Here is a 57,671-nt window from a genome sequence, read left to right on the forward strand (position 1 = left end):
GGCTCTACCGGGACAGCCCGTCGCGCCCAAGGGCGCTCCTACGACACGCGACATGCTGCGGACCAGGAAAGCTTGCTGACATCACTGTAGGAGCGACCCTGGTCGCGAGGGCGTTACCGGGAGGGCACATCGCGCCCGGGTGCGCTCCTACAACACGCTGGGCAATCCGACGACATGCTGCGGATCAGGCAAGGTCGCCACCTGTAGGAGCGCACCCGGCGCGAGGGCTTTACCGGGACGGCCCATCGCGCCCAGGTGCGCTCCTACGAATCCGCCCGCGCCCGGCCCTCTCGCTGCGGACAGGCGACCGACCACCGCGTCGGAAAGCCGCCACTCGTCCAAACCTCCAATCGATTGCACGACGCCAGCCGTTTCGAGGCTTTGCGGGCGCTCCACGCTCAACCTCCCACCCGCCAGCGCATCCACCCGCACAGTGGATGCCAACACATCGCGCCCCGAGAGAAAGTCAATCAAACCAGTGACTTGAAATCTTGCAGCCGGGCCGATCGCACAGCTCCAGCCTGTCCCAACCTTCCAGATCCCCGCGCCGGAACCCCGGCACCGCGTTTTGGCACGCCGCGTGCATTAGCTCTGGCGAGACCGCAGTCAGCTTGATCGCTGCGGGGCGAGCAGCAGCACTTGGAACAACCGAACGGGACAGGCAACTCATGACGCTGGCAACACACCCACATTTATCGCGCACCCGTCCGGCGTCCGGCGGGTCCCGTTCCTGGAGGCACTTCGCATGAAAATCAAACGCTTCGTTGCCCCGGACATGCGCACCGCATTCCGCATGGTGCGTGAAGAACACGGCCCGGACGCAGTGATCCTGTCCAACCGCCGTACCGCCGAAGGCATCGAGATCGTCGCTGCCAGCAACTACGACGAAGAACTCGTGCAGCGCGCTCTGGAAACTGCGCGCTCCGAGACTCCGGCGGCTTCGGCACAGATCGAACAGGCACCTGCCCAACATGCGCCGGTCCAGCAGGCCCCGGCCAGGCCGGCCGCGCCGTTCCACGCCCCGCTAAAGCCGGCCGGCGACACCGGCAGCAGCCAGCGTCAACGTGTTGCCAGCGCCGCAGACGACATGATCGCCGCGATGGCGCTGCGCCAGCCGGTCAACGTGCCGCGCTCGGCGCCGGTCGCCGCACCGGTGCGGACTGCTGCGGCCCCGTCTGCCGCCGCTCAAGCATTGGCCCACGCCGTTGCAGTTGCCGCCGCACCGCGCCAGGAACATGCGCTGTCGGCAGTGCCGGAACAGCTGTTCGCCGACTTCCTGACCACCGCACCGGTGCAGGCTCCGGTGCACGCTGCCCCGGTGCAGGCACGCACGCCGATCATGGCCGCCGCGCTCGCCACCCACGCCTCTTACGGGCAGGACGACGACGAGCAGGACGACGACGGCTTCGACATGGACGACGCGCTGCCGCAGATCCTGCCGCCGGCCGCATTGCCGCCGCTGGTCGCCGCCCCGGTCGCCCTGGCCGCCGTGCCGGTCGCCGCCGCCCCGGTGCCGCAGAACGACGAAGAACTCAAGCAGCTGCGCGGTGAGCTGGCGCTGATGCGTCAGATGATCGAGCGCGAAATGAACCGCCTCACCGACGAGCGCCTGCGTGGCTCACCGGTGCGTGCGCAGGCCCTGGAGCTGATGGACGACTACGGCTTCGATGCCGGTCTGATCCGCGATGTGGCCCTGCAGATTCCGGCCGATACCGAATTGCACCGCGGCCGCGGGCTGATGCTGGGCCTGCTGTCCAAGCGTCTGCCGGTGGCTCCGATCGACCCGCTGGAACGCGGCGGCGTGATCGCCCTGGTCGGCCCGACCGGCGCCGGCAAGACCACCACCATCGCCAAACTCGCGCAGCGCTTCGCCGCCCAGCACGCCCCGCGCGACGTGGCCCTGGTCACCACCGACACCCAGCGCGTCGGCGGCCGCGAGCAGCTGCACAGCTACGGCCGTCAGCTCGGCATCGCGGTGCACGAGGCCGACAGCGCCGAGAGCCTGCTGGAACTGCTCGAGCGCCTGCGCGACTACAAGCTGGTGTTGATCGACACCGCCGGCATGGGCCAGCGCGACCGCGCCCTGGCCGCACAGCTGAACTGGCTGCGCGCCGCGCACCAGGTCACCTCGCTGCTGGTACTGCCGGCCAACGCCCATTTTTCCGACCTCGACGAGGTCGTACGCCGCTTCGCCCACGCCAAGCCCCAAGGCGTGGTGCTGACCAAACTCGACGAGACCGGCCGCTTCGGCAGCGCCTTGTCGGTGGTGGTCGACCACCAAATGCCCATCACCTGGGTGACTGACGGACAGCGGGTCCCCGACGACCTGCACCGCGCCAATGCCGCCAGTCTCGTTCTTCGCCTTGAAGATTTGCGGCGCGCTGCCGATAAGCCCTGTACTCCGGAGCACAACCATGCAGTCGCGTGAATACGCCAAGCTGACCAACGCCTTCCCCCTGACGGCGACCCGTCCCGAGCCCCTGGGCCCGGTGCGCACCATTGCCGTGACCGGTGGCAAGGGCGGCGTGGGTAAAACCAACATCTCCGCCAACCTGGCCGTGGCCCTCGCCGAGATGGGCAAGCGCACTTTGCTGCTCGACGCCGACCTTGGCCTGGCCAATCTCGATGTGGTGCTGGGCCTGTCGCCCAAGTACACCCTGGCCGACCTGATCGCCGGCCGCTGCACGCTGGACGAAGTGATCATCGAAGGCCCGGGCGGCGTGCTGGTGGTTCCGGCCGCCTCCGGTCGCCGCCACATGGCCGAACTGGCCCCGGCCCAGCACATCGGCCTGGTCAACGTGTTCTCCGAACTGGAACGCGACCTGGACGTGATGGTCATCGACACCGCCGCCGGCATCACCGACAGCGTGCTGACCTTCTGCCAGGCCGCCCAGGACACCGTGGTGGTGGTCTGCGACGAACCGGCCTCGATCACCGACGCCTACGCGCTGATCAAGGTGCTCTCGCGCGAACGCGGCGTGGACCGCCTGCAGATCATCGCCAACATGGTGCGCGACCCCAACGAAGGCCGCCTGCTGTACGACAAGCTGTCGCGGGTCTGCGAAAAATTCCTCGGCGACGTGTCGCTGAACTACCTCGGCCACGTGCCGCAGGACGACTGGTTGCGTTTGTCGGTACAGCGCCAGCAACCGGTCATCAAGGCCTACCCCGCCAGCCCCTCGGCGCTGGCCATCGCAGAAATCGCGCGGCGTACCTCGCGCTGGCAGGCCCCCACCGTGCCACGCGGCAACGTCGAGTTCTTTGTCGAACGCATCATCCAACGGGGGGTCGCCGCATGAGCACCGCTACCGCAACCGCAACGACGGCCACCGCGCAGTACCGTGCAGTGCAACGCAACAACGCCAACGACATCGTCACCCAGCATGCCGATCTGGTGCGCCGCATCGCCCACCATCTGGCCGCGCGCCTGCCGGCGAGCGTGGAAGTGGACGACTTGATCCAGGCCGGCATGATCGGCCTGATCGAAGCCTCGCGCAGTTACGACTCCGAGCAGGGCGCCTCTTTCGAAACCTATGCCTCGATCCGTATCCGCGGCTCGATGATCGACGAGATTCGCAGAGGCGACTGGGTGCCGCGTTCGGTACACCGCCGTGCCCGCGACGCTGCTGCTGCAGTACGCAAGATCGAACAGAACACCGGCCGCGCCGCCGCCGCCACCGAAGTGGCTGCCGCGATGGAAATGCCGTTGCCCGATTACCTGCGTCTGATGGAGGACGCCGCGCGCGGCCAGGTGCTGAGCCTGGAGTCGCGCATCGAAGATCACGGCGAGCTGGACACCACCGCCAAGGGTGGCCCCAACCCGCAGCAGATGATGGAGCGTGGCGAGTTCGGCCGCGAGCTGGGCAAGGCCATCGGCCAGTTGCCCGAGCGCGAGCAGCTGGTGCTGTCGCTGTACTACGAACAGGAATTGAACCTGAAGGAAATCGGCGCCGTGCTCGGTGTCAGCGAATCGCGCGTCTGCCAGATCCACGGCCAGGCCGTGGTGCGTCTGCGCGGCCGCCTCAAGGTCTTCGAACTGGCCGATGCCGGTGTCGAAATTGACGAATGATTTTTTCGCGTATTTTTTAGTGTTAGGAGCTTGATGTGAACAAGAACATGCGGATTTTGATCGTGGACGACTTCTCGACGATGCGACGTATCGTCAAGAATCTGTTGGGCGATCTTGGCTTCACCAATACCGCAGAGGCCGAAGACGGCAACAGCGCATTGGCGGCGTTGCGGGCCGGCCCGTTCGATTTCGTGGTCACCGACTGGAACATGCCCGGCATGACCGGTATCGACCTGCTGCGCAACATCCGCGCCGACGCCAAGCTCAAGCACCTGCCGGTGATGATGGTGACCGCCGAAGCCAAGCGCGAGCAGATCATCGAAGCGGCCCAGTGCGGCGTGAATGGCTACATCATCAAGCCGTTCACCGCGCAGACGCTGGAAGAAAAGCTGGGCAAGGTGTTCGAACGTCTGGCGGCGACCGCCTGATGAACGCCACCGTGGAAACCAATGCCGAACGCGCTGCCTTGATCGACCGCCTGCAAGGCGCGCTCGATGCACTGGAAAGCGGTGACGAAGCCGCATGGAAGCGCGAGGTCGACCACCTCGCCGCCTTGCGCACCCGTCCGATGATGCAGGGCCTGAGCCGGCTCGCACGCGAACTCGGTCAGGCGCTGGGCGAACTGCCCACCGTGCCCGAAGAAGCCGGCGAGCTGGACGATGCGTGTTCGCGCCTGGACCACGTGGTGGAAATGACCGAAAAGGCCAGCCATCGCACGCTGGATCTGGTCGAAGAATGCCGTGAGCTGGCCAACCAGCTGCGCGACGGCGGTCTGAATCAGGACCAGGGCGCGCTGATGGACAAGATGCGCCACAACCTGACCGAACTGTCGCTGGCGCAGAGCTACCAGGACCTGAGCGGGCAGATCATCCGGCGTGTGGCCGGCATCGTGCGACGCGTGCACGAAGGCTTCGGTGCGCTGGGCCTGCCGCCCAAGAGCACCGAGCCGAAGAAAGACGACGGCGGTCTTGCCGGTCCTGCAGTCAAGGGCCTGGACCGTCACGCGGTGTCGCAGGACGACGCCGATGACCTGCTGTCCGGATTGGGGTTGTAACCATGAGTGCTGTTCCAGACGATATTGCTGCCGATTTCATCGTCGAGGCCCAGGAAATCCTGGATCGCCTCGGCGAACAGCTGGTCGCGCTGGAACAGGCACCGGACGAAGCCGACCAGCTCAACGCGGTGTTCCGCGGTTTCCACACGCTCAAGGGCGGTGCCGGCTTTCTGGCGATCAAGCCCATGGTGGAGCTGTGCCACGCCGCTGAAGAAACCCTCGGCATGGCGCGCTCCGGCCAGGCGGTGTTGCAGGCGCATCACTTCGATGCCGCGCAGCAGTCGCTGGATTATCTGCAGGCCATGCTGGATGCGATGGGCTCGGGCGAAACCGTGCCGCATGCGCCGGCCTCGCTGATTGCACAGTTCGATGCCAAGAGCGGCCCGCCGGCGGTCAAGGCCGCGCCTAAAGCCGCATTGGCTGCGGTGGCCACACCTGCCCATGACGACGGCCACGCACCGGCGCCCGGCACCAAGGCCGCGCCCAAAGCCGCCGCAAAAGGTGCCGAAGCCGAACAGACCGTGCGCGTTGACACCAAGCGCCTGGACGCCATCGTCAACCTGATCGGCGAACTGGTGCTCTCGCGCAATCGTCTCAAGACCCTGCGCACCCGCTTGCGCGACGAAGAACTCGATCGCGCGGTCAGCGTGCTGGATATCGCAACCGCGCGTTTGCAGACCGCGGTCATGCGCACCCGCATGCAGCCGGTCAGCAAGGTGTTCTCGCGCTTCCCCAAGGTGGCCCGCGATGTCGCGCGCACCTTGTCCAAGGAAGTGGAGCTGGAACTGATCGGCGCCGAAACGGAATTGGACCGTAATCTGGTCGAAGCCCTGGCCGACCCGCTGGTGCATCTGGTGCGCAACGCGATCGACCACGGCATCGAGTCCCCTGCCCTGCGCGAAGCCACCGGCAAACCGCGCAGTGGTCATGTGCGTCTGTCCGCGCAGCAGGAAGGCGACTACGTCAGTATCGAAATCCAGGACGACGGCGCCGGTATCGACCCCGAGCGGCTGCGCGAAATCGCCCGCAATAAAGGCCTGATCGACGCCGAAGCCGCTGCCCGTCTAAGTACCGACGAATGCCTACATCTGATCTTCATGCCGGGCTTCTCGACCAAGGCCGAAGTCACCGACATCTCCGGCCGTGGCGTGGGCATGGACGTGGTGCAATCGCGCATCCGCGAACTCAGCGGACAGATCCAGATCCAGTCCGAACTGGGCCGCGGCAGCCGCTTCATGATCCGCGTGCCGCTGACGCTGGCGATCCTGCCCACCCTATTGGTGCAGGCCGGCGAAGCGGTCTACGCCTTGCCGCTGGCCCGCGTGGTCGAGGTGCTGCACGCCCCGCAGACCTCGTTGGGCTGGTTCGACGGCCGCGCCGTGCTGGACCGCCGCTCGCACACCCTGCCGCTGATCGACCTGCGTCGCTGGCTGGGCGTGCCCGCCGAGCAACCGCCGCTGCTGACCGTGGTGCTGCTGCAGGCCGGCGAAACCCGCTTCGGCCTGGTGGTGGACCAGGTGCGCGGCCGCGAGGAAGTGGTGATCAAGCCCCTGCCCCGCGCCCTGCGCGGCCTGCCCGGCTACGCCGGCGCCACCCTGATCGGCGACGGCCGCATGGCGCTGATCCTGGATGTGGATGGATTGCGCTCCAGCGATCATTGATTTTGGGGATTGGGGATTCGGGATTGGGAGAATCGGGAATCGGGAATCGGGAATCGGGAATCGTCATTACGATCCTGGTCGCATGAGTTGATGACAACGGCTGCGTATTGCAGCCGTTGTCGTTTCCACGCGTCGCCTTGCCGAGAACCTAGGCCGCCACACGCGGCTGCACGTTGCGCTCGATCTCGCTGCGGTTGGGCAAGGTCTTGAGTTCATACGTGGCCTGCAGCACGAGCCAGGACGCCGCATCGCCACCGAAGTGGCGTGCAAGCCGCGCTGCGGTATCGGCGCTGATGGCACGCTCGCCATGCACGATGCTGTGGATGCGCGTTGCCGGTACATCCAGCGCCTGCGCCAGGCCGTTGATGGTCAGCCCCAGCGGCAGCATGAAATCTTCCCGCAGGATTTCGCCAGGATGGATGGCGCGCAGTTTGTTGGTGAGTCGCATGGCAACACCTCAGTGGTAATCGACAATCTCAACGTGCTCGGGGCCGGCGTCAGTCCAGACAAAGCACACACGCCATTGGTCATTGATGCGGATGCTGTGCTGACCTGCACGCGTACCCGCCAACAGCTCAAGCCGATTGCCCGGCGGGCTGCGCAAGAACTCCAGCGTCTGCGCCGAATCCAGCAATTGCAGCTTCCGTTCGGCCGCTGCCTGCATGGACCGGAATTGCCGCGGGCTAGCGCCTTCGAACAAGGCGCGTGTGTGCTTGCATCGAAACGACTGGATCATCCTGATCACCCTCATTACGTCAGACGGAATATATTACGCATCGCGTAATAGCGCAAGGGTGATCCATACTCTCACCCCAATCCTCGCGCCACGGCCCGGCCCGCGCTTACTGCGCGGTCGCTTCGAGGCACGCGCGCCAATGGAGCGCAAATCGTGCCTTCTCGCCCCGACGGGAGATGGGCTTCAAGCAACTTCTTCATCACCGCATTCATGCCTTCTCGAAGTCACGGCAACAAAGTACCGAGGCGGTAACGTGGCCGGGGATTGGCGGAGAGCGGCACACGGATGTGCCGCGCGGCGAGTCAGACAGGATGTCTGACCGAGCCGAGGAGCCGATCCCCGGCCGCGCTGCCGCCGCTTACCGAAGCCGGCGACTAGCAGGCGAGGGCCTGGTCGTACCCTGAAAAACCGTACCCTCACCCCAACCCCTCCCCCGGCGGGAGAGGGGCTTTAAGCCAGCAGGACATGGGCCTTCAGCCCCAAACGACAACTTTCTGGCGCTTCAACCAAGCGCGCCTATCAAGTCCGCCGCGCTTGGGCCGATACCGCTTGCATGGACAGACTTAGCATTATCGGACTGCTGCTCGCGATCGTGGCGATCGTGGGCGGTAGCGTGTTGAAAGGCGCCGGTATTTCGTCGCTGTGGTCGCCGGCTGCCTTCCTGATCGTGATCGTCGGTACCGTGGCGGCGATTTTGCTGCACACCTCCCCGGCAGTTTTCCGGCGCGCCTTCAAGATCCTGCGTTGGGTGATCCAGCCGCCGGCCAGCGACCGCCCGCAGTTGCTGTCGCGCATTGTCGAATGGAGCAACATCGCCCGTCGCCAGGGCCTGCTGGGCCTGGAAGACGAGCTCCCGCGCCAGGACGACGCGTTCCTGCGCAAAGGCCTGCAGATGCTGGTCGATGGCGTGGAGCCCGAATCCATGCGGCATATGCTCGAGATCGAAGTGGACAACCAGGAGCGTCAGGATCTTGCCGCGGCCAAGGTGTTCGAAGGCATGGGCATCTATGCGCCCACGCTGGGCATCATCGGCGCGGTGCTCGGCCTGATGGCGGTGATGAAGAACCTGGCCGACCCGGCCATGCTCGGGCACGGTATCGCGGCTGCGTTCACCGCCACCATCTACGGCATCGCCTCGGCCAATCTGTTGTTCCTGCCGGTGGCTGCCAAGCTCAAGAGCGTCATCCATTGCAGCACCAACGAGCGCGAAATGGCGATCGAAGGCTTGATCGCGATCGCCCAGGGCGAGAACCCGCGCAACATTGAATCGAAATTGGCCGGATACTTGCATTAAGCCCGTCATGGCCCGCCGTCGCAAACATCACGAAGAACATGGCAACCACGAAGCGTGGGCGATTCCGTATGCCGATCTGATGACGCTGCTGCTGGCGTTCTTCGTGGTGATGTACGCGATCTCCTCGCTCAACGAGGGCAAGTACAAGGTCATGGCGCAGGCGCTGACCACCGCGTTCGGTGGCTCGTCCAATGCCGCCAGCCCGGTGCAGATCGGCAAGACCCAGACCCTGGGGGCGGACTACGACCGCCCGTCCGTGATCAAGGCCGGCGCACCGATGGCCGCCTCCAACGGCCCCACCGACCCCACCCTGCTGCCATCGATGGCCGCGCAGATGCGCATGCCGGTGTCGCTGCGCAACCAGGCGCAACTGGCGCGGGCGCAGCGGCAGATGGATGCGGTGGCCCAGCAGCTGAGCAAGACGCTGGCGCCGCTGATCGACAAGAAACTCATCACCATCCGCCGCAACGATCTGTGGATCGAAGTGGAGATCAACAGCGACATCCTGTTTGGCACAGGCTCGGCCGCATTGGCCGGCACCGCCCGCGACACCCTGTCCACCCTCGCCTCGGTGCTGCGCGATGCGCCCAACGGCGTGCGCGTGGAGGGCTATACCGATAACCAGCCGATCGCCACCGCGCAGTTTCCCTCCAACTGGGAACTGTCGGCCGCGCGTGCCGCCAGCGTGGTGCACCTGTTCGCCGACGATGGCGTTGCCCCGCAGCGATTGGCGATGGTGGGCTATGGAGAATTCCGCGCACGTGCCGATAACAGCACTGAGGCGGGACGGAATGCGAACCGGCGTGTGGTGTTGATCATCCTCGCTGATTCGGCTGGCTCACTCGCACCCGATCCGCCATCGCAGATGCATGCGACCGCCGCCGGGGCGCCGAAGCTTCCCAAGTCTGACGGCGGCCAAACGGCCGTCACCACCGAAAGCGGCACAAGTTCCGTCCCCGCCGTAATTCAAGGAGTGCAGTGAGATGCGTATCTGGGCAATCGCCAACCAAAAGGGCGGCGTGGGCAAGACCACCACGACGCTGGCACTGGGTCGCGGCTTGGCCGCGCTCGGCCACCGGGTGCTGTTGGTCGACCTCGATCCGCACTCCTCGCTCACCCGCGCGTTCGGCGTGGCGGTGGACCCGCCGCCGCGCGGGGTACTGGACCTGTTCGGCACCCCGCCAAGCGACCTGGCCAGCCTGTTGCACGAAAGCAGCATCCCTGGCCTGTCCTATGTGTGCGCGCAAGCGGCACTGGCCACGCTGGAACGTCGCAGCGCCAATCAGCCCGGTCTGGGCCTGGCCCTGCAGAACGCCATGACCCGCCACGCCGGCCAGCACGACTACATCCTGCTGGACTGCCCGCCGACCCTTGGCCTGCTAATGATCAATGCCCTGGCCGCCTGCGACCGCGTGGTGGTGCCGACCCAGGCCGAGCCACTCGCCCTGCATGGCCTGGCCAGCATGGTGCGCACCGCCGACATGGTGCAGCGCTCGCGTCGCCGCCCGTTGCCGGTGTCGATCCTGCCGACCTTGTTCGACCGCCGCACCCGCGCCGGGACCGAGACGCTCAAAGAAATGCAGGCCACCTACGGCGCAGTCGTCTGGGAAGACGCGGTGCCGGTAGATACCCGTATCTGTAACGCTGCGGCGCTGACCGTTCCCGCCACCGGCGGCGACTATCAGGGCCGTGGCTTGTCTGCTTATCGCCGCGCGCTGGAATGGGTGCTGGCCGATGACGCGATGCCCATGGAGCAAGCCGCATGAGCAACCACACCGCCAACGGTGAGCTCGACGATTATCTGGAAGGCCTGCTGCACGATGCCGGCGTGGATGTCCCCGCTGCCGTGACTGCCGCTGCTGTCACCGCTGCGGTGGCGACTGCCGACATCGCCGCGGCACCGGCGCTTGCCGACACCGACGCAGACCTCGCGCTGGCAGAGCCACCCGTGCAGGCCGTCGCTGTGCCGGAAGCGATCACCCCCGTGCTCAGCGCCGAAGCGATCGCTGCCGATTTTCTGGCCGAAATGGATGCCGACCCCGCCTTCGGCCCGCCAGTCGTTGCCGCGCCGAGCGCTGCAGACATCGCCGCCGATTTCCTCGCCGAAATGGATGCCGACCCCGCCTTCGGCCCGCCGGTCGTCGCCGCGCCGAGCGCTGCAGACATCGCCGCCGATTTCCTCGCCGAAATGGATGCCGATCCGGCCTTCGGCCCGCCAGTCGTTGCCGCGCCGAGCGCTGCAGACATCGCCGCCGATTTCCTGGCCGAGATGGATGCCGACCCCGCCTTCGCCACCGCCGCGCCCAGCCCGTTCATGAGCACGGCCGATCTGATGGCCGAAATGGACGCAGACCCTGCCTTCGGCACCGCCGCCTCCAGTGCCGACTTGTTGGCTGCCGATCTGTTGTCGGAGATGGATGCGGACCCGGCCTTCGGTCTTGCCGCACCAGCCGCGCCGGCACCTGCGCGCCCGGCGCAAGCGCCGATCGCACCGCACCGCGCGCCACCGCCTTCGATCTATCCGCAAGGCCTTGAAGCGCTGCTCGCACCCGGCCAGGCCGAACGCATCCATGCCGAACGGCGCGCGGCCGAACGCAGTACGCGTTGGCTGCGCCTGCGCTGCGGCGAACAGACGTATGCACTCGAATTGCTCAAGGTGCAGGAAGTGGTCTTGCCGGTGCCGCTGCTGCCATTGCGCGGCACCCCCAGCGCAATGCTCGGCATCATGAATCTGCGTGGCCAGGTGGTACCGGTGATGGATCTGGGTATCCATCTCGGTGCATCGGCGGTGGACATGGATCTGCACACCCGCGTGGTGGTGCTGGAAGAAAACGGCGAAACCATGGGTCTGCGCGTGTCGGCGGTGGAAGACGTCACCAGCCTCACCGATCAGCAGATCGAGCCGCCAGACAACGCACGCCTGTGCCGCATCTCCAACAACCTGTTCCGCGGCGTCGCGCGCCTGGGTCATCAGCCGATGATCCTGCTCGATGCCAGCCATCTGCTGCATTGATGCGCCGCATAGCTGACGCGCGCATGCACGCGCAGCGATTCAACGTTAAAGCTTTCCCGCCCCCCGCCGTTAGTACGCATAGAACCGTCCGTTCGGAGCAACGATGAGCACAGTGACATTGGGTGAGGATCTCGGCATCGAGACCAGCACCGACCTCAAGCAAAAGCTAGCCGCAGTCCTCGCGGAGGATGGCGATCTGGTGCTTGACGCCGGTGAAGTCCGCCGCATCCACACCGCCAGCGTGCAGTTGCTCTGCGCCTTCGTGCAGGCCCGCCGCCAGGCCGGGTTGAACACCGAGTTCGATGGCTGCAACGACACTTTTAGAGATGCGGCCCGTCTGCTCGGCGTCACCGACGCGCTCGGACTTTCCGCATCCAATGACAACCTGAAATCTGTGGAGAACGCCGCATGAGCGCACGTATCTTGGTGGTGGACGATTCGGCGTCAATGCGCCAGATGGTCTCTTTCGCCCTCACCTCTGCCGGCTTTGCCGTCGAAGAAGCCGAAGACGGCGCCGTTGCGCTGGGCCGCGCGAAGGGCCAGCGCTTCAATGCGGTGGTCACCGACGTGAACATGCCCAACATGGACGGCATTTCGCTGATTCGCGAACTGCGCCAGCTGCCGGATTACAAGTTCACCCCGATGCTGATGCTCACCACCGAATCGGCGGCCGACAAGAAATCCGAAGGCAAAGCTGCCGGTGCCACCGGCTGGCTGGTCAAGCCGTTCAATCCAGAACAGCTGATCGCCACCGTCCAGAAAGTTCTGGGTTAATTCTCTCTCGCTTCACCATCGGATTTCGCACCCATGAGCATGGACCTGCAACGTTTCCACGCCACTTTTTTCGAGGAAAGCCGTGAAGGGCTCGACGCGATGGAGGCCGGGCTGCTGTCCCTTGAAGAGGGCAACCGCGACCCGGAAATCATCAACTCGGTGTTCCGCGCTGCGCACTCGATCAAGGGTGGCGCTGCCACTTTCGGTTTCGAGGCCGTCGCCGGCCTGACCCACGTGCTGGAGACGCTGCTGGACGAACTGCGCTCCAACAAGCGCCAGCTCGCCCCCAATGCGGTCGATGCCATGCTTGGCTCGGTCGACGTACTGCGCGCCCTGCTGCGCGAAGCCGAACACGGCACCCCGGCCGACCCGGCTGCGGTCAAGGCCGTGCACACACGCTTGAACGCGGTGCTGGCTGGCGAAGCACCTGTAGCTGCAGTCGTTGCCAAGCCGAAGGAAGAAGAACCCGAAGCCTGGCACATCGGCTTTACCCCGGCGCCGTCGCTGTTCATGAGCGGCAACGACCCGCTGCGCATCATCCGCGAGCTCGAGCACCTGGGCCCGCTGCAGATTGCTGCCCGTCTTGAGCGCATGCCGGGCTTTGAAAACATCGACCCGCTGGAAGCCTACCTGGCCTGGGATCTGGGCCTGATCGGCAAGATTCCGCGCAGCAAGATCGAAGACACCTTTGCCTGGGTGGTGGACGATTGCGAGCTGGATATCCGCCCGATGGCCGTGCCCGGCCCGCCGCCGAGCCTGGCGGTCGACGCGGCTGACACTGCCGCCGTCGTGGTTGCAGCAACCGCCGCTGCAGAACCTGCTGCCGCCGTTGCCACGCCTGCCAAGGCCGCCGCTGCCGAAGCCGAAAGCTCCATCCGCGTCAGCGTCGACAAGGTCGATGCCCTGATCAACCTGGTCGGCGAACTGGTCATTACACAGGCCATGCTCAAGCAGGTCTCCACCGGCCTGGACCCGGCGCATGCCGAACAGTTGTTTGCCGGTCTGGATCTGCTCGAACGCAACACCCGCGATCTGCAGGAAGCGGTCATCGGCGTGCGCATGCTGCCCGTCGATGCGGTATTCCGCCGCTTCCCGCGTCTGGTGCGCGACCTCTCCAGCCGCCTCGGCAAGCAGGTGCGTCTGCGCACGATTGGCGAAAGCACCGAGTTGGACAAGGGACTGATCGAAAAGATCGCCGATCCGTTGGTGCACCTGGTGCGCAACTCGATCGACCATGGTCTGGAAATGCCCGATGCGCGCCGCGCCTCCGGCAAGGACGAGACCGGCACCATCACCCTGGCGGCATCGCACCAGGGCGGTCACATCGTGATCGAAGTCAGCGACGACGGCCGTGGCCTCAATCGCGCCAAGATCCTGGAAAAAGCGGCCGAACGCGGCATTGCCGTGCCGGACAACCCGACCGATGCGCAGGTGTGGGATCTGATCTTCGCACCGGGCTTCTCCACCGCCGATGCAGTGACCGATCTCTCCGGTCGTGGCGTGGGCATGGACGTGGTTCGCCGCAACATCCAGGGCCTGGGTGGCGAAGTGCAGCTGGAAAGCAGCGCCGGCAGCGGTACCCGCGTGCTGATCCGTCTGCCGCTGACCCTGGCCATCCTGGACGGCATGACCGTGTCGGTTGCCGGCGAAACCCTGATCCTGCCGCTGTCCTACGTGCTCGAAGCGCTGCAGCCGGCGCCGGAAGATGTCCGCTCGATGGCCGGCGACGGCCGGGTGCTGCGGGTGCGTGGCGAATATCTGCCGATCCTGTCGCTCACCAATTACTACGGTTTCGGCGGGCAACAGTCCTCCAAGGAATCGCTGGTGGTGGTGGTCGAAGGCGACGGCCAGAAGATCGCGCTGGAAGTGGACGAATTGCTTGGCCAGCAGCAGGTCGTGGTCAAGAACATCGAAAACAACTATCGCCGTATCCCGGGCGTCTCCGGCGCCACCATCCTCGGCGATGGACGGGTCTCGTTGATCGTGGACATCGGTGGCCTGGTGCGTTCGTTGAAAGTGCCGCAGGCGGCGTAAGACGCAAAGCCGCAGAAGAAGGCACTAAGAGCGGCTAACAAAACCTAGCGAGCGCCTGTCAGTGACTGCAGTGGTTTTGTCGGCCGTCTCTTGGTGGATGCAGTCAGAAGTCCAGATCAAACACTGAGTGGGTCGAATGCGCGGTGCCCTCACCGCACCAGAGAGTCTGCTGGTTGCTTTGTTTAAAACCATGCATACCGACCCTCTCGACTGGTCCTTGCCTGCCCACCGTCGCGGGACCTTACGCGGCATGGATGCCGCGTAAGAGCCTACACGGACGTACTTGCGGCGTGTCCCGCGAGGGTGGGCGGGCAAGGGCCCTGCAGCCAGACAGCAGATCAGCCGGCCTGCCTGGCGTGACGTAGTTTTGTTAGCCGCTCCAAACCGCGAAGGCCGCCGATGTTGTGCGGTAACGACAAAGCCCTGGCAGCGATGCCGGGGCTTTGTCGTTACCACGCACCCACTCGCCACACGCTGGCAATGCCGCCGTTGCCGCCCGTGCCTGTCCCCATTGCACGACGCAACGCAACGCCTCATACGCAGCGCACGCGCCGCAACGACGATGAACGCAGACGCATCGACGAACGCGCATCAGCTCAAGAAAACCCGCCAGCGAACGCTACCGCTGTACCTCTTTTCCTCCCTCCTCCCCGAGAACACCATGAAATTTCTGCATTCGCTCAATGTCGGGCGACGCCTGGCGTTGGCCTTCACCTTGTTGATCGTTTTATTGGCCGGCTCCACCAGCCTGGCGTTATACGAATTCAAGACGGTCAGGAACCAGGTCTCCATCATTATCGAGATCAATAACCGCAAGGCGCAACTGCTCAACCAGATGCGCGAGAGCAATATGCTGGGCGAGCGTTATATCCGCGACTTCATGCTGGCCACGCCGCAGCAACAGCCCACGATCGATGCGCAGCTCAAGGCCAATCGCGCGCACTACGCCCAGTTGTGGGCTGCACTGAAACGCCTGCCGACCACTGCAGATGGCATGCGTGCACGCCAGACCATCGAAGACAGCCTCACCGCCGCACGCGCCACCAACAACCGCCTGCTCGGCATGATCCGCGACGGCAATCTGGACGGCGCCAAGCAGCTGTTGAGCGGTGAAGCACAGCCGCTGCTGGAGCGACGCTCCAACGCGATTGCCGCCGCAGTGGAACTGCAGAACCAGCAGAACGCCGCCGGTGCAGCCGCCATCCTGGGCAGTGTTGCGCTGGCCAACCGCGCCCTGATCGCCTTCGGCCTGCTGTCGGCGTTTCTGGCCGCTGCACTTGCGTGGCTGATTTCGCGCAGCCTGGTGCGTCCATTGACGCAAGCCACGCAAGTGGCCGAAGCGATCGCGCATGGCAAGCTGGACAACCCGATCGGCCCGCAGCCAGGCGACGAACCCGGCCAGCTGTTGACCAGCATGCGTGGCATGCAGGAACAGCTCAAAGCCGTCTCCGCGGCGCAACAGGACATGGCCCGCCGCCACGACAACGGGCAGATCAGCTTCCGCATGGACGAAGCGGCGTTTCCCGGCGAATACGGCAGCATGGTGCGCGACACCAATGCACTGGTCGAATCGCATATTGCGGTGAAGATGAAGCTTGCACGGATCATGTCGCGCTATGCGATCGGCGATATGAGCCAGGACATGGACCGCCTGCCTGGCGAGAAGGCCGTGCTCAGCGACACCATGGATGCGGTCAAGCGCAATCTCTTGGCGATGAACAGCGAAATCAAATTGCTGGCGCAGGCCGCCGCCAATGGCGACTTCAGCGTGCGCGGCGATACGCAGCGCTTCCAGTACGATTTCCTTGCAATGGTGGAGAGCCTCAACCAGCTGATGGCCACCGCCGACGGCAATCTGGGCGCACTGTCCAAGGTGCTGCAGGCGATTGCCGCTGGCGATCTGACCGAGCGGATGCACGGCCAGTTCCACGGTGTATTCGCACAGATGCGCGACGATGCCAACGCCACCACCGAGCAGTTGTCCGGCATCGTCGGGCGCATCCAGCACGCCACCACGTCGATCAATGCCGCTGCCAGCGACATTGCCGCCGGCAACAACGACCTGTCGCAGCGCACCGAACAACAAGCAGCCAACCTGGAAGAAACCGCCGCCTCGATGGAAGAACTCACCTCCACCGTCAGGCAGAACGCCGAAGGCGCTCGCCAAGCCAACCAGTTGGCGATCGGCGCAGCGAGCGTCGCTTCGCAAGGGGGCGAAGTGGTGAGCAAGGTGGTCGCCACGATGGCCGACATCGAAGCATCGTCGAAAAAGATCGCCGACATCATCAGCGTGATCGACGGCATCGCCTTCCAGACCAACATCCTGGCCTTGAACGCCGCCGTGGAAGCGGCGCGTGCGGGCGATCAGGGCCGCGGTTTTGCCGTGGTTGCCTCCGAAGTGCGAACGCTGGCCCAGCGCTCGGCTGGTGCGGCCAAGGAGATCAAGCACCTGATCGACGATTCGGTCGGCAAGGTCGCCGAAGGCTCGCTATTGGTGAATCAGGCCGGCACCACCATGACCGAAGTGGTTGCCAGCGTGCAGCGCGTGACCGACATCATGGGCGAGATCTCCGCGGCCTCGCAGGAGCAATCCGCCGGTATCGAACAGGTCAACCTCACCGTGACGCAGATGGACGAGGCCACCCAGCAGAACGCCGCGTTGGTGGAAGAAGCCAGTGCCGCCGCGCGTGCGATGGAAGAACAGGCCGGTGAGCTGTCCGATGCGGTGGCGATCTTCAAGATCCAGGCGAACGCTGCGCTGCCGTCGGCAAGTAGCACCCCTGCCGCTCGGCGTCTGGTGGTGGTTTAAGCGTCTGACGGTGCTTTGGCATCTGACGTGGGTCTAGGCATCTGACGTTGGCTTAGGCATCAGACAGTGCTTTAAGCGCACGAGGCTTTAAGCACACTAGGCTGCGCCGGTACCCTCATCCGGCGCTTCGCGCCACCTTCTCCCGCAGGGAGAAGGGTTCATAGCCCCTCTCCCGCCGGGGCGACAAGGCACAGCTTGCGCGCCATGGGCGCGCGTGCCTCGGAGCGCCCGCGCCGCAAGCGCGGGCCGGGGCGCGGAGCGGGGGTTGGGGTGAGGGTACGGAGCGAAGCCCTGTGACAATTAAGTTGTCCACCAACTGCTCTGCCAGTTCCAGCGACGCGCTTTTTAGTGCACGAGGCTGCGCCCGTACCCTCATCCGGCGCTGCGCGCCACCTTCTCCCGGCGGGAGAAGGAAACGCACGCTGCGGTTTTACACGCTGTCATTGACGCTCAAAACGCCCCGATCCTGTCGGGGCGTTTTGCTGCGTGGCACTAAACAGCCGATCAAAACTTGCCTCGCAACACCTCTTGCGATTCCCGCGCGGCATTGCCGTTGGTCGAAAGGTGATCAAGCGCAAGCTTCTGCGGCCGATACACAGAGCAATGAGGGCAGTCTTGCCCGCGCTACGTCGAAGGAACTCCGCATGCACACCGCCAATTCCACACGCTCTGCCCGCCACATGCTGGGCTCCATGCTCGTTGTCGCGCTGCTGGCTGCCGGTGTGTCATTGCCCCCCTCGTTCGCCGCGCCGGCGGCGCCGGTCTCGGTGCTTCTGGACAACGTCCCGGTGAGCGCGCTGCAGTCGCTTGCCATCGATCTGGTGCAATTGCGCGACGACCAGCGTGCGCAGCTTGCCGCCTCGCATGACCTCGCACGCATCGATGCCTACGACGAGCGTCTTGGCAATCTGCGTCAACGTATCGCGCGGCATGCCGGTTACTTCCAGGCCACTGCACCACAAGGCGAACAGGCACGGCAGTTTGCGCTGGTGCAGCAGCAGTTGGGCCAGTATCTGGCGCAACACCGTCAGGCCAATCGTGCCCTGCACGAGGGCGATCTGCAAACCGCACAAGCCTTGTCGCTCGGCCACGACGGCGATACCCGCCACCAGTTGTGGAGCGAATTGCAGAACCTGCAGCAGTCCGTGGCAAGCGTCAGCAGCACGCAGCGCAACTAAGAGCGGCTAACAAAACTCCTGCGCATCCGCCGGACGCCTACCCCGCCACTCCTCGGTCGTGGCGGCACCGCAAGCCCATTCCAGCCAGCCCCCACGCTGCGCCGATCCACGCGACCTGACGTCCAGGTCGGCGTGCGGCGTGCGCTGCGCGGCCTGACGGTGCGCGTAACCCGCCGCAGGCTTACCAGGTCATGCGCCGGCGCGGGACCAGCACTGGCATTCAAAGAATGGCTTCAAAAAAGCACTGCAAATCACCCACACACCAGCCATCGGGCAACGCTCAACATTTCTGCAATCGGGTCGCTATCCGACATATCCCGGTCACACATCCTTTCACTGGATACCTGCCATGACGTTTAAGACCACGATCGCAAACACGCTGGCCAACGTGCCGCTCAAGCGCAAGTTCCTGTTCCAGACTGCGTTGGTGGCGCTGGGCATCATCGCGCTGGCGGTCATCGCCGCGCGCATGCAGTACGTGGATCTCACCGATACGCGCCGCGATGGGCTCAAGAGCCAGATCGAAATGGCGATCGCGGTGGTCAATGGTTACGCCGAGCGCGCTGAAAAGGGCGAGATGGATGTGGCGACTGCAAAGAGCAGAGCGCTGGCCACCTTGTCGACGATGCGCGCACGCGGCGGCGTGGATTACATCTACGTCACCGATCAGACGCCGGTGATGCTGATGCACCCCATCCGCCCGGATCTCAACGGCAAGCCGCTCAACGACGTGCTGAGCCCGGACGGCAAGCGCATTTTCCCGGCCTTCGTCACTGCGGCGCAGGCCGGCGGCGGCTACGTCGATTACGCCTGGGCCAAACCCGGCGAAAAGGAGCCGGTGCAGAAGACCTCGTACGCCGCGCTGTACAAGCCGTGGGGCTGGGTGATCGGCACCGGCGTGTATCTGGACGACACCCAGTCGCAGGCGCTGGCCTTCACCGGCGTCGTCACCCTGGCCAGCGGCGTGCTGGTGCTGCTCAACCTGCTGGTGGGCTGGCTGATCGGCAATTCGATCCTGGAGCCGGTGTCGCGTGCGCTCGCCGCCATCAAGGGCGTGGCGCGTGGCGACCTGAGCGTGCGCACCGCACAGCACGGCAGCGACGAAATCGGCCAGATGCTCAAGGCCACCGACGACATGGTGCACACGCTGGAGCGCTTCTCCGCGCAGACCAAGGTGATGGTGCACATGCACGCCGGCGAAGATGTCAGCCACCGCATGCCCACCGATTTCCCCGGTGTCTACGGCGAGCTGGCCGGCGGCATCAATACGATGATCTTCGAACACCTGGACGCCATCATCGATGCGATCGGCATCCTCAACGAATACGCGCAAGGCGACCTGTCGCGCGACGCCGCGCGCCTGCCCGGCACGCGTGCGGTGCTGCACGAAGCGATGGATGCGGCCAAGGCCAGCCTGCTGGCGATCAACACCGAGATCAAGCGCCTGGCCCAGGCCGCAGCCAATGGCGACTTCAGCCAGCGCGGCGATGCCACGCGCTTCAAGCACGACTCGGCGCGCATGATCAACGACCTCAACGCGATGATGGAAGTCAGCGACCGCAACCTGGGCAAGCTGTCCGAGCTGCTGGCCGCGCTGGCCGAAGGCGACCTCACCGCGCGCATGGACGGTCAGTTCCACGGCGTGTTCGCACGCATGCGCGACGACGCCAACACCACGGCCGTGCAACTGGCCGGCATCGTCGGGCGCATCCAGCAGGCCGCCGGTGCCATCACCGGGTCGGCCAGCGAGATCGCCGCCGGCAACAACGACCTGTCGCAGCGTACCGAGCAGCAGGCCGCCAACCTGGAAGAAACCGCCGCCTCGATGGAGGAACTCACCTCCACCGTCAAGCAGAACGCCGAGAGCGCACGTCAGGCCAATCAACTGGCGATCGGTGCGGCATCGGTGGCATCGCAAGGCGGGCACGTGGTCAGCCAGGTGGTGGACACCATGTCCGGTATCCAGACCTCGTCCAAGAAAATCGCCGAAATCATCAGCGTCATCGACGGCATCGCCTTCCAGACCAACATCCTGGCCTTGAACGCGGCGGTGGAAGCCGCGCGTGCCGGCGAACAGGGTCGCGGGTTTGCGGTTGTGGCCTCGGAAGTGCGCACGCTGGCACAGCGCTCAGCCGGCGCGGCGAAAGAGATCAAGCACCTGATCGACGACTCGGTTGGCAAGGTGGCACAGGGCTCGGCGCTGGTGGATCAGGCCGGCAAGACCATGGCCGAGATCGTGTCCTCGGTGCAGCGCGTGACCGACATCATGAGCGAGATCTCCGCCGCCTCCCAGGAACAATCGGCCGGCATCGAGCAGGTCAATCTCACCGTCACCCAGATGGACGAGAGCACCCAGCAGAACGCCGCGCTGGTGGAAGAAGCCACCGCCGCCGCCAATGCCATGCAGCAGCAGGCGCAGCAGCTCGACGAGGCGGTGTCCAGCTTCCGGGTGAGCGCAGCGGTTCCTGCACAGCGCAGCCACAGCCGCGTTGGCGCACGCGCAGGAGCCCTGCTCGCCACCGGCTGAGCAACATCCATACCGTCGCCTTCAGCAGTCACCCCCTTCTTTCGCAGCCACTCCCATGACCGTGTCTTCCACGCAATCTCGCTCCGGCGGCAGTCTGGCGTACCGCCTGATGCTGGGCACCGCAGTGGCTGCATTGCTGTGTTTCGGTCTGACTGCGGCGATCAGCTACTGGCAAAGCAGTCGCGCGTTGATCGCCTCGGCACAGACCACGATGCAGAACGCGGCACGCTATCAGGCCGAGCAGATCGGCAACGAGCTGGGGCAGGCGTTCACCACCGGCCAGTCGGTCGCCAGCGCCTTGCTGGCGCAGCGTGCCCATGGTGGGGTGAGCCGCGATGCGGCGGCGGCGATCGTGCACGACCAGTTGCAGAACCATCCCGAATGGGTGGGCATGGGGACGTTGTGGGAACCGCAGGCCTTCGATGGCAAGGACGGCGACTATGTCGATGCCAAGGGCCACGACAACACCGGTCGTTTCATGACCTACTGGGCCTATAACGGGCAGTCGCTGATCCGCGAACCGTTGGTCGGTTACGAAAAACCCGGCGACGGCGACTGGAACCTCAAACCCCGTGAGCTGGGCCGGCAGATCGTGGCCGGCCCCTACGATTACCAGATCGGCGGCAAGCCGGTGCTGATGACCACCTTGTCCACGCCCATCATGGATCAGGGCAGGTATGTGGGCGTGGTCTCGGTGGATTTCGCCCTGGCCGCGCTGCAGAAACGCCTGAGTGCGCTACGTCCGATGGACGACGGCTATGTCGAGCTGATCTCGCCTGCCGGGGTGATTCTGGCCTCGCGTGACGCTGCGCGGATCGGCAAGCCGGCCGACGGCGCCGACTATCGCGCGATGCTGGAGGCGACCAGGGCCGGCAAGGACTATCTGGATTTCACGCCGGATGCAGCCGGCACGGTCAGCGCCTATGTGCCGTTGCAGATCGGACAGGCGCAGGAGCGCTTTGCGCTGGGTGTGGTGGTGCCGTACGCGGCGATCATGCAACAGGCACATCGCCTGTTGTGGACCATTCTGGCGGTCGGCCTGGGCTCGGCGCTGGTGCTCAGCATTGCGCTGTTTGCATTGTTGCGCCGTCAGGTGGTGGGGCCGCTGGATGCCGCTGCCAAGGTGGCAGGTGCCATTGCCGCCGGCAAGCTGGACAACCAGATCACCGTGCAGCGACAGGACGAAGTCGGCCGCCTGATGGGCGCCATGCAGCACATGCAGACCGACCTGCGCCAACGCATCGAGCGCGACACGCAGATCGCCAACGAAAACCTGCGCATCCGCACCGCGCTGGAACATTCGGAGATGGAAATCCTGCTCGCCGACGAGCAGCACAACGCAGTGTTCATCACCGAAGCGCTGCATACCTCATTGAAATACGGCGAACCGGCGTTTCACGCAAAAGGCCAGCAGGGCTTCAGTGCCGATGCGGTGGTCGGCAACCCACTGGACTATGTGTTCGGCGCCGACGCCGACGGCAAGGCGCGCTCGCAGCGCCTGCAGCAGCTGCAGGCCACCACGCTGGAGCGTTACACCTTCGGCCCGGTGACGCTGGATCTGACCATGACCCCGCTGTATGCCCCCGACGGGCATCGCAGCGGCAGCATGTTGCTGTGGCGCAATGTCAGCGCCGAGGTCAGCACGCAACACGAAGTCGCTGCAGTGGTGCAGTCCGCCCTGATGGGCGACTTCGGGCAGCGCCTCGCATTGGACGACAAGCACGGCTTCTATCTGGAATTCGGCCGTCAGCTCAACGGCTTGCTGGACACCACCGCGCAGGGACTGGAGCGTATTTCCAGCCTGCTCAGCGCGCTGGCCGAAGGCGACCTCAGCGTGCGCATGGATGGTGACTTCCAGGGCGTGTTTGCGCGCATGCGCGACGATGCCAATGCCACCGTGGCGCAGTTGACCGAGATCGTGTCCGGCATCCAGACCTCTGCCACGCAGATCAATGCGGCCGCCAGCGAAATTGCCGCCGGCAACAACGATCTGTCGCAACGCACCGAACAACAGGCGGCCAACCTGGAAGAGACCGCCGCCTCGATGGAAGAACTCACCTCCACCGTCAAGCAGAATGCGGAAAGTGCGCGTCAGGCCAACCAGCTGGCGATCGGCGCCGCCGATGTCGCCTCGCATGGCGGCGCGGTGGTGGCGCAGGTGGTCACCACCATGTCCGGTATCCAGACCTCGTCCAAGAAGATTGCCGAGATCATCAGCGTCATCGACGGCATCGCCTTCCAGACCAATATCCTGGCCTTGAACGCGGCGGTGGAAGCGGCGCGCGCCGGCGAACAGGGCCGTGGATTTGCGGTGGTGGCCTCCGAGGTACGCACGCTCGCACAGCGTTCGGCCGGCGCTGCAAAAGAAATCAAACAGCTGATCGACGACTCGGTGAGCAAGGTTGCGCAGGGCTCGTCGCTGGTGCACCAGGCCGGCACCACCATGAGTGAAATCGTGGCCAGCGTGCAGCGCGTCACCGACATCATGGGTGAGATTTCGGCCGCTTCGCAGGAGCAATCCAGCGGGATCGAGCAGGTCAACCTCACCGTCACCCAGATGGACGAAGCCACCCAGCAGAACGCGGCACTGGTGGAAGAAGCCACCGCTGCGGCACGTGCAATGGAAGAACAGGCCGGCCAGCTGACTGATGCGGTCGCTGTGTTCAAGCTTACGCATGCAGCCAGGCACACGCCGGTGGCCTCCACTGCCAAATCGAGTGGCACATCGATTGCTAAATCGAGCAGCAAATCGAGCATCAAACCCGCCGTCAGTGCCGTGCCATCGCCCAAACGTGCGTCAACCGCCGGCAAGCACGTGGCAGCGCCGCAGCCTCATTCTGCGGGCAAATCGTCCAACAATGCCGGCAACGACAGTCAGTGGCACGAATTCTGATGCAGGCGTTCGCTGCGTGCGCACTGCGGCAGCGCAGGCATCTTCATGCCTGCGCGTGACACGCAATTGGCGTACCCAACCCTGCCCGCCACGGCTGCTTTTCGCGCGGCTTGAGCGCGACGCATGCAAGCCGTTCGCCGCCCCATTTATACTTCAAAAATAAAGAATCATCACTCCAGGCCGCTAGCGTGCATGACAACGCCTCTGCGCAACGCCTCCCGGAGTAAGTAATGAACAAGTTCAACGACTGGCCGATCCGCCGCAAACTGATGTTTGCCTTCTGCCTGAGCGCCGTGCTGACTGCCCTGCTGGGTGGACTCGGCTTTTCACGCATGAAGCAGATGCAGCAGGAAACCGACCTGATCAATCAGGACGTGGTGCCGGTGCTGAGCCGCCTGTCCGAGTTGCGTGGTTTCGCTGGCGAATTCCGCGTCTATGAAGTGGGCCAGTTCGTCAATCTCGACGATCCGGAACGCTATGCGATGTTCTTCAAGCGCATGGACGAGATCCAGGCCAAGTACATCGAAACGCAGAAAATCCTCGATACCAAGATCGGCGCCACCTCGCCGTTGAAGGCCGAGTACGCCAAGCTGACCGATGCCAGCACGCGCTACTTCGCGGCCAACCAGCAACTGCGCAAGCTCTATACAGACCCAGACCGCGCCGCGGCGATGGAATTTTCGCGCAAGCAGTCCGGCGAGATCCGCAAGGAACTGTTCGCCTCGGTCGACAAGCTCTATGCGCAGCAGTCCAAGGCACTGAGCGATATGGTGACCGCCAGCGCAGCCTCGTTCAAACTCACCAGCGCGGTGCTGCTGCTCGGCACGCTGCTGATGGCGGCGTTGTCGGTCACCTTCGGCTGGTTGATCGCACGCAGCATCACCACCCCGCTGTCCAAGGCACTGGGCGCGATCAAGGCGGTCTCGCGTGGCGATCTGAGCGTGCAGGTCAGCAAGACCAGCAACGACGAAATCGGCCAGATGCTGGAGGCCACCGGTGGCATGACGCAGATGCTGCGCCGCTTCAGCGACGAGACCGCGCGCATGTCGCACCTGCATGCGGCCGAAGACATCACTCACCGCATGCCGGAGGATTTCCCCGGCGTGTACGGCAACCTGGCCGGCGGCATCAACACGATGATCTTCGAGCATCTGGATGCCATCACCGATTCTGTGCGCATCCTCAATCAATACGCGCAAGGCGACCTGACCCAGGACGCACGCCGTCTGCCGGCCAGTCGCGCGATCCTGCATGAAGCGATGGATGCGGCCAAGGCCAGCCTGTTGTCGATCAACACCGAGATCAAGCAGCTGGCGCAGGCCGCCGCCGCCGGCGATTTCAGCGCACGTGGCGACGCAGCACGTTTCAAGTACGACTTCGCGGTGATGGTGTCGGATCTGAACTCGATGATGGAAGTCAGCGACCGCAATCTGGGCAAGCTGTCGCAGTTGCTCGGTGCAGTGGCCGATGGCGATCTCACCGCGCGTATGGATGGCGAGTTCCACGGCGTGTTCGCGCGCCTGCGCGACGATGCCAATGCCACCACCCAGCGCCTGACCGACATCGTCGGCCGCATCAAGCACTCCACCTTGGCCATCAACACCGCCGCAGGCGAAATCGCCGCCGGCAACCAGGACCTGTCGCAGCGCACCGAGCAGCAGGCGGCCAATCTGGAAGAAACCGCCGCCTCGATGGAAGAGCTCACCTCCACCGTCAAGCAGAACGCCGAACACGCGCGCCAGGCGAATCAATTGGCGATCGGCGCAGCCGGTGTGGCCTCGCATGGCGGCAGCGTGGTCGGCCAGGTGGTCACCACCATGTCCGGCATCGAGACCTCGTCCAGGAAGATCGCCGAGATCATCAGCGTCATCGACGGTATCGCCTTCCAGACCAATATCCTGGCGTTGAACGCGGCGGTGGAAGCGGCGCGTGCCGGTGAGCAGGGCCGTGGATTTGCCGTGGTCGCCTCGGAAGTGCGCACGCTGGCACAGCGTTCGGCCGCCGCAGCGAAGGAGATCAAGAGCCTGATCGACGACTCGGTGAGCAAGGTGGCCGAAGGCTCGGCGCTGGTGAATCAGGCCGGCAGCACCATGAGCGAGATCGTCTCTTCGGTGCAGCGCGTCACCGACATCATGAGCGAGATTTCCGCCGCCTCCCAGGAGCAGTCGGCCGGCATCGAGCAGGTCAACCAGACCGTCACCCACATGGACGAAGCCACCCAGCAGAACGCCGCGCTGGTGGAAGAGGCCACCGCCGCCGCACGCTCGATGGAAGAGCAGGCGCAGCAGCTCACCGAAGCGGTCGCGCTGTTCCGGTTGTCTGCCGAGCTGGAAGCAGTGACACGCGCCACCCCGGTGGTGCGCCACATCACCGCCAAGCGCCCGGCCGCCAGCAGCATGCCTGCCGCCAAGACGTCCGCTACCAGGTCATCTGTGTCCAAGCTGGCTGCCTCCAGGCCGGCTGCTACAAGGTCCACCGCACGCACTGCCGCTGCAGTTGCGCCGTCCAACGAATCGGATTGGGCGGAGTTCTAAACGGACATATCGTCGACATACAAGTCGCTGCAGTCCAGGCCGCGCTCTTTCGGGAGCGCGGCTTTTTTTATTGTCGCAACGTTTGGGAAGCAGCCTCAGCAATGCGACAAGGATAAACGCATATAGATAATAATATTTTACTTATGTATTGATTAGCGGGCGGTCGATCTCGACATTATCGATAGTCGGAAAACGTTAATCCTGACCGAAAAATGCTTTATTGGGCGACACCATTTTCACAAGCATGACTCGACTTATATATTTTTGGAATCGAGGTATTAAGTAATTGGCATTGCATGCCGCTACTGCGCATAGCGACGCGTCATACAGTACAGGTCGGCGCCATTCGGTCGCTCCCTTTCATCGCATAACGTCATCCAGGATCTTGTCATGACTGCACTTCTCCAACGCTACAACGTCGGCCCTCGCTTGGCGGCGGCCTTTGCTGTGCTGATTCTGTTGTCTGGCGTCATCGCCTTTATCGGCTACCGCGGCCTGAGTTCGGCCCGCTCGCTGGTGGACCAGCTGGTGCACGAGAACATGACAAAGATCCGTCTGTCCAACGACATGATCAATGCCAATTTCATTATCGGCCTGCAGTTGCGCAATGTGGTGCTGCCCACTACCGATGCGGAAAATCGCGACTTCATTGCGAAGATCCAGTCTGCACGTGCCGACTACACCAAGGCACGCGACGAATTGTATGCATTGCCGCCGTCCGAAAAAGGCAAGATCCTGCGCGCGGAGATCGATGCCCGCCGCGCCGAAGTTAAAGTCTTGAACGACAAAGTCATGGATATGGTGATGACCGGTCGCAGAGACGAGGCACTGCCCTTGCTGCTGACCAAGGCGGCACCTGCAATGCAGCAATGGCAGGACAAGATTGGCGAAAACATCACACTGCAAGACAAGCTAGCCAGCGAAGCCTCGGCAGCAGCGCTGCAATCCATGGACGGCTCGCGCAAGCTGCTGATCGGTGGTTCGCTGCTGGTGGTGTTGCTGAGCGCTACGCTGGGCCTGCTGATCACCCGCAGCCTCACACAACCGTTGAGCCGCGCCACCCGCGCCGCCGAAGCGATTGCCGGTGGCAACCTGGACAACGACGTCAACACGCAGGCCAATGACGAAGCCGGCCGCCTGCTCAAGGCCATGAGCAAGATGCAGCTGCAGCTGCGCAACCTGCTCAGCGCGCAGACCGATATGGCCAAGCGCCATGACGAGGGCCAGATTAGCTTCCGCATCGATGCGGCAGCCTTCCCCGGCGAGTACGGCCGCATGGCGCACGACACCAACAACCTGGTGGGCTCGCACATCGCGGTGAAGATGCGTCTGGCACAGATCATGGGCCGCTACGCGATCGGTGATCTGTCCGAGGACATGGAAAAGCTGCCCGGCGAAAAGGCCGTGCTCAGCGACACCATGGCGCAGGTCAAGCTCAACCTCGGCGCGATGAATACGGAGATCAAGCACCTGGCCGTGTCGGCGGCCAACGGCGACTTCAGTGCCCGCGGCGATGCCGAGCGCTTCCAGTACGACTTCCGTGTGATGGTGGAAAGCCTCAATCACCTGATGTCCACCGCCGACGGCAACCTGCAGGCGTTGTCCGGCCTGTTGCAGTCGATCGCTGCCGGCGACCTCACCGCACGCATGAGCGGCGATTTCCGCGGCGTGTTCGCGCAGATGCGTGACGATGCCAATGCCACGGCCACGCAGCTGGCCGAGATCGTCAGCGGCATCAAGGCCTCGGCGATTTCGATCAAGGGCGCCGCCAGCGAGATCGCCGCCGGCAACCAGGATCTGTCGCAGCGCACCGAACAACAGGCCGCCAACCTGGAAGAAACCGCCGCCTCGATGGAAGAGCTCACCTCCACCGTCAAGCAAAATGCCGAAGGCGCGCGCCAGGCCAATCAGCTGGCCATCGGCGCGGCTAGCGTGGCCTCGCAAGGCGGCGACGTGGTCGGCAAGGTAGTGCAGACCATGAGCGGCATCGAAGCCTCGTCCAAGAAGATCGCCGACATCATCTCCGTCATCGACGGCATCGCCTTCCAGACCAACATCCTGGCGTTGAACGCGGCAGTGGAAGCGGCACGTGCCGGCGAACAAGGCCGGGGTTTTGCAGTGGTCGCCTCCGAAGTGCGCACCCTGGCCCAGCGTTCGTCTGCGGCGGCCAAGGAGATCAAGGGCCTGATCGACGATTCGGTCGAGCGTGTCGCCGAAGGTTCTGCACTGGTGCACAGCGCCGGCAAGACCATGGGCGAAGTGGTCGCCAGCGTGCAGCGCGTCACCGACATCATGGGCGAGATTTCCGCTGCCTCGCAGGAACAGTCGGCCGGGATCGAACAGGTCAACCAGACCATCACCCAGATGGACGAAACCACCCAGCAGAACGCCGCGTTGGTGGAAGAAGCCACCGCCGCCGCACGGGCACTGGAAGACCAGGCCACCCAGCTCACCGATGCGGTCGCGGTGTTTCGCCTGTCGGCCGACCTGGAAACGGTGGCGCGCGCCAGCACGGTGGTTCGTCTGCAACCCGCGCACCGCTCTGCAGTCAAGCCGGCGGCCCCCGCCAAACCGCGTCAGGGTCAGGCGGCAAGAGCGGCCGGTGCATCCACCGCTACCGACTGGGCCGAGTTCTGATCGCCCCCTTCCAGACGAGGGGGCACAGCAACGCGTTCGGTATCGAACGCGTTTTTTTTTGCCACCACGTACCCGCTCCGGTATTAGGGCAGGCGCATGCGCGTTGACTCCATGTCTGCAGGACAACTCGATGACACCCGGTGTCATTCTGGGAATTGTCCAGCCTACTCAAGGGAAAAGTGGCAGAAAAGCGCCCTCGGCACGGCTGCACGTGTTTGCCCGAGCCGAGCGTCAAAGTCGCCTCAGTTTTCGCGTCATGAAATGACGTGATCACATCTAAATACGACAGGAAATGCCCCTTCGATTGAATTGCATGACCGCAGCTATCACATAATCGAGCTCATCTATTCATTTTTAATTATATCGGCCGTTATCTCCCATGGCGATATAGAACCTGCTCGACCTTCAGCGCCGTCCTGGGTCCTCACGACATGCCACTCGAGACTTGCCATGAACGCTTTCTTGCACCGCTACAACGTCGGCCGCCGCCTGGGCGCGGCCTTCGCACTGCTGATCCTGTTGTCCGGACTGCTGGTGGCCATCGGCCTTAGCGCCATGTCCAGCGCACGCACCGAGTTAGATCAGATCGTCAAGCTCAATGTGGAAAAGATACGTATTGCCAACGCCATGCGCGATGCCAATGCCAATATCTTCATCGCCATGGGCACCTTGTCCATGGCTACCTCGCAAGCATTGAATGACGAGGCGCTCGCGGCAATCAAGCTGCAACGTCAGCGCTACAGCGAGCAGCGCAAGGCGCTGGGGGCGTTTCCGGCCGAGGGAGCCATACGCCAGTTGCGCGATCAGATCGACGCTGCCCGCGAGGTGGCGCGCGTCCTGAACGATCAGGTCATCGCCCTGGCCTCAGCCAATAACGATGCCGAAGCACAGACGTTGCTCAGCGAAACGGCTAGGCCGGCGATGCTGGCTTGGCAAGCCAAGATCGCCGAGAACGTGACCCTGCAGGAAACGCAGACCGCCGCTGCCTATGCAACCGCCGTGCAGGCGATGGACAAGGGCAGGAGCCTGCTGATCGCCGGCGGCGTCGCGACGCTGTTGATCAGCTGCCTGCTTGCCTACGCGATCACCCGCAGCCTCACCCAGCCGCTCAGCCGCGCCACCCGCGCCGCCGAAGCCATCGCCGCCGGCAACCTCGACAGCGACGTCCAGACCCAGGCCAACGACGAAACCGGCCGCCTGCTGAAGGCGATGGGCACCATGCAGGCGCAGTTGCAGCGCTTCTCCAACGAAACCGTGTTGATGATCGAACTGCACGCCGACAAGGACATGTCGCACCGCATGCCGCCGGATTTCCCAGGCGTCTACGGCAAGCTTTCCGACGGCATCAATACGATGATGTTCGAGCACCTGGACGCGATCGTCGACGCCATCGAGGTGCTCAACGAGTACGCCAGTGGCGATCTGCGCCGCGACGCACGCCGCCTGCCCGGCAGCCGTGCGGTCCTGCATCAATCGATGGATGCCGCCAAGGCGAGCCTGTTGGCGATCAATAACGAGATCAAGCGTCTGGCCGCTGCGGCTGCCGCCGGCGACTTCAGCGCACGCGGCGACGAGCAGAAGTTCCAGCACGATTCGCGGAGCATGGTCCAGGACCTCAACGCCATGATGGGGGTCAGCGACCAGGCCCTGAGTAAGCTGTCGGATCTGCTCAAGGCGATCGCCTGCGGCGATCTCAGCGCACGCATGCAGGGAGACTTCAATGGTGTCTTTGCGCAAATGAGCGCAGACGCCAACGCCACCGCCGACCAGCTCACCGGCATCGTGAACGGCATCAAGGAATCGGCGGTGTCGATCAAGGGCGCCGCCAGCGAGATCGCGGCCGGCAACCAGGATCTGTCGCAGCGCACCGAACAGCAGGCCGCCAATCTGGAAGAAACCGCCGCCTCGATGGAGGAACTCACCTCCACCGTCAAACAAAATGCCGAAAGTGCACGCCAGGCCAATCAACTCGCCATCGGCGCCGCCAGCGTGGCCGTGCAGGGCGGCGATGTGGTGAGCAAGGTGGTCGAAACCATGTCCGGGATCGAAGCCTCGTCCAAGAAGATCGCCGACATCATCAGCGTCATCGACGGCATCGCCTTCCAGACCAACATCCTGGCCTTGAATGCGGCGGTGGAGGCGGCACGTGCCGGTGAGCAGGGCCGTGGCTTCGCGGTGGTGGCCTCCGAGGTGCGCACGCTGGCACAACGTTCTTCCGGCGCGGCCAAGGAGATCAAGCAGCTGATCGACGATTCGGTCGAGCGCGTCGGTGTCGGTTCGGCGCTGGTCCAAAGCGCCGGCAAGACCATGAGTGAAGTGGTCGCCAGCGTGCAGCGCGTCACCGACATCATGGGCGAGATTTCCGCCGCCTCGCAGGAACAGTCGGCCGGCATCGAGCAGGTCAACCAGACCGTCACCCAGATGGACGAGGCCACCCAGCAAAACGCTGCGCTGGTGGAAGAAGCCACCGCCGCCGCACGCGCGATGGAGGAGCAGGCCATCCAGCTCACCGAAGCGGTGGCGGTGTTCAAGACCGAGGCCGCGCATGTGCCTGCGCTGGTGCGTACTTCAATCCAGAGCACGTCCGTGGCGGCGCCGTCTGTACGCAAACCCAACACGGTGGCCGGCAAGAGCAGCAGCACGCTCGCGCCGCGAAGCAAGCCGGTCGCGGTTGCCTCCGATGGATCGAACTGGTCCGAGTTCTAACTTGATCGCGACATGCTGGAAACAGAAAAAAGCGCTCGGAAACGAGCGCTTTTTTTTTACGCGAGGCCGCTTGGCTCCAGTGACATCCGCATCAACAAAACCCGACAGGACATTGAACAGACAGATTGCAGACATCAAGATTATCCAAATAAATCAATGGTCCCGCCCGCCCGCGCTATCCGGGGATTGAAAGTTTGGTACGCCTGCGGCCGTTGTTGCGGCCTTCGGCAGACAGAAAATGTCTCTTCTATTCACTTCCGTGACCGCAGTTATATTTTTTTTGCATCGCAGGCATTCAGCAGTGCATACCTTGGCCGTTATCTCGCATAGCGGGACGGGTATGGCTGGAACATCATGGCTCGCGTCGCGCTCATCCACTCACGCCACTCCGTCTGGAACCTTGCCATGAACGCATTTCTGCAACGTTACAACGTAGGCCGCCGGCTGGGCGTGGCCTTCGGCATCCTGATCCTGCTGTCCGGCATGCTGGTGACCATCGGGCTGAGCACTATATTCAGTGCGCGCACCGAGATGGACAACATCGTCAAGACCAATGTCGAGAAGATGCGCTTGAGCAACGCCATGCGCGATGCAAACGCGAACATTTTCATCGGCTTGGGCACCCTATCCATGGTTACCAGCGATGAATTGAACAAACAGGCGCTCGCCACGATCAGCGCGCAGCGCGCCCGTTATGCCGATGCCCGCAAGGCGCTGGAGGCATTTCCGGCCACCGCTGCCGGGCAGAAAGTGCGTGGCGAGATCGACGCTCTCCGTGAGGTGGCACGCGGTCTGAACGATCAGGTCATCGCCCTGGCAACACAGAACAAAAATACCGAGGCACAGACGTTTCTGAGCGAAAAAGCGCGCCCTGCCATGCTCTTGTGGCAGGCCAAGATCGCCGAGAACGTCACCTTGCAGGAAGAGCAGACCGCCAGCTCCTACGACGTTGCGGTGGCTGCCATGAACAAGGGCAAGAACCTGCTGATCGGTGGCGGCCTGCTGGTGCTGGTGGTCAGCGCACTGTTGGCTTTTGCGATCACCCGCAGCCTCACCCAGCCGCTCAGCCGCGCCACCCGCGCTGCCGAAGCGATTGCCGGCGGCAACCTGGACAACGACGTCAACACGCAAGCCAATGACGAAACCGGCCGCCTGCTCAAGGCGATGAGCAAGATGCAGTTGCAGTTGCGCAACCTGCTCGCCGCACAGACCGATATGGCCACCCGTCACGATGCCGGCCAGATCAGCTTTCGCATCGATGCGGCAGCCTTCCCCGGCGAGTACGGCCGCATGGCCGGTGACACCAACAACCTGGTGGGCTCGCACATCGCAGTGAAGATGCGCCTGGCGCAGATCATGGGCCGCTATGCGATCGGCGACCTGTCCGAGGATATGGAACAGCTGCCCGGCGAAAAGGCTGTGCTCAGCGATACCATGGCCCAGGTCAAGTCAAACCTCGGTGCGATGAACACCGAGATCAAGCACCTGGCGCAGTCGGCCGCCAACGGCGACTTCAGTGCCCGTGGCAATGCCGAGCGCTTCCAGTACGACTTCCGCGTGATGGTGGAAAGCCTCAATCACCTGATGACCACCGCCGACGGCAACCTGCAGTCGCTGTCCAGCCTGCTGCAGTCGATCGCTGCCGGCGACCTCACCGCGCGCATGAGCGGCGAGTTCCGCGGCGTGTTCGCGCAAATGCGCGACGATGCCAATGCCACCGCCACGCAGCTGGCGCAGATCGTCAGTGGCATCAAGCAGTCCGCCGCCTCCATCAAGGGCGCTGCCAGCGAGATCGCCGCCGGCAACCAGGATCTGTCGCAGCGCACCGAACAACAGGCCGCCAACCTGGAGGAAACCGCCGCCTCGATGGAAGAACTCACCTCCACCGTCAAGCAGAATGCCGAAGGCGCGCGCCAGGCCAATCAGCTTGCCATCGGCGCAGCCAGCGTGGCCTCGCAAGGGGGCGAGGTGGTCAACAAGGTCGTCGTGACGATGGCAGACATCGAAGCATCATCCAAGAAGATCGCCGATATCATCAGCGTCATCGACGGCATCGCCTTCCAGACCAATATCCTGGCCTTGAATGCCGCAGTAGAAGCGGCGCGTGCCGGCGACCAAGGCCGTGGCTTTGCGGTGGTTGCTTCCGAGGTGCGTACTCTCGCCCAGCGTTCGGCTGGCGCCGCCAAAGAGATCAAGAGCCTGATCGATGACTCGGTCGGCAAGGTTGCCGAAGGCTCTGTTCTGGTGGATCAGGCCGGCAAGACCATGACCGAAATCGTCGCCAGCGTGCAGCGCGTCACCGACATCATGGGCGAGATTTCCGCCGCCTCGCAGGAGCAGTCGGCCGGTATCGAGCAGGTCAACCAGACCGTCACCCACATGGACGAGGCCACCCAGCAGAACGCCGCGTTGGTGGAAGAAGCCACCGCCGCCGCACGCGCGATGGAAGAACAGGCCGAGCAGCTCACAGGCGCAGTGGCTGTATTTAAGACTGATGCGACGCAGGTGCTGGTGCCGGTTAACGCTGCCGTGCTGCGCACGCCTGTGAGCTCTGCAGTCAAGGCCAAGGTGGCCGCGGCCGGACGCACCGCCGCGTCCAAGCCGCGTGCCGTGGTCACCGCACCCGGCAACGCCAGCAGCTGGCAGGAGTTTTAACTGAACGGAGCCGGCCCGCAGTCATGTGGGCCGGCTCAAGCCAAAGCAGACGCAGCCGATAGACTGCGTACGCCCATGAGAAACACCGATGACTATTCCGCCCGCGCTTTCGCCGCAGCCTGCCCCTCCCTCCCCGCGCCGCTGGAGCAGCCGCTGGGACGATCTGGCAATCGCAAGAAAGCTCGGCGCGATCGGTGTGCTTGCCTTGGCAGGCATGGTCATCCCGGTGCTGCTCTATCGCGGCAAGCTCAATGAAAGTGTGTCCATCAGCAGCAACGAACTGCGCAGCTATGCCCCGCTCGGGCAGATGCTGGGTTTGATCACCGACCTGCACGCCGCACATGTGGACAGCGGCAGCGCCGCCAGTAATGCCGCGCAACGCGCCAATCGCGATCTGCAACAGCTGCTCGCCACCACCGCGCGCATGCCCGGCTTCGAACGCAGCCAGAAAGAATTGCTTGCCTTGCAAAAACGCCATATCGCCGGCGTTGCAGCGGAGGGTTATACCGCAGTGAGCGAGCAGGCATTTGCCGCACTCGACGCACTGCGCGACGACAGCCAACTGGTCTACACCCCGTATATCGAGAGCTACCACCTGGTGGTCTCCACGCTGATCTACAGCCCCGATGCCACCGAGTCGCTGACCCGGCTGGACGCCGCCAACGACCCCTCGCAGGCAGCGGACAGCCGCGCCATGCTGCGCGAACAACTGGGCCAGCTCGCACGCAACCACCTGCGCTTTCGCCATGAGCTGGACAAGGCGATGGGCTTGCTGGAGCAACCCGACCCCGCCCTGGCGACTGCCGCCAAGACCGAAGCGGCGCGTGCAAGCGCGGCATTGGCTGCACTGCGCAGCGCGCTGGAAGGCAGCGATGCACAGGCCGACACGCGCTGGAATGCCGCGCTCGACGATCTTAGCCAGGCCATGCAGGACTTGAGCGGCGTGTCGTTGCAGGCCTTGCAGCGTCAGTCCGAGCGGCACCTGGTCGAAGCCCGCACTGCGATGTGGCAAGCGATCGCCGGCCTGTCGGTGCTGGCCGTGCTGATTGCAGCGCTGGGCTGGTACACCTTGTCCAAGCTCACCCGCAATGTGCGCCGCGCCGCCGCGGTGGCCGCCAACATCGCGCAAGGCCGGCTGGACGAGCGCATCGTCGCGTTCAGCCGCGACGAAACCGGCCAGTTGCTCGACAACATGCGCCAGATGCAGGACCAAGTGCAGGCGGTGTTGGCCGCACAGAGCGAGATGGCGCAGCGCCACGACGCCGGCCAGATCGGCTATCGCATGCAGTCCGAAACCTTCCCCGGTGCCTACGCCACCATGGTGCGCGACACCAATACGTTGGTCGGCTCGCACATCGCGGTGATGATGCAGTTGGCGCAGATCATGTCGCGCTACGCCATCGGCGATCTGAGCCAGGACATGGATCGCCTGCCCGGTGAAAAGGCCGTGCTCAGCGACACCATGGACACGGTCAAGGGCAATCTGGCGGCGATGAACAGCGAGATCAAGGTGCTTGCGCAGGCCGCCGCCAACGGCGATTTCAGCGTGCGTGGCGATGCGCAGCGTTTTCAATACGACTTCCGCGCGATGGTGGACAGCCTCAATCAACTGATGGCCACCGCCGACGCCAATCTGACCTCGCTCTCCAGCGTGCTGCAGGCGATCGCCGCCGGCGATCTCACCACCCGCATGCATGGCGACTTCCACGGCGTGTTCGCACGCATGCGCGACGATGCCAATGCCACCGTCATGCAGTTGGCCGACATCGTCGGGCGCATCCAGCATTCCACCGATGCGATCAACGATGCCGCCAGCGAAATTGCCACCGGCAACCAGGATCTGTCGCAGCGTACCGAGCAACAAGCGGCCAATCTGGAAGAAACCGCAGCCTCGATGGAAGAACTCACCGCCACCGTGCGCAACAACGCCGAGCATGCACGCCGCGCCAATCAACTGGTGGTTGGCGCAGCAACCGTGGCCTCGCAAGGTGGCGAGGTGGTCGGGCAAGTGGTCGACACCATGGCCGGCATCCAGGCCGCCTCCAAAAAGATCGCCGACATCATCGGCGTCATCGACGGTATCGCCTTCCAGACCAACATCCTGGCCTTGAATGCAGCGGTGGAAGCGGCGCGTGCCGGCGAACAGGGACGCGGTTTTGCTGTCGTCGCCAGCGAAGTCCGCACGCTCGCACAGCGTTCGGCCGGTGCCGCAAAAGAGATCAAGCAGCTGATCGACGATTCTGTGAGCCGGGTCGAACATGGCAACCAGCTGGTCGGCCAGGCCGGCCGCACCATGCAGGACATCGTCAACTCGGTGCGCAGCGTCACCGAGATCATGCACGAGATCAGCGAAGCCTCGCAGCAGCAGTCGCAAGGCATCGAGCAGGTGGGCCAGACCATCGCACAGATGGACCAGGCCACCCAGCAAAACGCCGCGCTGGTGGAAGAAGCCACCGCCGCCGCACGTTCGATGGAAGAACAGGCGCAGCAGTTGCGCGATGCTGTCTCGGTGTTCCAGTTACAGACAGCGGCCACACCCGCCCGGCTGGGTCGCGCGGCGTGACGTGACGTGAAGTGACGGTTTGATGGCATCACGGCGTGAGGCCGTTGCTCGCGGCATTGCATCCGTCGGTCTGATGCCGCATGTCATTACGCTAAGAGGTCCCCCACACAGATGTAGGTGGCCGCGCAAGTAACGATACTCTCTGGGTCTGCTGACCCCCAACCGGTGATTTTTACCCGGCAGTGCTCAACGCGGCACCTTCGCATCGCTCTTGAAAGCGTGATCACGACGTGAATCTGCTGATGACGGCAGCTGTTTTGGTAGCGCTCCCATCGGCGTTTCCGGGGTCGTTTGTGCACACCCACGTCACCTCAATGACGGCCGCCCATACGCGGCGGGCCGGGCGAGTTCAGCCGCAAGAATGGGGGCCGTTACAGACCACAAGCATGCATACCTGCCCTGCACTCGGTCGCGTCGTGACGACGTATCACACGCACCGGGAATCGGCTTGCCACATGCCCACCCTCGCTTCCCCTGACGTATTGCCCAACGCGTCCGCGCCGACGCGTCTTGCCCTTTCTTGCCAACTGCCTCGAGACCCCACAATGATCGCTCTTCTTCAACGGTATAACGTCGGCAAGCGCCTGACTTTCGCCTTCGGCACGCTGATCCTGCTGTCCTGCGGGCTGGTCGCCACCGGCCTCTACACACTGGCGCAGGCCCGCGAACGCATGGACACGGTCGTCAACCGCCAGATCAAGATCATCCAGCTGTCGCAGGACATGACCAACGCCAGTGCCAACATCGCCGTGCAGCTGCGCAATCTGGTCCTGGCAGACGGCCCGGAAGACGATCAGCGCTTCGTCGCACTGATCAAGCAGCAACGCGCACGCTACGAAGACACACACGACGAGTTGTACAAGTTTCCCTCTACATCCGTCGGCACCGCAATCCGCGACAACATCGACGCCGCCAATGCGGTCGCGCGTGCTACCAATGAAAAGGTGATCGCACTCGACGCCGCAGGCCAGGTCGACCAGGCGCAAGCGCTGCTGCTGACACAGGCCGGACCGGCCACCCAGAAATGGCAGGACGCGCTCGCCAGCTACTCCGAACTGCAGCGCAAGCGCAGCCAGGAGGCCTATGCAGAATCCAACGCTGCCATGGCCCGCGGCCGCGCCATGTTGATCGGCGGCGGCCTGGCAGTGGTGCTGTTCAGCGCCCTGCTCGGCTTCCTGATCACCCGCAGCCTGGTGCGCCCGCTGACCCAGGCCACCCGCGCCGCCGAAGCGATCGCCAACGGCACTCTCGACAACGACGTGCGCACGCGATCCAACGACGAAACCGGCCGCCTGTTGCAGGCCATGGATCGCATGCAGGGACAGGTCCGCAACCTCATCACCGCACAGCTGGACATGGCCAAGCGTCACGATGACGGCCAGATCAGTTTCCGCATGGATGCCGGTGCCTTCCCGGGCGATTTTGGCCGCATGGCCAAGGACACCAACGAGCTGGTTGCCGCGCACATCAAGGTCAAGATGCAGACCATCCACCTGGTGGAGCGCTACGCGATCGGTGATCTGAGCGAAGACATGCCGCAGTTGCCGGGCGAAAAAGCTGCCATCACCACGGCAATGAACCAAGTCAAGTTGAACCTGTCGACAATGAACACGGAGATCAAGCAGCTGGCACAGGCCGCCGCCAACGGGGACTTCACTGCGCGTGGCAATGCCGCGCAGTTCCAGTTCGATTTCCGCATCATGGTGGAAAGCCTCAACCACCTGATGGCTACCGCCGACGGCAACCTGCAGTCGCTCTCGGGCCTGTTGCAGTCGATCGCTGCCGGCGATCTCACCGCCCGCATGACCGGCCAGTATCAGGGCGTGTTCGCCCAGATGCGCGACGACGCCAACGCCACCGCCGAACAACTGGCCGGCATCGTGGGCCGCATCCAGCTGGCCGCCAATGCGATTGGGTCGGCCTCGGGCGAAATCGCCTCCGGCAACCAGGATCTGTCGCAGCGTACCGAGCAGCAGGCCGCCAATCTGGAAGAAACCGCCGCCTCGATGGAAGAACTCACTTCCACCGTCAAGCAGAACGCCGAACACGCAAGTCAAGCCAATCAGCTCGCCATCGGCGCCGCTGCCGTGGCCTCGCAAGGCGGCGATGTGGTGGCCAAGGTGGTCACCACCATGGCCGACATCCAGGGCTCGTCGAAGAAGATCGCCGAGATCATCAGCGTCATCGACGGCATCGCCTTTCAGACCAACATCCTGGCCTTGAATGCCGCAGTGGAAGCGGCGCGTGCCGGCGAACAGGGCCGCGGGTTTGCGGTGGTGGCCTCCGAAGTGCGCACCCTGGCGCAGCGTTCGGCCGGTGCGGCGAAGGAGATCAAGCACCTGATCGACGATTCGGTCAGCAAGGTCACCCAGGGCGCCACCCTGGTCGACCAGGCCGGCACCACCATGGCCGAAATCGTCGCCAGCGTGCAGCGCGTTACCAACATCATGAGCGAGATTTCGTCGGCTTCGCAGGAGCAGTACGCGGGCATCGAACAGGTCAACCAGACCGTGACCCAGATGGACGAAACCACCCAGCAGAACGCCGCACTGGTGGAAGAAGCCACTGCCGCCGCACGCGCAATGGAAGAACAGGCCCAGCAGCTCACCGAAGCGGTGGCCGTGTTCAAGGTTGCCGAACACGCACCGTTGGCGCGCCAGTTGTCGGCCATTGCCAATGCGCCCGCCAATGCCCGCAGCACACCGCGTCCGATCGCCCGCGCCAGCACGGCCGCGCCCGTGCGCCGCAGCACCGCTGGTGCGTCGGCAACGGCAAACGACGTGGGTGACTGGCAGGAGTTCTAAGCCGCAGCAAGCGCTGTCAGCACATCGACAGCAGTGCATGCCAGCTGCCCGCAAGCCCGCATGCACCGCGGCCAGCGTGAAATCGCACTTCACATCGTGCAAGCCCGGCTCTATCGCGCCGCCTCCAAAATCACGTTCAACGCGCTTTTTTGAGGGGAATTCCCGACATACCCCCACCAATTCCCTACCCTTTGTACACATGGCAGTCACGTGCCTGAGACCCGGCTTTACCGGCCAGCCCGGCTTGCCTCAATACAGCAGTTCTAACGCCGCTATCTGACCGACACATCACACAAGGCATGACATGCGACGCAATGCTCCAGCACTGCATCGCATGCCAGTCCACCTAACGGCACATTCGCTCAGGTCACTCCATGAATTCCTTTCTGCACCGCTTCAACGTCGGCAAACGCCTCTCCCTGGCCTTCGGCGTCTTGATCCTTCTGTCCTGCGCGCTGGTGGCCGCCGGCCTGTACACGCTCAGCCAGGCGCGCGAACGCCTGGACACCATCGTCAACCGCAACATGGCGATGATCCAGTACGCCACCGACATGCTGGACGCCAATGCCACCATCTCGTTGAACCTGCGCAACATCGTGCTGCCGGCCACTGCTGAACAAAATCGCCAATTCGGTGATGCGATCGATGCGCAGCGGATTCGCTACAAGGAAGTGCGTGACAAGCTGTATGCCTTCCCCACCGATGCCCAAGGGCAGCGCATGCGCGATGCGCTGGATCTGGCGCGCGAACAGGCGCTATCGCACAACCAGCAGGTACGCGAACTGGGCACGGCCGGCAAGGTCGACCAGGCCATGCCGATCCTGATCCAGCGCGCCGCACCAGCCACCCAGCGCTGGCAGGATGCGATCCGTACCTACTCCGAAGCGCAACGCAAGAGCAGCCAGGTCGCCTATGCGCAGGCCAATGACGCCATGGCACGTGGTCGCAGCATGCTGATCGGCGGCGGCGTTGCCGTGGTACTGCTGAGCGCCCTGCTGGCCTGGATGATCACCCGCAGCCTCACCGGCCCGTTGAACCGCGCCACCCGCGCTGCCGAGGCGATTGCCGACGGCAAGCTCGACAACGCAGTGCACAGCGAGGCCAGCGACGAAACCGGCCGTCTGTTGCAGGCGATGGACAAGATGCAATCGCAGGTACGCAACCTGATCACCGCGCAACTGGACATGGCCAAGCGCCACGACAGCGGCCAGATCAGCTTCCGCATGGATGCCGGCGCATTCCCGGGCGACTATGGCCGTATGGCCGGCGACACCAACGCGCTGGTCGACAGCCACATCCAGCTCACGCAGCGCCTGGCGCAGATCATGGGCCGCTATGCGATCGGCGACCTCAGCCAGGACATGGACGCGCTGCCCGGCGAAAAAGCCATGCTGACCGACACCATGGCGCAGGTGAAAACCAACCTGGCGTCGATGAATCAGCAGATCAAGCAGCTGGCGCAGTCCGCGGCCAACGGCGATTTCAGTGCACGCGGCGATGCGGCGCAGTTCCAGTTCGATTTCCGCGTGATGGTCGAGAGCCTCAATCAGTTGATGGCCACCGCCGATGGCAGCCTGCAGTCGCTATCGGGCATCTTGCGGTCCATCGCCGCAGGCGATCTGACCGCGCGCATGGACGGCGATTTCAAGGGCGTGTTCGCCCAGATGCGTGACGATGCCAACGCTACCGCCACCCAGCTGGCCGGCATCGTCGGGCACATCCAGCACTCGGCGACCTCGATCAATGCCGCCGCCAGCGAGATCGCGGCCGGCAATCAGGATCTGTCGCAGCGTACCGAACAGCAGGCCGCCAACCTGGAAGAAACCGCTGCCTCGATGGAAGAGCTCACCTCCACCGTCAAGCAGAACGCCGAAAGTGCGCGCCAGGCCAATCAGCTCGCCATCGGCGCCGCAAGCGTGGCCTCACAGGGCGGCGCCGTGGTCAGCAAGGTGGTCGACACCATGAGCGGCATCGAGGCATCGTCCAAGCGCATCGCCGACATCATCAGCGTCATCGACGGTATCTCGTTCCAGACCAATATCCTGGCCTTGAACGCGGCGGTGGAAGCGGCGCGTGCCGGCGACCAGGGCCGTGGCTTTGCGGTGGTGGCATCGGAAGTACGTACGCTGGCACAGCGTTCGTCCGCCGCGGCCAAGGAGATCAAGAGCCTGATCGACGACTCGGTGCAGCGTGTGGCTGACGGCTCGCAGCTGGTGGACCAGGCCGGCAAGACCATGGCCGAGATCGTCGCCAGCGTGCAGCGCGTCACCAACATCATGGGCGAGATTTCCGCCGCCTCGCAGGAGCAGTCGGCCGGTATCGAGCAGGTCAACCAGACCGTCACCCACATGGACGAAGCCACCCAGCAGAACGCCGCGCTGGTGGAAGAAGCCACCGCCGCCGCCCGCGCGATGGAAGAACAGGCCCAGCAGCTCACCGAAGCGGTGGCCGTGTTCAAGATCGTCGAGCAAGGCCCGGTGGCACGTCAGCCATCGTCGATGGTCGCTGCGCCGGTCAATGCACGCTTCGCTGCGCGCCCGGCCGTCGGTGCCGCCAGCATCGCCCCGCCACGTCGCAGCGCCATCGGCACGGCGACCGCGGTGGCCGGGCCGAACGACTGGCAGGAGTTCTAAGACACACACCGCAACCCGCAGCCCGCAGCCCGCAACACACGCCGCATCCAAGAACACCATTCGAGAGTAGTTTGATTCGTGGTCAACGAATCTTGAGGGTCGCTTCCTTGCGAGGGAGGCGGCCCTTTTTTTGTGCCGAGATGTTTCTTCACATCAGCGCCTGACCATGCTGGATGCCAACGCTGCCTGGTCGTGAAACTCACCCATCCTTAACAAATGGCAAGCTTGCGCCCCTGCTCTGGAACCAAGCGAACGCGACAATTTGTGCCTAATTCAACATAAAACATCAATTTTGAGCATAGACGGCCGCTATCGACTTCACGCATCCGTAACGCCCTCCCCCGGGCAAGGTCGATTCCTCATGCATTCCTTCAACCGGCTTTCCGTTGGCACCCGGCTTTCCGCGCTGTTGACCCTGGTCATCGCCATTTCGCTGGGCCTGCTGGCCCTGACCATTTATCGCCAGTCCGCTGGCGATATCGAATCCCAGGTCAAGGCCGAACTGCGCTCCAGCACCCGGCTGATGCAGCAGTCGGTGGCGATGTACGACGTCACCCTGACCGAAAGCACCCAGCGCCTGGGCAGCGTGTTCGACGACATGCTCCCCAGCGGCGCACGCACGCTCGATACCGCCAGCACCGTCACCATCGGCGCGCAGGCCACCCCGTCCCTGCGCGCCGGCAAGCAGGCGCTCAACCTCAATGTCAACGCGGTGGACCGCTTTGCGCAGGCCACCGGCGGTGTCGCCACGATCTTCGCGCGCACCGGCGAGGACTTCGTGCGCATCACCACCTCGCTGCGTAACAAGCAGAACGAGCGTGTGATCGGCACCCTGCTCGACCGCAAGGGCAAGGCCTACGCCGCGTTGTCGCAAGGCAAGCCTTTCACCGGCCAGGCACAGCTGTTCGGCGAGCAGTACATGACCCACTACCAGCCGCTGCGCAATGCCGCCGGCGAGGTGATCGGCGCGCTGTTCGTCGGTCGCAACTACACCCAGGGCCTGGCCGCGCTCAAGGCGCAGGTCGGCACCACCAAGCTCGGCCAGGATGGCTACTTCGTCATCGTCGACATGGCCGCGGGCGAGCATCAGGGCCAGGTCATCGCCGCCCCGCCGGGCACCCCGGCCACCCTGGCGGCACTGGTGCCGGCCGAGCAGCAGGCGCTGTTGCAATCGGTACTGGATGGCAAGCAGCCCAGCGCCAACCTGCAGTTGCGCGATGCCAAGGGCAACAGCCAGGCGTTCGAAGTCACCGCCCAGCGCTATGCACCGTGGCAGTGGGCGGTGATCGGCACCCAGCCGCGCAGCGCCATCGACGGCCCGCTGGACGAGCTGATGGGCAGCATGCTGCTGTTCTCGCTGGTGGTGCTGGCGCTGTGCATCGCGGTGGTCTTTGTGGCGGCACGCAACATGGTCACCCGCCCGTTGCTGGCGGTGGAGCGCGTGCTCGGCGATGTCGCGGCAGGCCGCCTGGACAACCCGATCGAGATCGACCGGCACGACGAACTCGGCCGCCTGCTGCTCAGCGCCCGCACCATGCGCGACGACCTGCGCGCACGTCTGGAACGCGACCACCTGATTGCCAGCGAAGCGCTGCGCGTGCGCACCGCGTTGGACGACGTCAGCACCAACGTGATGATCGCCGACGCCGATCGCCGCATCATCTACGTCAACCGCCCGCTGCAGCGCATGCTCAAGAGCGTGCAGGACGAACTGCGCCGCGACCTGCCCAACTTCGATGCCGATGCCTTGATCAATGCCAGCATCGACCAGTTCCATCGCAAGCCCGAACACCAGGCACGCATGCTCGATCAACTCACCGGCACCCACACCGCGCAGATCCATGTGGGTGGCCGCACCATGCGGCTGGTGGTCAACCCGGTGCTGGGCGCGGCCGGCGAGCGCATGGGCTTTGTGGTCGAATGGGCCGACCGCACCCAGGAAGTCCAGGTGGAACAGGAGGTCGCACGTATCGTGCAGGCCGCCGCTGCCGGCGACCTGAGCGAGCGCGTCGGCCTGGAAGGCAAGCAGGGCTTCCTGCTGCTGCTCGCCCAGCAACTCAACGCGCTGCTGGACAACAATGCGGACGGGCTGTCGCGCGTGTCCGCCCTGCTCTCTGCGTTGTCGCAGGGCGATCTGACCGCGCGCATGGATGGCGACCTGCAAGGCGTGTTCGCCACCATCCGCGACGACGCCAATGCCACCGCCGACCAGCTGGCCGGCATCGTGCGCCGGATCAAGGACTCCTCGCTGGCGATCAACTCGGCCGCCACCGAGATCGCCACCGGCAATGGCGACCTGTCGCGTCGCACCGAACAGCAGGCCGCGGCCCTGGAAGAAACCGCCGCCTCGATGGAGGAGCTCACCGCCACCGTCAAGCAGAATGCCGACAACGCCGACCAGGCCAACCGCCTGGTGCTGGACGCCGCCGGCGTGGCGGCCCAGGGTGGCGATGTGGTCGGCCGCGTGGTCACCACCATGGCCGACATCGACACCTCGTCCAAGAAGATCGCCGAGATCATTGGCGTCATCGACGGCATCGCCTTCCAGACCAATATCCTGGCCTTGAACGCGGCAGTGGAAGCCGCGCGCGCCGGCGAACAGGGCCGCGGCTTCGCCGTGGTCGCCTCCGAGGTGCGCAGCCTCGCCCAGCGCTCGGCCGGCGCCGCCAAGGAGATCAAGCACCTGATCGAAGACTCGGTTGCACGCATCGGTAGCGGTGCCGCACTCGCCTCCGAAGCCGGCAACACCATGCAGCAGGTGGTGAGCTCGGTGCAGCGCGTCACCGACATCATGGGCGAGATCACCAGCGCCTCGCGCGAGCAGGCCGCCGGCATCACCCAGGTCAACCAGACCGTCACCCAGATGGACGAAACCACCCAGCAGAACGCCGCATTGGTGGAAGAAGCCACTGCCGCAGCGCGCTCGATGGAAGACCAGGCCGCGCAGTTGGTGGACGCAGTGGCGGTTTTCCGTCTGGAACAACAAGACCAACTGAGCACTCTGCTGGCCAACGCACGCCACGCGTACCACTGATGTAAGGCAAACGTTCGGTGAGTCGAGGGCGCGGTGCCCTCGCCGCTCAGCACGACCTGTCTGCACTGTCCAATCACTTAGCGAGACAACCAAAGTTTCGAGTTGTGGCGGCGTCTAAATGCGCCCAAGCCTAGTCAGTCGAGGGCGCGGCGCCCTCGCCGCTCGCGGGACACGCCGTAAATCCGTCCCTGGAGGCTCGGTGGCGGCATCCATGCCGCCACACGGTCCCGCAATCGGCGAGGACACCGCACCAGAAAGTTGGTCGGTGGTCGCGCAAAAAGCTGTCTGTCGCGCGATGTGCATCGGACGTTGAGCCGGCGCTACGTCATCGAACAACGCGCATCACGCACTGCTCTTAATCGTGCGCACCAACCATCTGGACTGGTCCTTGCCCGCCCACCGTCGCGGGACCTTACGCGGCATGGATGCCGCGTAAGAGCCTACACGGACGTACTTGCGGCGTGTCCCGCGACGGTGGGCGGGCAAGGGCCCTGCGGCCAAGCCACAGATCAGCCGCTCCACAACCAATGCATTCCGCACCGCTCAACCACTCAAAGACAACCGAGATTTCGCGTCGTTGAGTCGCAGTCAAAAGCTTAGTCAGTCGAGCGCGCGATGCCCTTACCGCACCAGAGAGTCTGCTGGTTGCTTTGTTGAAAGCCATGCACACCGACCATCTCGGCTGGTCCTTGCCCGCCCACTGTCGCGGGACCTTACGCGGCATGGATGCCGCGTAAGAGCCTACACGGACGTACTCGCGGCGTGTCCCGCGATGGTGGGCGGGCAAGGGCCCTGCAGCCAGACCGCAGATCCGCAGCGGTGAGGACATCGCACCTGCCAACGTAGTCGTGTGCTGTGGGTGAAGCAAAAGGCCGGTTGCGCTAACTCGCGGCGAGGGCGTCCCAGTTTTGTCAGCCGCTCTTAAAGATTTGGTTTTGCCGCCGATATCAAGGCGACGCCGGGACAACCGTCCGGGCCCATTCCCGCATCCACTGTGCTGGTGCTCATGTCCCAAGGCGATACCTCAGAGCTGGACCACGACGCCGATCACCTTGCCGAAGGCGACGAGCGCTACCTGCTGCGCAACAAACGGCAGATCCGTGGCTTGCTGCGCCAACTGCTCGACCAACGCGCCGTGGTGACCATGCACGTGGCCGGCCGCGACATGGCCGTGCCCACTGCCGTGCTCGAAGTGGACGAAGACGACGACTGCGTGATTCTGGACGGCAGCCATAACGAAGCTTCCAACCGCGCCATCGAAGATGCCAAGTATCTGCTGTGCTACGCGCAACTGGAACGGGTCAATATTCGTTTCCGTCTGGAAACGCCCGACCGGCTGGAACGCGACATCCACGTCGCCTTCCGCGCTGCATTGCCAGACGCCATGTATCACATGCAGCGCCGCGAATCGTACCGGCTGGAAACGCCGATCACCGATTCGCCCATCTGCACCATTCGTCAGGACGAAGCACAAGGCGGCACTCTCAACTTGCAGCTGCGCGTGATCGACATCAGCAGCGGCGGCCTGGCGGTAGCGATCACGGACGGCATGCCGCTGCTCGAACCGCAACGCACCTACCGCAATTGCATGCTGCAATTGCCCGACAGCGCGCCGATCACGCTACCGCTCACCGTGTGCAGCCAATATAAGCAGTCACTGCCCAACGGCAGCGAAGGCTTCCGTGTCGGCATGCAGTTCAGCGATCTGCCGCGTGGCGCCGACGAAACCATTCAACGCTATATTTTTCGCGTCGACCGCCAGCGCAACGCGCGCAAGAGCGGCGTGTTCTGAACCCGCCCGTACCGTGCACAGCGCACCGCTAAAGTTGCCGTGCGCTGCGCCGATGTTGCTAGGGCAACCTCTTCCACACTCTTTTTCGCACGCTTCTGCCGCATTTCTTCAGCAATCTGACACTCAGCCGCAACGCCCGGAGTTTCCATGAACGACAAAAGCACTGCCACCGGCACCGGTGGTGAATTCCTCAGCTTCGCCTTGGGCGAAGAACACTACGGCGTGGACATCCTGAAAGTGCAGGAAATCCGCGGCTACGATTCGGTCACCCGCCTGCCCGACGCTCCCGATTACATCAAGGGTGTGATCAACCTGCGCGGCACCATCGTGCCGGTGATCGACCTGCGCCTGAAGCTGCGGCTGAAAGAAGCGCGCTACGACGCCTTCACCGTGATGATCGTGCTCAACGTCGAAGACCGCGTGGTCGGCATCGTGGTGGACAGCGTCTCCGACGTGATCCCGCTCAACGACGACCAGATCCGCCCGACGCCGGAATTCGGCGCCGCCGTCGACACCCGTTTCATCTCGGGCATCGGTACCCAGGACGATCGCATGCTGATCCTGCTGGATATCGAAACCTTGTTGGACAGCGCCGAACTCGGTCAGCAGCAATTGGCCGAAGAAGCCGCCTGACCTATAGCCACTCGGGCACGTCCCAAGCGGCCGTTATGCAGGTATAGGCAGTGCACAAAAGCCGCCGTGTAGAGCAATGCACGACGACTTCAGGCACCGAGAGAATCTGCATGACGGCCGCATGGGTGCCGGCAGTCCCTGTTACGACCATCTGGTGTCGGGAGCTTCCCGACACGAGACGTGCGCCTAGAGTGAAGTGAGATAGGAATCACGTTTTTTAGATTCAAGTTGAACGGCAGCTAGCCGATAGCTGAATAGAAGCCCGCGCACTTAAACGGGTCACCGTTCGACTTTTGATTCTGGAGAATCCCAATGAAGTTCCTGCTCTCGCTCCTCCCCGTCGCTGCTCTCGTCATCGTTGCTCCCACGCTTTCGGCTCAGTCGCAGGAAATGATTCCGCCGGAAATGGCCACCCGCTTCGTCGGCAAGGACGGCATGGTGTGCGGCAAGGTCGAAAAGGCCAAGTACGCGCAGAGCTCGGAAGGCGAACCCACCTTCCTCTACATGGGTGGCATGTTCCCGCGCCACACCTTCTCGGCCCGCATCGACGGCGCCAACCGCGGCAAGTTCAGCTTTGCTCCCGAATCCCTGGAAGGCAAGGACGTCTGTGTGCTCGGCAAGATCCAGCGCGACAGCTCGCGTGCCGAAATCGAAGTCAGCTCGCCGGCCAGCCTGAAGCTCGCCACCATCAAGTAATCGCCTCGCACATCGCCACGCCCTCGCGCGTGGCGATCTGCTGTTTGCGCTTATGCGGACTGACTTCTACGGGGAATCGTGTCAATGCAATGGATCAACAATCTGAAATTGATGCCCAAGCTGATGCTGGCATTCGGCATCGTGCTGCTGATCTTGCTGGTGCAGGGGATCATCGCTTATTCGGGTCTGGCCTCGCTCAACAACGTCACCAGTGACCTGGCCGGCAACACCATGTCCAGCGTGCGCGAAGCAGGCGACCTGCGTGGCATGCTCGGCGAATATCGTAATGCTTCTTATCAAAGTTTGGTGCGCGCAAGCGACGCGGTGAAGCAGGAAGCCAAGCTCCGCGCCAAGCGGCTCGATGGCGAAATCGAAGCGACGATCAAGGGCTATCCCCGCCTGATCGAAAGCCCGGAGCAGAAGAAGCTGTTTGCGAGCTTCGTGGCCGACTGGAAGAAGGCCTCGGCCTCCTACGCCAGCGTCAACGAAATGCTCGAACTCAATCTGCCCGACGATGCCGTCGACACCTTCGTCGGCGAGACCCGCACCCTGCACAACAAGGCCAAGGATTCGCTGGCCGCGTTGATCGCCGAAGACAACCGTCTGGCACAGGCTGCCAAGAGCAAGGCCGAAAAAGTCCATGCCACCTCGGTTTCGTTGACCGTGATGGTGCTGCTGCTCGGCATCGCCGGCGGCCTGGGTCTGGCGTTCCTGTTTGCACGTTCCATCGTCAAGAGCATGCGCGGCGCAGTCACCACCGCCACCGAAATCGCCGGCGGCAAGCTGGACGGCCAGATCAACGTGCAGGGCCAGGACGAAGTGGGCGAATTGATGCGCTCCATGCAGCGCATGCAGCGCGATCTGAAAGAGCGCATCGAGCGCGATCGCAAGATCGCCGACGAAAACCTGCGTATCCGCACCGCGCTGGACAAGTCCTCCACCGGCACCTTCATTACCGATACCGATCGCATCGTCATCTACGCAAACGAAGCGTTCCAGAAGATCGTTGCGCATTACGAAGGCAGCATCCGTCTGGCATCGTCCGACTTCGAAGCGAACAAGATCATCGGCCAGCACATCAGCTATCTTGGCTTACCTGAATCGACCGTGCGCAAGGCTGTCGCTGCACTGGAACGCGACGGCATCACCAGCTTCGAAGAGCGCTACGGCGAGTTCGTGGTGACGCAGACCGTCACCGCCATCAAGAATGAGCACGATGAGACCACCGGCGAAGTGTGCGAATGGCGCGACCGCACCATCGAAGTCCAGGTCGAAGAAGAAGTCGCCCGCATCGTGCGTGCCGCCGCCAGCGGCGACATGAGCGGCCGGGTGGAAACCGACGGCAAGCAGGGCTTCTTCCTGCAACTGGCGCAGCAGCTCAACGGCTTGCTGGATGCCAACGCTGCCAGCCTGGAGCAGATTTCCTCGCTGCTGTCGGCGCTGTCGCGTGGCGATCTGACCGTGCGCATGCACGGCGAATTCAGCGGCGTGTTCGCGCAGATGCGTGACGATGCCAATGCCACCGCCGAGCAGCTGGCCGACATCGTCGGGCGCATCAAGGTCTCCTCCACCGCCATCAACTCGGCGGCCGGCGAGATCGCCTCGGGCAATCAGGATCTGTCGCATCGTACCGAGCAGCAGGCAGCCAATCTGGAAGAAACCGCCGCCTCCATGGAGGAGCTCACCTCCACCGTGAAGCAGAACGCCGAAAGCGCCCGTCAGGCCAACCAGCTTGCCATCGGCGCCACCGGTGTGGCCTCGCAAGGCGGCGAAGTGGTCTCGCAGGTGGTCGCCACCATGTCCGGCATCGAAGCCTCGTCCAAGAAGATTGCCGACATCATCTCCGTCATCGACGGCATCGCCTTCCAGACCAACATCCTGGCCTTGAACGCGGCGGTGGAAGCGGCACGTGCCGGCGAACAGGGCCGCGGCTTTGCCGTGGTCGCCTCGGAAGTGCGTACGTTGGCGCAGCGTTCGGCCGGTGCGGCCAAGGAGATCAAGGGACTGATCGACGACTCCGTGCACAAGGTCGCCGAAGGCTCGGCACTGGTGCGCAAGGCCGGCGCGACCATGGCCGATATCGTGGCCAGCGTGCAGCGCGTCACCGACATCATGGGCGAGATCTCTGCCGCTTCGCAGGAACAGTCGACCGGGATCGAACAGGTCAACCAGACCATCACCCAGATGGACGAAACCACCCAGCAGAACGCCGCGCTGGTGGAAGAAGCCACTGCCGCCGCACGCTCGATGGAAGAGCAGGCCGGTCACCTGGCCGAAGCAGTCTCGGTGTTCAAGCTGGACGAGCCCGCCGCGCCGGTCGCACGCGCGCGCCCGGTGGCCGTGGCCTCACGTCCGCTCGCAGCCAAGACCGCTGCCAAACCGGCTGCGCGTGCAACGGCCGCGCCTTCGCGCCAGGCCAAGCCGCAGGCCGCACTGGCCGACGGTAACTGGCAAGAGTTCTGATTCACTGTCGTCACCCACATCGCCCCGGCCAAGCCGGGGCGATGTGTTTCTACGGTGTATTTCTGCCTCTGTTGCGACGCGCACCTGCGCCATTATCCCCTGCTGCCGGCGCCAAGCCGCAGCGTCATGCGGGACAAATCCTCGGCAACCGGCCCCAACCGCCCGCGACGGCGCAGATTGGTGCTTCAGTTGCATGACCACATGGCCGATATCCAGTACTAGCTAACGACGCGTACGGATATGACGACCACCTCGACTTCCGCTTCAGACACACGCGAATTTGATTTTGGCGACCGCGATTTCAAACGCGTTTGCGATCTGATCTATCAGCGTGTCGGCATCGCCCTGGCTCCGGCCAAGCGCGACATGGTGTATGGCCGGCTGTCGCGTCGTCTGCGCGTGCTCGGTCTGCGCTCTTTCCGCGACTACATCGACCAGCTCGAAGCAGGCAACGACGAGGAAGAATGGCAAGCGTTCACCAACGCGCTGACCACCAACCTGACCTCGTTCTTCCGCGAGCCGCATCACTTCGACAAGCTGCGCGAAGAATTGCAAAAGCGTGCCTCGCAGGCACCGCTGAAGATCTGGTCGTGTGCGGCCTCCACCGGTGAGGAGCCCTACTCCATCGCCATCACCGCCTGCGAAGCCTTCGGCTCGCTGACCCCGCCGGTGAGCATCATCGCCACCGACGTCGACACCCAGGTGCTGGAAACCGCCTCGCGCGGCGTCTATGCCATCGACCGCGTCGCCTCGCTGGATGCATCGATCAAGCGCAAGTACTTCCAGCGCGGCAGCGGCCCCAACGAAGGCAAGTGCCGGGTCATTCCGGCTCTGCGCCAGCTCATCGAATACAAGCAGTTGAATCTGCTGTCGCCACGCTACGACGTCGGCGGCCCGTATGCGGCGCTGTTCTGCCGCAACGTGATGATCTATTTCGACAAGCCCACCCAGCGCGGCATTCTGTCGCGTCTGGTCAGCCACATGGGCGATGACGGCCTGCTCTACACCGGGCACTCGGAGAACTACCTGCACGCGGCCGACCTGATCCAGCCGTGCGGGCGCACGCTGTATCGGCGCGCTCCGCGCGCGGGAGCCGCTACATGAGTACCGCTGTGCAGGTCGACGATGTCATGCGCTACCGCGATTCGCGGTTCCAGACCATCACCGCCAAGCTGCTGCCCACCCAATACCTGGTGGTGGACGACGACACCGCGTTGACGACCACCTTGGGATCGTGCGTTGCGGCCTGTCTTCGCGACCCGGTGTTGAAGATCGGCGGCATGAACCATTTCCTGCTGCCGGAAGGCCAGGTTGGCGATGGCGCACCCGCGCGCTACGGCAGTTATGCGATGGAGTTGCTGATCAACGACATGCTCAAGCGCGGCGCGCATCGCAAGCGGATCGAAGCCAAGGTCTTCGGTGGCGCCAACGTGCTCAAGGGCTTCACCAGCAACCCGGTGGGCACCCGCAACGCCGAGTTCGTGCGCCAGTATCTGCTGGCCGAGCACATCCCCATCATTGCCGAAGATCTGTGCGGCATCCATCCGCGCAAGGTCTGGTTCTTCCCGACGACCGGACGCGTTGTCGTGCAGCGGTTGCCGCACGCACACGAAGCCGAAGTCGCCGCTACCGAATCTGCCGTGCGCGCCCGTCTGTCCAAAGCACCGGTCACCGGTGGAGTGGAGTTGTTCGAATGACGCTGGAAACCCCTGTTCGCGTATTGATCGTCGACGACTCGGCGGTGGTGCGTCAGATGCTGACCGAGATCCTGTCGCGCGATGCCGGCATCGAAGTGATCGGCTCGGCCGCCGACCCGATCCTGGCGCGCGAAAAGATCAAACGCCTCAATCCGGACGTGATCACGCTGGATGTGGAAATGCCGCGCATGGACGGCCTGGTATTCCTGGAAAACCTCATGCGCCTGCGCCCCACCCCGGTGGTGATGATTTCATCGCTGACCGAGCGTGGCGCCGACACCACCTTGCAGGCCTTGTCGCTGGGCGCGGTAGATTTCATCTCCAAGCCCAAGATCGATGTCGCACGCGGGCTGGAAGGTTATGCCGAAGAAATCGTCAGCAAGGTCAAGATGGCCTCCAAAGCCAAGGTCAGCGCGCTCAGTCGCCCCAGCGCGCCCAAGGTCACCCTGGACATGCAGTCCGCGCCAGTGGCCGGCAGCGCCCTGCGCTTCCGCACCACCGACCGCCTGATCGCCATCGGCGCCTCGGCCGGCGGCACTGAAGCCCTGCGCGTGGTGCTCGAACACATGCCTGCCGATGCACCGGCAGTGGTGATGACCCAGCACTTGCCGGCCAGCTTCAGCACCGCCTTTGCCGAGCGCCTCAATCGTCATTCGGCCATGTCGGTACGCGAAGCCAGCGATGGCGAAGCGATCCTGCCCGGCCACGCCTATCTGCCGCCGGGCGGCCAGCATCTGCGCATCATCCGCGACGGTGCCCGCTGGCGCTGCCGCATCGACGATGGCCCGCCGGTCAATCGCCATAAGCCGGCGGTGGACGTGCTGTTCCGCTCGGTTGCCGCCAACGCCGGCCCGAACGCGGTCGGCGCCATCCTCACCGGCATGGGTGACGACGGCGCACGCGGCCTGCTGGAAATGCTGCAGGCCGGCGCGCCTACGCTGGTGCAGGACGAAGCCAGCAGCGTGGTATGGGGCATGCCCGGTGCCGCCTACAAGCTCGGCGCCGCGCAGGAAGTGGTGCCGCTGGACCGCGTTGCCGAGCGCTTGATCGCGCTGTCGGCGCAGGCACGTTGATCCGGCATGAGCGCCCTGCCCCCGTCTCCGACCGACCAGGCGGAGGTTCCCGGCGCACCGGGAACCACGTCGGTCGCTGCTGCGGATTCAACGGTAGATAGCGCGACAGCACTTGGCGCACTCGACACACCGTCGATCAAGGCCGGCCCGGTCACTGCCGGCATGGTCAAACCCGACGAACGCCCCGATGCCACGCGCTCGCGCCTGTTGGCCGAAGCGCTGGATGGCAGCAGCAGTGCGATCCTGATCTGCGATCTGCAATCGCACCTGCTGTATGCCAACGACGGCTTCCAGCGCATGTTCGGCTATACCGAGGCCGAACTGGTCGGCAAGCGTCCCTCGGACGTGCTCACCCGCGCGCACAGCGATCAGAGCGAGGTTGCGCGCATCCGCGATCGCGCCGACGCCTTGCAGCAGACCCAGGCCGACCTGCTGGTCTATCGCAAGGACGGCACGCCGCTGTGGATCTCGCTCAACTTCAATCCGATCTACGACGCCAGGCACAACCCATCGCATTACGTGGCGGTGCTGACCGACATTACCGACACCAAGATGCACGAGGTGCTGCAGCACCGTGTGCTTGAGGCGCTGGTGCAGGAGCGTCCGCTGATCGAGGTGATGACCTTGATCTGCACCGAGGTCGAACGCATCGCACCGGACGTGCTGGCCACGGTGATGAGTGCGGACAACCAGGGCTGTCTGCATTCGCTGGCCGCCCCCAGCCTGCCGCCCGAATACGCCGATGCGGTCAACGGGTTGAAGATCGCGCCCGGTGCAGGCGCCTGCGGCACCGCGGCCTGGCGTGGGCGCGCGGTCATGGTGGAAGACATCGCCACCGACCCGTTGTTTGCGCCGTACCGCGACCTGCTGCTGCCGATGGGCTTGCGCGCCTGCTGGAGCACGCCGATCCGCTCCAACAGCTCGCGCGTACTCGGCACCTTCGCGCTGTATTACCGCAAGGCGCAACGTGCCGATGCCTGGCATGTGCGGCTCACCGATCTGTGCCAACAGTTGTGTACGCTGGCGCTGGAACGCGAACAGATCCGCCAACGCGTGCATCAACTCGCGTTCTACGATGCGCTGACCGGCCTGCCCAACCGCATCATGTTCAGCGCACGCGCCGAGCAGGCATTGACGCAGGCCGAATACGCCAGCGAACCGGCCGCTTTGATGTTCATCAACATCGACCGCTTCAAGCTGATCAATGACAGCCAGGGCCATGCCGCAGGCGATGGCCTGTTGCGCGACATCGCATTACGCATTGGCGAACAACTTACCGCCACCGCCATGCTGGCGCGCCTGGCCGGCGACGAATTCGCGCTCGCCCTGCCGCAATGCAGTGCCGAACAGGCCAGTGCCGCAGCGGAGCGTCTGCTCTGCACCATCGCCGTGCCGTTGCCGGTCGGCCATATGACCGTGCATCCGTCTGCCAGCGTGGGCGTGGCGATGTTTCCCGAGGACGGTCGCGACATCAATATCCTGTTGCGGCATGCCGATCTGGCGATGAATCGCGCCAAGCAGGAAGGCGGCGGACGCTTCCGCTTCTTCAGCGCCGACATGAATCGCATGGCGCAGGAGCGCGTTGCGCTGGAAGCGGAGCTGCGCCAGGCCATCGGCCGCGATCAGTTGCAACTGCACTATCAACCGCAGCTGCACAGCGCCGCACCGCATGCGCTGTATGGCGTGGAAGCACTGCTGCGCTGGAACCACCCGCAACTCGGCGCGGTGTCGCCGGCACGGTTTCTGCCCGTGGCCGAAGAACAAGGCATGATGCCGCAGCTCAATGATTGGGTATTGCGCCGCGCCTGCCAGCAGGTCGCTGACTGGCGCCAACGCGGCGTGCCGGTGGCCCGTGTATCGGTGAATCTGTCGGCCAGCAGTTTCGAAAGTCCGCGCATGCTCAGCGACCTGCTCAGACTCATCGCCGACATGGGCGTGCTGCCCTCCGATCTCACGTTGGAAATGACCGAAAGCGTGATGCTCTCCGGGCAACCCGGCGTGCTGGAAAACCTGCATGCCATCCGCGAAGCCGGCATCTCGTTGTCGCTGGACGACTTCGGCACCGGCTATTCCAGCCTGAGCCATCTGCACCGCCTGCCGATCGACGAACTCAAGCTGGACATGAGCTTCGTGCGCGATATCGAACACAGCGAAGACGCTCGCGCGCTCACCACCTCGGTGCTGCGCATCGGCGAGCATCTGCGCAAGCATGTGGTTGCCGAAGGGGTGGAAAACGAAGCGCAGCGCTTGTTCCTCGCCGACCTGGGCTGCGAAGTGCTGCAGGGCTATCTGTTCTCGCGGCCGTTGCCGGCTGCGGCGTTGGAAGCCTGGTTGGGCGCGCAGCCTTAGCGCGGCTAACACATGTGCTTCGTGGCCATCAGAAGGGCGCCGCTATTGCACGATGCGGTATGTACCACGCGTACATGCCAGTTTTGAGTGCGCCGTCCACGCCCAGACGCCCCGTGCTCGCGACGTTTTGTCAGCCGCTTCAAGGCCGTGAGATCTCGATTATCTTCGGACGCTTGGAAGCTATGCATGCGTAGGCTGCAGAGCGGTCTATCTGTGGCTTGGCTGCAGGGTCCTTGCCCGTAGGGTCGTTGGCTGCAGGGCCCTTGCCCGCCCACCATCGCGGGACACGCCGCAAGTACGTCCGTGTAGGCTCTTACGCGGCATCCACGCCGCATAAGGTCCCGCGACGGTGGGCGGGCAAGGACCAGTGGAGATGATCGGTGTGCGTGGTGCAAGCGATGCATGACGCGCGGTGTTCGGATAACGCCGCGGCCGATCAGCTTCGCAACGCAAAACGCAACGCGATTACAGGCAGGCTTTCATCCAACCACCGACCAACTCCCTGGTTCGGTGTCCTCACCGCTTGCGGGACCGTGTGGCGGCATGGATGCCGCCACCGAGCCTACATGGACGTACTTGCGGCGTGTCCCGCGAGCGGTGAGGACACCGCGCGCCCGACCTACGTCGCTTGGGACCATCCTTCCGAGCGCGGCATTCAAGCGTACATCGCGGCATTCATGCCAACACCTTGCCCCACCGTGCGCTTCAACCAACCCAACAACTGCGCAGTGACGAACGCCGGATTCTCCAGCGACGCGATATGCCCGGCATCGGGCACCAACTCGTAATCGCAGCCGATCACCTCGGCCATCAGCCACAACTCTTCAGGCGGGCGCGGAATATCGTATTCGCCGCCCAGCAAGAACGTGTTTGCGGGGTTCAGCGCCGACAACGCCTCCAACCGATCGGCACGCCCGAAGATCAACCGGCCCAACGGCACCACCGATGCGCGCAGCTGCTCGGCCGACATCGCCGCCAATCGTTGTGCAAACGCAGCCGGCAACGCAGAGCTCGGATCGATACCGGGACGGAAAAAGATCGGCACGATTGCCTCGATCAACGCAGGCGTGATCTCCCCCGCCGCTTCGATGGCATCGAGCAAGCCGAAATAGCGCGTCTGCGTCGCCTGCGGCTCGGCGCCCAGAAACGTGTCCATCAGCACCAGGCTGCGCACACGCTCCGGCGCGCGCAACGCAAGCTCTGCGCCCCACATGCCGCCGACCGACAGACCGACCACCGCGCATTGCGGCAGTTCCAGCGCATCCAGCAATAGCAGCATCTGCTCGGCAAGATCGCCAACCGTCTGCGTGCCCGCCGGCAGCGCCGCCGATTGCCCATGTCGCCACAGCTCGGGAACGAT

Annotated in this window: 34 protein-coding genes, 1 other RNA gene and 3 pseudogenes (1 of these 38 running past the window's edge); 36 read left to right on the forward strand and 2 right to left on the reverse strand. The window is 64.1% G+C overall.

Translation table 11 applies throughout. The annotated features are described in order from the left end of the window. Positions 1 to 745: 745 nt before the first annotated feature. The 6 genes from flhF to ABS769_RS08795 are packed head-to-tail and all read left to right on the forward strand — an operon-like array spanning position 746 to position 6,784. Positions 746 to 2,428 (forward strand): flagellar biosynthesis protein FlhF, encoded by a 1,683-nt coding sequence (gene flhF, locus ABS769_RS08770; RefSeq protein WP_317060725.1) that lies wholly within the window; start codon positions 746 to 748, stop codon positions 2,426 to 2,428. Next, positions 2,415 to 3,299 carry a MinD/ParA family protein gene (locus tag ABS769_RS08775; protein ID WP_006451802.1) on the forward strand — a complete coding sequence of 295 codons (885 nt, stop codon included), beginning with the start codon at positions 2,415 to 2,417 and terminating at the stop codon, positions 3,297 to 3,299. Before flhF ends, ABS769_RS08775 begins: the two co-directional genes overlap by 14 nt. Beyond that, a complete protein-coding gene (locus ABS769_RS08780) occupies positions 3,296 to 4,069 on the forward strand; it encodes an RNA polymerase sigma factor FliA (protein ID WP_023903918.1) in 774 nt (257 codons plus the stop codon). Before ABS769_RS08775 ends, ABS769_RS08780 begins: the two co-directional genes overlap by 4 nt. Positions 4,070 to 4,104: 35 nt before the next feature. After that, positions 4,105 to 4,497, forward strand: a complete 393-nt coding sequence (gene cheY / locus ABS769_RS08785; RefSeq protein WP_002813536.1) for a chemotaxis response regulator CheY — start codon at positions 4,105 to 4,107, stop codon at positions 4,495 to 4,497. Continuing rightward, complete coding sequence (locus ABS769_RS08790) at positions 4,497 to 5,123, forward strand: protein phosphatase CheZ (protein WP_006450905.1); 627 nt, start codon at positions 4,497 to 4,499, stop codon at positions 5,121 to 5,123. The genes cheY and ABS769_RS08790 overlap by 1 nt, the downstream gene beginning before the upstream one ends. Positions 5,124 to 5,125: 2 nt before the next feature. Next, the gene (locus ABS769_RS08795; RefSeq protein ID WP_317060724.1) at positions 5,126 to 6,784 is read left to right on the forward strand and encodes a chemotaxis protein CheA; all 1,659 of its coding nucleotides are present in this window, start codon (positions 5,126 to 5,128) and stop codon (positions 6,782 to 6,784) included. A gap of 148 nt (positions 6,785 to 6,932) precedes the next feature. On the opposite strand, the gene ABS769_RS08800 is transcribed toward ABS769_RS08795, so the two are convergent. After that, positions 6,933 to 7,232: a HigA family addiction module antitoxin gene (locus ABS769_RS08800; protein ID WP_317060723.1), complete on the reverse strand. Its 300-nt coding sequence runs from the start codon at positions 7,230 to 7,232 to the stop codon at positions 6,933 to 6,935. Here ABS769_RS08800 and ABS769_RS22710 point away from each other — a divergent pair. From ABS769_RS22710 to ABS769_RS08945, 30 genes and pseudogenes are all read left to right on the forward strand, one after another. Further along, a complete protein-coding gene (locus ABS769_RS22710) occupies positions 7,200 to 7,568 on the forward strand; it encodes a hypothetical protein (RefSeq protein WP_430544135.1) in 369 nt (122 codons plus the stop codon). The genes ABS769_RS08800 and ABS769_RS22710 overlap by 33 nt on opposite strands. A gap of 505 nt (positions 7,569 to 8,073) precedes the next feature. After that, complete coding sequence (locus ABS769_RS08810) at positions 8,074 to 8,814, forward strand: flagellar motor protein (RefSeq protein WP_317060721.1); 741 nt, start codon at positions 8,074 to 8,076, stop codon at positions 8,812 to 8,814. A gap of 7 nt (positions 8,815 to 8,821) precedes the next feature. Continuing rightward, entirely contained in the window at positions 8,822 to 9,796 is a 975-nt protein-coding gene (gene motD / locus ABS769_RS08815; protein WP_317060720.1) for a flagellar motor protein MotD, read from the forward strand. A 1-nt stretch (position 9,797) separates the two neighbouring features. Beyond that, a complete protein-coding gene (locus tag ABS769_RS08820) occupies positions 9,798 to 10,580 on the forward strand; it encodes a ParA family protein (RefSeq protein WP_317060719.1) in 783 nt (260 codons plus the stop codon). Beyond that, a complete protein-coding gene (locus tag ABS769_RS08825; RefSeq protein ID WP_317060718.1) occupies positions 10,577 to 11,827 on the forward strand; it encodes a chemotaxis protein CheW in 1,251 nt (416 codons plus the stop codon). The genes ABS769_RS08820 and ABS769_RS08825 overlap by 4 nt, the downstream gene beginning before the upstream one ends. A 103-nt stretch (positions 11,828 to 11,930) precedes the next feature. Continuing rightward, positions 11,931 to 12,239 carry an STAS domain-containing protein gene (locus ABS769_RS08830; protein WP_023903904.1) on the forward strand — a complete coding sequence of 103 codons (309 nt, stop codon included), beginning with the start codon at positions 11,931 to 11,933 and terminating at the stop codon, positions 12,237 to 12,239. Next, complete coding sequence (locus ABS769_RS08835) at positions 12,236 to 12,601, forward strand: response regulator (protein WP_002806565.1); 366 nt, start codon at positions 12,236 to 12,238, stop codon at positions 12,599 to 12,601. Before ABS769_RS08830 ends, ABS769_RS08835 begins: the two co-directional genes overlap by 4 nt. 33 nt (positions 12,602 to 12,634) lie before the next feature. After that, complete coding sequence (locus tag ABS769_RS08840) at positions 12,635 to 14,635, forward strand: chemotaxis protein CheA (RefSeq protein ID WP_317060717.1); 2,001 nt, start codon at positions 12,635 to 12,637, stop codon at positions 14,633 to 14,635. Positions 14,636 to 15,296: 661 nt separating this feature from the next. Continuing rightward, a pseudogene (locus ABS769_RS08845) lies at positions 15,297 to 17,432 on the forward strand (methyl-accepting chemotaxis protein); the annotation flags it as partial. A gap of 656 nt (positions 17,433 to 18,088) precedes the next feature. Further along, on the forward strand, positions 18,089 to 18,622 hold the full coding sequence (locus tag ABS769_RS08850) for a hypothetical protein (RefSeq protein ID WP_023903901.1): 534 nt from the start codon (positions 18,089 to 18,091) through the stop codon (positions 18,620 to 18,622). Positions 18,623 to 19,148: 526 nt separating this feature from the next. Continuing rightward, a pseudogene (locus ABS769_RS22715) lies at positions 19,149 to 19,493 on the forward strand (cache domain-containing protein); the annotation flags it as partial. Positions 19,494 to 19,565: 72 nt separating this feature from the next. Further along, a pseudogene (locus ABS769_RS08855) lies at positions 19,566 to 21,149 on the forward strand (methyl-accepting chemotaxis protein); the annotation flags it as partial. 55 nt (positions 21,150 to 21,204) lie between these two features. Then, positions 21,205 to 24,042 carry a methyl-accepting chemotaxis protein gene (locus tag ABS769_RS08860; RefSeq protein ID WP_317060714.1) on the forward strand — a complete coding sequence of 946 codons (2,838 nt, stop codon included), beginning with the start codon at positions 21,205 to 21,207 and terminating at the stop codon, positions 24,040 to 24,042. A 230-nt stretch (positions 24,043 to 24,272) separates the two neighbouring features. Then, positions 24,273 to 26,576, forward strand: a complete 2,304-nt coding sequence (locus tag ABS769_RS08865) for a methyl-accepting chemotaxis protein (protein ID WP_317060713.1) — start codon at positions 24,273 to 24,275, stop codon at positions 26,574 to 26,576. A 390-nt stretch (positions 26,577 to 26,966) separates the two neighbouring features. Next, complete coding sequence (locus ABS769_RS08870) at positions 26,967 to 29,213, forward strand: methyl-accepting chemotaxis protein (protein ID WP_350498144.1); 2,247 nt, start codon at positions 26,967 to 26,969, stop codon at positions 29,211 to 29,213. Positions 29,214 to 29,663: 450 nt separating this feature from the next. Next, complete coding sequence (locus ABS769_RS08875) at positions 29,664 to 31,919, forward strand: methyl-accepting chemotaxis protein (RefSeq protein ID WP_317060710.1); 2,256 nt, start codon at positions 29,664 to 29,666, stop codon at positions 31,917 to 31,919. Positions 31,920 to 32,324: 405 nt separating this feature from the next. Beyond that, the gene (locus tag ABS769_RS08880; RefSeq protein ID WP_350498145.1) at positions 32,325 to 34,574 is read left to right on the forward strand and encodes a methyl-accepting chemotaxis protein; all 2,250 of its coding nucleotides are present in this window, start codon (positions 32,325 to 32,327) and stop codon (positions 34,572 to 34,574) included. 88 nt (positions 34,575 to 34,662) lie between these two features. Continuing rightward, positions 34,663 to 37,137, forward strand: a complete 2,475-nt coding sequence (locus tag ABS769_RS08885) for a methyl-accepting chemotaxis protein (RefSeq protein ID WP_317060708.1) — start codon at positions 34,663 to 34,665, stop codon at positions 37,135 to 37,137. A 545-nt stretch (positions 37,138 to 37,682) separates the two neighbouring features. After that, positions 37,683 to 39,941, forward strand: coding sequence for a methyl-accepting chemotaxis protein (locus ABS769_RS08890; RefSeq protein ID WP_317060707.1), 2,259 nt, complete (start codon positions 37,683 to 37,685; stop codon positions 39,939 to 39,941). A gap of 374 nt (positions 39,942 to 40,315) precedes the next feature. Further along, positions 40,316 to 42,574: a methyl-accepting chemotaxis protein gene (locus ABS769_RS08895; protein WP_317060706.1), complete on the forward strand. Its 2,259-nt coding sequence runs from the start codon at positions 40,316 to 40,318 to the stop codon at positions 42,572 to 42,574. A gap of 361 nt (positions 42,575 to 42,935) precedes the next feature. Then, on the forward strand, positions 42,936 to 45,608 hold the full coding sequence (locus tag ABS769_RS08900; protein ID WP_317060705.1) for a methyl-accepting chemotaxis protein: 2,673 nt from the start codon (positions 42,936 to 42,938) through the stop codon (positions 45,606 to 45,608). A 1,006-nt stretch (positions 45,609 to 46,614) separates the two neighbouring features. Then, positions 46,615 to 47,400 carry a flagellar brake protein gene (locus tag ABS769_RS08905; RefSeq protein ID WP_317060703.1) on the forward strand — a complete coding sequence of 262 codons (786 nt, stop codon included), beginning with the start codon at positions 46,615 to 46,617 and terminating at the stop codon, positions 47,398 to 47,400. A 147-nt stretch (positions 47,401 to 47,547) separates the two neighbouring features. Next, on the forward strand, positions 47,548 to 48,033 hold the full coding sequence (locus ABS769_RS08910; protein WP_006451575.1) for a chemotaxis protein CheW: 486 nt from the start codon (positions 47,548 to 47,550) through the stop codon (positions 48,031 to 48,033). A gap of 312 nt (positions 48,034 to 48,345) precedes the next feature. Next, positions 48,346 to 48,729 carry a hypothetical protein gene (locus ABS769_RS08915; protein ID WP_005993867.1) on the forward strand — a complete coding sequence of 128 codons (384 nt, stop codon included), beginning with the start codon at positions 48,346 to 48,348 and terminating at the stop codon, positions 48,727 to 48,729. Positions 48,730 to 48,813: 84 nt separating this feature from the next. After that, positions 48,814 to 51,192 carry a methyl-accepting chemotaxis protein gene (locus ABS769_RS08920; RefSeq protein WP_317060702.1) on the forward strand — a complete coding sequence of 793 codons (2,379 nt, stop codon included), beginning with the start codon at positions 48,814 to 48,816 and terminating at the stop codon, positions 51,190 to 51,192. 240 nt (positions 51,193 to 51,432) lie between these two features. Further along, positions 51,433 to 52,296 (forward strand): CheR family methyltransferase, encoded by an 864-nt coding sequence (locus tag ABS769_RS08925; RefSeq protein WP_023903866.1) that lies wholly within the window; start codon positions 51,433 to 51,435, stop codon positions 52,294 to 52,296. Then, positions 52,293 to 52,889, forward strand: coding sequence for a chemoreceptor glutamine deamidase CheD (gene cheD / locus ABS769_RS08930; protein WP_006448345.1), 597 nt, complete (start codon positions 52,293 to 52,295; stop codon positions 52,887 to 52,889). Before ABS769_RS08925 ends, cheD begins: the two co-directional genes overlap by 4 nt. Beyond that, on the forward strand, positions 52,886 to 53,962 hold the full coding sequence (locus tag ABS769_RS08935) for a protein-glutamate methylesterase/protein-glutamine glutaminase (protein ID WP_317060701.1): 1,077 nt from the start codon (positions 52,886 to 52,888) through the stop codon (positions 53,960 to 53,962). The genes cheD and ABS769_RS08935 overlap by 4 nt, the downstream gene beginning before the upstream one ends. Positions 53,963 to 53,968: 6 nt before the next feature. Further along, a complete protein-coding gene (locus ABS769_RS08940; protein ID WP_317060700.1) occupies positions 53,969 to 56,311 on the forward strand; it encodes an EAL domain-containing protein in 2,343 nt (780 codons plus the stop codon). 59 nt (positions 56,312 to 56,370) lie between these two features. Continuing rightward, positions 56,371 to 56,447: non-coding RNA, sX9 sRNA (locus tag ABS769_RS08945), on the forward strand. Between the two features lie 519 nt (positions 56,448 to 56,966). Here the strand turns inward: ABS769_RS08945 and ABS769_RS08950 are convergent. Further along, a protein-coding gene (locus tag ABS769_RS08950) for an alpha/beta fold hydrolase (RefSeq protein WP_350498146.1) crosses the window boundary here: on the reverse strand, positions 56,967 to 57,671 show its 3' portion. It continues 144 nt past the right edge of the window; 705 of the gene's 849 nt are visible here — the last part of the coding sequence; the start codon falls outside the window, past its right edge — the gene reads right to left on this strand; the stop codon is at positions 56,967 to 56,969.

This window comes from Xanthomonas hortorum, assembly GCF_040279205.1.
GTDB classification, from domain to species: Bacteria; Pseudomonadota; Gammaproteobacteria; order Xanthomonadales; family Xanthomonadaceae; genus Xanthomonas; species Xanthomonas hortorum_F.

Bases quoted from the DNA above. Each gene is read 5' to 3' on its own strand.
- ABS769_RS08875 (WP_317060710.1), top strand. From the start codon at position 29,664: ATGAACGCTTTCTTGCACCGCTACAACGTCGGCCGCCGCCTGGGCGCG.
- ABS769_RS08885 (WP_317060708.1), top strand. From the start codon at position 34,663: ATGACTATTCCGCCCGCGCTTTCGCCGCAGCCTGCCCCTCCCTCCCCG.
- ABS769_RS08880 (WP_350498145.1), top strand. From the start codon at position 32,325: ATGAACGCATTTCTGCAACGTTACAACGTAGGCCGCCGGCTGGGCGTG.
- ABS769_RS08900 (WP_317060705.1), top strand. From the start codon at position 42,936: ATGCATTCCTTCAACCGGCTTTCCGTTGGCACCCGGCTTTCCGCGCTG.
- ABS769_RS08895 (WP_317060706.1), top strand. From the start codon at position 40,316: ATGAATTCCTTTCTGCACCGCTTCAACGTCGGCAAACGCCTCTCCCTG.
- ABS769_RS08925 (WP_023903866.1), top strand. From the start codon at position 51,433: ATGACGACCACCTCGACTTCCGCTTCAGACACACGCGAATTTGATTTT.
- cheD (WP_006448345.1), top strand. From the start codon at position 52,293: ATGAGTACCGCTGTGCAGGTCGACGATGTCATGCGCTACCGCGATTCG.
- ABS769_RS08860 (WP_317060714.1), top strand. From the start codon at position 21,205: ATGACCGTGTCTTCCACGCAATCTCGCTCCGGCGGCAGTCTGGCGTAC.
- ABS769_RS08810 (WP_317060721.1), top strand. From the start codon at position 8,074: ATGGACAGACTTAGCATTATCGGACTGCTGCTCGCGATCGTGGCGATC.
- ABS769_RS08940 (WP_317060700.1), top strand. From the start codon at position 53,969: ATGAGCGCCCTGCCCCCGTCTCCGACCGACCAGGCGGAGGTTCCCGGC.
- ABS769_RS08800 (WP_317060723.1), bottom strand. From the start codon at position 7,232: ATGCGACTCACCAACAAACTGCGCGCCATCCATCCTGGCGAAATCCTG.
- ABS769_RS08865 (WP_317060713.1), top strand. From the start codon at position 24,273: ATGAACAAGTTCAACGACTGGCCGATCCGCCGCAAACTGATGTTTGCC.
- ABS769_RS08840 (WP_317060717.1), top strand. From the start codon at position 12,635: ATGAGCATGGACCTGCAACGTTTCCACGCCACTTTTTTCGAGGAAAGC.
- ABS769_RS08835 (WP_002806565.1), top strand. From the start codon at position 12,236: ATGAGCGCACGTATCTTGGTGGTGGACGATTCGGCGTCAATGCGCCAG.
- ABS769_RS22710 (WP_430544135.1), top strand. From the start codon at position 7,200: ATGGATGGCGCGCAGTTTGTTGGTGAGTCGCATGGCAACACCTCAGTG.
- ABS769_RS08830 (WP_023903904.1), top strand. From the start codon at position 11,931: ATGAGCACAGTGACATTGGGTGAGGATCTCGGCATCGAGACCAGCACC.
- ABS769_RS08825 (WP_317060718.1), top strand. From the start codon at position 10,577: ATGAGCAACCACACCGCCAACGGTGAGCTCGACGATTATCTGGAAGGC.
- motD (WP_317060720.1), top strand. From the start codon at position 8,822: ATGGCCCGCCGTCGCAAACATCACGAAGAACATGGCAACCACGAAGCG.
- ABS769_RS08890 (WP_317060707.1), top strand. From the start codon at position 37,683: ATGATCGCTCTTCTTCAACGGTATAACGTCGGCAAGCGCCTGACTTTC.
- ABS769_RS08850 (WP_023903901.1), top strand. From the start codon at position 18,089: ATGCACACCGCCAATTCCACACGCTCTGCCCGCCACATGCTGGGCTCC.
- ABS769_RS08820 (WP_317060719.1), top strand. From the start codon at position 9,798: ATGCGTATCTGGGCAATCGCCAACCAAAAGGGCGGCGTGGGCAAGACC.
- ABS769_RS08905 (WP_317060703.1), top strand. From the start codon at position 46,615: ATGTCCCAAGGCGATACCTCAGAGCTGGACCACGACGCCGATCACCTT.
- ABS769_RS08915 (WP_005993867.1), top strand. From the start codon at position 48,346: ATGAAGTTCCTGCTCTCGCTCCTCCCCGTCGCTGCTCTCGTCATCGTT.
- ABS769_RS08790 (WP_006450905.1), top strand. From the start codon at position 4,497: ATGAACGCCACCGTGGAAACCAATGCCGAACGCGCTGCCTTGATCGAC.
- ABS769_RS08935 (WP_317060701.1), top strand. From the start codon at position 52,886: ATGACGCTGGAAACCCCTGTTCGCGTATTGATCGTCGACGACTCGGCG.
- ABS769_RS08870 (WP_350498144.1), top strand. From the start codon at position 26,967: ATGACTGCACTTCTCCAACGCTACAACGTCGGCCCTCGCTTGGCGGCG.
- ABS769_RS08795 (WP_317060724.1), top strand. From the start codon at position 5,126: ATGAGTGCTGTTCCAGACGATATTGCTGCCGATTTCATCGTCGAGGCC.
- ABS769_RS08920 (WP_317060702.1), top strand. From the start codon at position 48,814: ATGCAATGGATCAACAATCTGAAATTGATGCCCAAGCTGATGCTGGCA.
- ABS769_RS08775 (WP_006451802.1), top strand. From the start codon at position 2,415: ATGCAGTCGCGTGAATACGCCAAGCTGACCAACGCCTTCCCCCTGACG.
- ABS769_RS08780 (WP_023903918.1), top strand. From the start codon at position 3,296: ATGAGCACCGCTACCGCAACCGCAACGACGGCCACCGCGCAGTACCGT.
- flhF (WP_317060725.1), top strand. From the start codon at position 746: ATGAAAATCAAACGCTTCGTTGCCCCGGACATGCGCACCGCATTCCGC.
- ABS769_RS08910 (WP_006451575.1), top strand. From the start codon at position 47,548: ATGAACGACAAAAGCACTGCCACCGGCACCGGTGGTGAATTCCTCAGC.